We start from the raw sequence: 57,671 nt of genomic DNA, 5'->3' as shown, positions 1-57,671 counted from the left end.
TTTGATCGACTAGAACGGATGATCACCTCAGGCGAATTGCAGCCGGGTGACGAGATGCCTTCGGAACGCGTTCTGATGGAGCGGTTTGGCGTTGGACGGCCGGCCATCCGGGAGGCGATGCAGTCGTTGGCGAACAAGGGGCTCGTCAACATTTCCCACGGAGAACGCGCGAAGGTTCTGAAGCTAACGGCACGGTCGATATTTCAGCAGGTCGATCTCACCGCGAAGATCATGCTGGCACAGTCGTCCGACTCGCTGGAGCATCTGAAAACCGCGCGTATCTTCTTCGAGCGCGGCATGACGCGAGAGGCAGCGCAAAGGGCAACCAAAGCCGACATCAGCGACCTCAGGGAGATCATCGAACGTCAGCGCGACTCTCTGGGGCAGGCCGAGGAGTTCATCGCCGCGGACATGCACTTCCACACCCGCATCGCGCAGATTTCGGGCAATCCCATCTATGTCGCCGTCAGCGAAGCGATGCTTGCCTGGTTGAAGCAATATCACACGGAAATGCTGATCTGGACGGGCAAGGAAAAGTTCACGCTCGTTGAGCACGAGGAGATCGTCGATCGCCTGGAAGCAAGGGACGTCGAAGGCTCCGAATCTGCCATTCTGAAACATCTCGAACGCTCGAGAGCGCTCTACTCCAAGTGATGCAGTTGCCGGGATGAGAACGGCGGCCAGAAAATGACCGCCGTACGATGGCTTTTTACTCGACGCTGGCGAGCAGCTTTGCTCTCGCGCTGAGGATTGCCGCGCAGGCGTTCGCGGCGTCCTTGCCCTTCGCCACGAAGTGCTGCTTGAAGAAGTCGATGTGAGCCTCGGATTCCTGGAAATGGTGTGGCGTGAGAACGACCGAAAGGACAGGCGTGCCGGTGTCGAGCTGAACGCGCATCAGTCCGTCAAGAACAGTTCCCGCGACGAAGTCATGGCGATAAATGCCGCCGTCGACGACGAATGCACAGCCGATGACGGCATCGTATTTTCCGGTGTTGATCAGCGTCTGAGCGTGGAGAGGAATTTCCAAGGCGCCGGGAACGTCAATGATCTCGACATCGGAAGGAGACCGACCAAGATTGCCCCATTCGGCCACGAATGCGTTGACGGCGTTGTCGACGATGTCGGCGTGCCAGCGCGCCCGGATGACCGCGATCCGCTTTTGGGTGGTGACTGCAGTTTGAAGCATCGAAATGCCTTTCAAGGGTTTTGCCGGCGAGGCCGGCTGTGACGACAAAGCCCCGGAGGGCCTGATCCCTTGAGCGAACAGACAGGACGCGCCTCCGCTCTCAACGAAAGGTGCGCCTGCCATGTCCTCTTCCATCCGGACTATACCGTCGGCTCCGGCATCTCACCGGATCTGCTGACCTTCCGACACCGCCGGAAGCGCTCGCGGGCTCCAGGCTTTCGCCTGATACCGCCGGTGGGGAATTTCACCCCGCCCTGAGAACGTTGCCACAATAGTTCGGAGGTCGAGGGGATTGCAAGCTCCTGCACGCCGCCCGCTGTCGCAGGCTGGTCATTTCGTAGCCTCGATCCCCCGAGGGGTGGCATAGGCCACTTTCACATCCGTCAACCGTCCATGGAACGGGAAATTGCTTCGATCAAAACCACGGCCGATGCTGCTCCCGGATCCATGTGGCCGATGACGCGATCCCCAAGTCGCGACGAACGGCCTTTGGTCGCAACCATTTGCTTTGTTGCCTCGGCGCCGCTCGTTGCGGCCTCCAATGCGACCTTCAGGCAAACGCCAAGCGGTTTGCCCTCAAGCTGTGCGGATCTTGCCGCTGCCGCTGCGGGTGCCCAGGCGTCGACCATCGTCTTTTCACCCGGCTCCGCCTTGCCGCGCTCCTGAATGCCCTTCGCCATTGCCTCGAAGGCGTCGACCATGTCGTCATCGGTAAGTAAAAGATTACCCTTTACCGCAGCGCCTGCGCGCATGAACGCCGTCGCATAAAGAGGACCGGACGAGGCGCCAACGGCTGATAGAAATGACTTGGCCGCGGTGTTGAAAACTGCGGTCGGGTCACTTGAGGCAGGATCAAGTGCGGCGACAGCCTTTGACGCCGCGGAAAAACCAAGCTCCATTGCGATCCCATGGTCGGCGTCTCCGATCACGCCATCGAGCTCGCAGAGCCGTTCCTTCTCGCGCGCCATGGCTTGCGCGATCGCGCTGAACATCTCCTGCAGTCGGACGACCTCAATCTGCATCGTTTTGCCCTCTTCCTAACCGGCCCTGAACATCGCGCAGTCGCAAGGATGAGCGATCAGACGCTGCAGTTCGTCATCGAGATGCATCAAGGTGATCGAAGCGCCCGCCATCTCCAGCGACGTGCAGTAGTTGCCGACGAGAGAGGTGTGAATGACGAGACCCGCCTGATCGAGGCGCTGCTTCACGCGCCGCATCATGATGTATAGCTCCATCAGCGGCGTCGATCCCAGCGAGTTGACGAGGACGGCGACGCGATCGCCTGCCGAGGCCTTCATCTCGTCGAGGATCTTGTCGAGCAGCGTGTCGGTGACTTCGTCCGCCGTTGCCAGTTCGCCACGCGCCACGCCGGGTTCGCCATGGATGCCCATGCCGATTTCCATCTCGCTCTCGCCAATGGCAAAATTGGGCTTCAGGGTCTGCGGCAGCGAGCAGGGGGAAAGCGCAACACCCATCGTATAGGTTCGCGCGTTTGCCCGGCGGGCGACACGCTCGACCTCATCAAAGGAATACATCAGGTCGCAGGCCGCACCTGCTGCCTTGAAGATGAACACGTTGCCGGCAACGCCGCGGCGCTTCTCGCGCTTCTCGCGCTGATCGGCCGGAGCGGAGGCGACATCGTCGGTTGACAGGACCGTCCTGACTTCGAGGTCCTCCATGGCAAGCATTTCGGCTGCCATGTCGAAGTTCATCACGTCGCCGGCATAGTTGCCGTACAAGAACAGAACGCCGGCTCCGCCGTTGACCGCGGTCGCGCAGGCGATGATCGGATCAGGCGGAGGAGATGCGAAGACGTTGCCGACGGCAGCCGCGTCGGCAAGTCCCTTGCCGACGAAACCCAGAAAGCTTGGCTCGTGTCCGGAGCCGCCACCGATGACGAGCCCGACCTTACCTTGTCGCGGTCCATGACGGGCGACGATGGCCCGTGGCATGCCGTCAACGGCATAAAGATGATCCGGATGAGCGGAAAGAATGCCCTCCAGCATCTCGTCGACGGCTTTTTCGCCGGCATTGATAAGCTTCTTCGTCTTCACGCCAATCCTCCCATTGTCGTGCGATCGGAAGCGGCTTCCGATTTGCCCGGCGCCTATGGCGCCGGTTAGGCCAAATTGAAGTTCGCCTTCCGATGGCAGTCGCGCGGAGCACGACTGCTGAAATGACTACCGGCTGTGATACTTGGTATCAAGCTCGTTGATGGCGTTGACGTTGCCGGCAGAACGACCCTGCTCGTCGAACGTCTGCGTCAGATAAGCGTCAGCGATCGACTTGGCGAGTTCGCTTCCGATGACGCGAGCGCCCATGGTGATGATCTGCGCGTTGTTCGACAGGGCTGCACGTTCAGCCGAATAGGTGTCATGGGTCAGTGCGGCGCGAATGCCCGGCACCTTGTTTGCCGAAATGCAGACGCCGATTCCGGTGCCGCAGACCAGGATCGCGCGATCATAGGTACCGTCTAGGACGCCGGAGGCGACGCGGTCGGATAGGTTGGCATAGAAAGGATCCTGCCCTTCTGACGTGCGCGATACTTCGTGAACGTCAAAACGGTCCTTCAGATGATCGGCGAGAACCTTGGCGAGGCCTTCGCCTGCGCTGTCTCCTGCGATTGCTAGCTTCATGGTCTTTCTCCTCAGAGTTTGGCGGCGCATTTGGCGAGGATGTCGAGATAGCCTTCGACATTCCAGGCAGAACGGCCGATGAAAAGCCCGTCGATATGCGGGCAGGAAATGAGTTCCTCGCAGTTTTGCGGATTGACGGAACCGCCATAGAGGCACGGGATCTTGCGCCCGAGGACATCTTCGGCGACGGCGATGATCTCCGCCTGGCGGGCATCCGCATAGTCGGCGCTTGCCGGAATTCCCTTCTCACCGATTGCCCAGACTGGTTCGTAGGCAAGGAGGATTTCCGCAGACTTTTGCGACGCGGATAGCTTGCCCAACGCGCCACGAACCTGCGTCGCGAGGATTTTCGCAGCCTGGCCGCTTTCGCGGTCGGAAAGCGTCTCGCCGATGCAAATCAAGGGAGTGAGACCGTGGCGGACGGCGGCTTCGGTCTTCAGACCGACCGTTTCGTCGGTCTCGCCGAAAAACTCGCGTCGCTCGGAATGGCCGAGCTCGACGATGTCGAGATTGCAGTCCTTCAGCATCAGGGGCGAGACTTCCCCGGTCCAGGCGCCCTGATCGGCCCAATGCATGTTCTGTGCGCCCACCTTGACGGAGGTGTCGGCAAGCATTGCCTTCACTTCACGCACGGCGGTGAATGGCGGAATGACAAAGCGTTGAATGCGCGCGTCGCGGGAAGCGTCCGCCGTCTGCAGGCCACTTGCGAAGTGCCTGGCCTCCGCAAGAGTCTTGTTCATTTTCCAACTGGTTCCGATCCAGAACTTCGGCGTGTCGGTCATGTGCTATTCCTGCGTTGCTGCGATCGTCAGGCGAATGCCTTGCCGATCGAACTCCTCCTGAACGGCAGCGTCGGGGGCGCTGTCGGTGATAATGGCATCGAAATCGGCCAGTTCGGCCATGGCATGCAGCGCCGTGTGACCGAAGCGCAGGTGGTTCACGAGCAGGCATTTGCGCGTCGCCGACGACATCATCGCCCGCTTTGCCCGCACGACGTTGTCGTCCATGTGATAGGCCAGCCTGCCGCTGACAGCAGGCGTCGAAATGAAGGCGATGTCGGCTCTCAACCGAAACAGCGCTTCCTCGGTCACGACGCCCAGAAAGGCGTTGAACTTCGGCGAATAGATGCCGCCAAGCGCAATCAGCGTGATGCCTGTTTCGCCTTTCAGCCTCTCCATGATCGCCGCGTTGTTGGTAATCAGCGTCAAGGGCCGCTTCTGCAGGAGCATCTCGCCGAGGACCGCAGCCATCGAGCCATCGTTGACCATGACGGTCATGCCCGGTTCGACAAGCGAGAGTGCCGTACGTGCCATGGCGATCTTCGCCTCGTTGCCCTGGCGCTCGCGAAGGCGGAAATCGCTTTCGAACTGGGTGCCGGCATCGATCGTTGCGCCGCCGCGAACCTTGCGCAGGACGCCCGCTTGCTCAAGCTCGTCGAGGTCGCGGTGGATCGTCATTTTCGAGACAGTGAAGCGGTCGGCGAGATCATCGAGATCGACGGTCTTGCTTTCGACGAGCAGGTTGACGATCGACTGCTGCCGCTCCTCGCGCTTCATCGGATGCTCCATGATGGTGTGTGAAATATAACACGGATATCACATTATACAACATAAATCATGTTACATTGGAATGCTTTCCTGTTATTAACTGAGTAGCGCCTTGGCGGTGCGTTCATCGGTAATCAGCCCGAAAAGGCGGTGGCTGTTGAGGATGGCGCGGATCGCTTCGACCTTTGATTGTCCGCCTGCAAGTGCGACCAGCCGCTCGGTCCGCTTTTGTGGAAAAGAAGCCGAGAGGGTCCGAGCCGTGAGGGCGGTATCGAGGACCTCTCCGTTTGCATCGAAGAAGTGCCCCAAGATTTCTCCGACACCGCCCGCGGCAGCAATGTCCTGAATCTCGGCTGGCTCGACCATGCCGGAAAGCACAAGCTGAGCTTCGGCATCGACGGTTCCAAGGCCGACAAGTTTCAGATCCGCCTTGTTGGCAAGGTCGAAGACCTCTTTCACGCCGCGCTGGGCACGCAGGACTTCCCGATCCTCGCCGGTGTTGGCAAAGAAGGGGACCGGCATCACGAAGGCATGCGTGCCGGTTTTCTCGGCAATGCGGTGCATCACATCGTAGGGATTGGCGCCGTAGTTCCTCGTCAGCCCGCCAAGCAGGGATACGAAGCGCACGTCCTTGGCCGCGACACGCGGCATGTACTGTACGGCAGCCGCAAGTGTACGGCCGTGGCCGAGGCCGATGACGCTGTTATCGCCTCGCTCGATTTCCCGTTTGAGGAAGGTCGCGCCGGCGTGACCGAGAGCTCTGAGCGGAAGACCATCCTCCCCAAGATCGGGAGCCACTTCGCAATACCTCAGCCCGAACCGCTCCAAGAGCTTGTTCTCCAGCGCAACGCACTCAACGATATCGCCGTCGATCGTCACCTTGACGACGCCTTCGGCGACAGCTTTCGCGATCAGCCGGTGCGCTTTAACCGATGGAACGCCAAGCCGCTTGGCGACATCGGATTGAGTGAGTCCGCCGGCGTAATGCAGCCAGGCGGCACGCACGGCAAGCGTGTCATCAGTGTCCGCCATGAGCAGTTCCCTTCTTGTCTTGTGGCCGGATCTTCTGCCGCGCCTTAGCAGGACGACTTTGTAAATCTCCCGATCAAATGTTCAAGTCGGCAACGCCGGTGTCGATGTGAGGCGCCCAGAATGCGACGCTCTCGGCAATTTGCGGAATGACCTCGCGGTCGTTCGGCTCCCGCTCCTTGAATGAGAGTTCGAGGCAGATTTCGTTGTCGACGGCGCCGCCTTCGGCAAATGCCTGAAGCAGCGGGGCGGGCTGAATGCGGCCCTTGGCGTTGAAGGCTGCGGTAAAGGGACGGTGACCGCCCTTGTCCATGAGGCTTTGTTTGATGTGGATGATCGGCGATACTTTCGGAACGGCGCGCGCCCATGCATAGGGATCATAGTCGTCTGGGTTGTCAGACGTGACGTCGCCATGATCGATGTCGGCCATCATCCACATCGGAATTGCGAGGTTTGAAGCCGTCAGGCGCTCCTGCAGAGCCAGGCAGGCGGATATCGTCTCGCCGAACTCGCGTCCGACACTCATCGGCTCCCAGAAGACATAGGACAGGCCCGCTGCCCGGGCGTGCTCGGCGACCTCTCCCCAGCAGTCGATGGCGATGCTGATCAGCTCTTCGCGGCGCGCCGGATCATCGAAATCCTTGTAGGTGAAGATCGCGAACTGTGTCCCGACGGACTGCCCGCCGAGGTCGCCAATGATGTCGGCAAATGTCTTGAACCAGTCGATATAGTAGCGTCGGACCTCCCTGTCCGGATGGCCAAAGTGGTTGAGACGACCATAGGGACCGGTCATGCCGGAGGTCACGCGGACGCCGGTGCGCTGGAGTGCCGCATCCATGGCGCGCGTCATGCGGCGAATGATCGGCGCCTGCCAGCTCGGATTGATGAATTCGTGGGTCAGTTGCAGGTCGCGCAGCCGCAGGTCGCGGGCCACCGTCTCGATCAGGTCATCCGGATGGGCAAAGCGGTTCACCAGCGGATTGGTATTGAGCGAAAGCGTCAAAGGCATGGATGTATCCTTCAGGCGGCAACAAGACGGGCCGAGGCAAACCATTCGGTGAAAGCCGCGCGTTCGGCTTCGGTCAAATGAAGGTAGTGCTTCGTGCGCCGATAGAGGATGTCTTCGGCCGTCTCTGCCCATTCCGTTGCGACCAGATAGCGGGCCTCGGCCTCATAAAGCTGACCGCCGAAGTGTCGACCTAGGCCTTCGGCACTGTTTGCTCCGGCGATCACGTCTTTCGCGCGGGCTCCGTACAGCCGACCATAGTGGTGCACCAGCTTGCGTCCCATCCAGGGATAGGCATCGCGCAGGCTGTTGGCGAAGGTCTCATAATCCGCGTTCGGGATTTCGCCACCCGGCAGCGGAACGCCTTGCGTCCAGTCGCCACCCATGTTCGGGAAGATGTGTTTGAGGCGCTGCAATCCGCGTTCGGCAAGTTCGCGGAACGTGGTGATCTTGCCTCCGAAGACGTTGAGAAGGGGCGCTCCGCCCGTCTCATCGAGGTCGAAGACGTAGTCGCGGGTCACGGCGGAAGGGTTGCCCTTGCCATCGTCGAACAGCGGGCGCACGCCGGAGAAGCTATGCAACACATCCTGCCTGCGGAGCTTTTCCTTGAAGTAGCGATTGACCGCTTTCAGGAGATAATCGATCTCGCTCTCGTCGGCTGCGACATCCTCGGCCCGGCCCTCATAGGCGATATCGGTCGTTCCGATCAGCGCCTTGTCGCCTTCATAGGGATTGATGAAAATCACGCGCTTGTCGTGGTTCTGGACGAGATAGGCATTTGAGCCGGCCCAGAACTTGGGCACGATGATGTGACTTCCCTTGACGAGGCGAACGTTGCGGCTCGAATTCGATCCGGCAACCCGATTGATGATGTCCGACACCCAAGGACCGGCGCAGTTGACAAGGCATTTGGCCCGGAACGTCCGCGTTTCACCTGTAAGGCTGTTCTTCGTCGTGACCACCCAGCTGCCGTTTTCGCGACGTGCCGAAATCGCTGGAGAGCGGGTCAGCACAACCGCGCCTTTCTCCGCCGCGCCGACGGCGTTCAATGTCACGAGGCGTGCATCATCGACCCAACAGTCGGAATATTCGAAACCCCGGGTGTATTGGTCGAGGATCGGCGTGCCTTCCGGATCCCGCAGGAGATTGAGCGTGCGCGTGCCGGGCAGCTTCTTGCGGCCCCCGAGGTGGTCGTAGAGAAAGAGACCAAGCCTCACGAGCCAGGCGGGGCGGTCCGCGGGGCTATGCGGCAGCACGAAACGCATGGGCCAGATGATGTGCGGCGCTGCATTCAGCAGCACTTCACGTTCGATGAGCGCTTCACGCACGAGGCGGAATTCGTAATATTCAAGATAGCGCAGACCGCCATGCACCAGTTTCCCCGATCGCGAGGACGTGCCTTGTGCCAGATCGTCCTTTTCGCACAATACGACCTTCAACCCGCGCCCCGCGGCATCGCGCGCGATACCGGCGCCGTTGATGCCGCCACCGATGACGAAGAGATCCACTGCTAAATCAGTCATGCCATGCTCCTTCGATGCTCCCGCATCAAGATTTGGGTTAGTCGCTGGAAGGCGATGTCACTGTGGACGACGCGAGTCTGTCCCAAACCGGTGGCATCGCGCGGCGGATATCGGTGTAGGCGCCATAAAGCTCGTCGAAGCGAAGGGCCTCCTGGGCATCAGGAACCTCGACATCGCCGAGCAGCGGCGTAACCCAGCTTGAGATGCACTCGTCCATGCTCGAATAGGCACCGATTGCAACGGCGGCCATCATCGCGGCGCCGGCAGCTCCGGTTTCCTCACGGCGCGACAGACGGATAGGCGCATTCATAGCAGCAGAAAGAGAGCGTCGAAGAGCTACCGAGCGGGTCGCCCCGCCGGTGATACGGAGTTCGTCGGGTGTATCGCCCATCGCGGCGTAGCAATCGCGCGTCGCAAGCCCCAGGCCCTCGATCACGCTACGTATGAGGTCGGGAAAGCCGTGGCGAACCGAGAGGCCGCTGAAGCCGGCGCGCGCGTTGGCGTTGACGAACGGGCCACGTTCTCCGGCTTCCGAAATGTAAGGGTGGTAGACGACGCCTCCGGGCTGGCTCTGCGCAAACCAGCCATCGATTTTTGATACGAGGTCGGCATGAGAGACGGGCTTGCCTGCTTCCGCCATCAGCGAGCCGGCGATCTCCAGCAGCCAGTCGATGTTTATCGTCGCCCCCATATTGGTCTGCACCTGGGTAACGATTCCGGGGATCGGCAGCGCGATGACATAACCGGTACCCTCGGTATTCAGGTGCACGTCGCCGACGGCCTTGGCACGCAGATGCACGCCCGTCGATCCGATCGTCGAGCATGCAGCGTTCCGTCCGCCGTCACGCACGCCCGCACCGAGTGCCGTCATCACCATGTCGACGTAGCCGAGGCAGACCGGCGTGCCGGCGAGAAGGCCACAGGCATCCGCCGCTTCCCGCGTCAGCGCGTGGCTGACTTCCGTGCCCTCGATGATTTCGGGCAGAAGGCCGCGTCTGCGGGTGAGACCGAGCGCATCGATCACGACGGGATCATAGCTGCGTGTGCGAAAATTCCCGAAGGTGAAGCTTGCCTCGGATGGATCCGTCGCCCGTATGCCGGTGAGATTGAGGTAGAGCCAGTCCTTACAGTGGAGAGCCACTTCCGCGCGATTGACCAGTTCGGGAAAGTAACGGTCCATGTGAGCGAGCTGGGCGCCCTGCTGGCAGGTATTCAGGCCGGTCCCGGTGGCTTCGAAACGGGCACGATTTTGCGGTTGGTCGGCGAGCGCTGTAACAGTCGCGGCTGCGCGAGCGTCAAGCCATAGCCAGGCGTCGGAAATCGGCTCGTTGCCGGCGCCGACGAGCCAGGTTCCGTCACCCTGACCGGTGACGGAAATCGCGGCTGTGCGCGATGCGAGGCTGTGGACTTTTTCGCTGAGGCCGCGCAGCGCGCTCACGCAATCCCGCCACGTCTGGCTCAGCGACTGCGTTGCCGATCCGTCGTTTCCGGTTGCATAGGCGTTGCGGACCGAAGAGATGGCGATCTGCCCCCCGGACAGATCAAAGGCGACCGCCTTGATGACCGAGGTTCCGGCATCGATTCCAATGATGATCTGATCGTTTTCAGCCATTGCGTGATTATCTCACCACCATCCGAAGCGCGACAGTGCGCAAGCCGCTTGTCGTGGCCATCGAAGCCTCCCTTGCGACCGCCGCCGCATCTTCCTCTTTGGCTGAGAGCCTTTTGGCGAATGGCGCCCGGACATCCCAGTCAACTCGCCGAGAAATATAACACAAAGATACCATTTCACCAGTAAGTTTTTTCTACCAATGAAAAAATATTCAGGTAAGATTGAATGGTGGGGTTTTCAAAATCTGGGCGCTCTTCAGGTCGGCGGAGATGGCCTCGCCTATAGATGCGAGGGACGAAGAATCGAAAAATGTGTAATTTTATCATATAAATAATCGTGATATCGAGATTTGTGAAAATGCTGCACGGCGTATAAGTGAGTGCTCATTTTATTGCGTTGCAATGACTCCAAGCGTCTATCAAGTTCCGGTTATCCGCCTAATTTTGTGAAAAGCCTGCGTTGACAGCGTGTGAAAATTATAACATCGTATTTGCAGTTAATACCACAATGCTATCACGAGCCTTGAGGCTGAATGGCGTAGTGGAGCCTGGGTATCGCGACCGGAGGAGATGGTCGCCTGCCTTGCCGAGGAGAGTTTCGTGGACACATTCATACGTATGTCGAGCCTAGGCGAGCCGTCTGATCGGTCCCCGTTGCGGGGCGGTGATGTGTGCGCGCCCGGCCATAGTTGCGCGCGGCTTTCGATGAGTCTCGCGGCGACTTGCTCACACCCCTCGAAGACATCCGACAAGTAAGTTTAAAGGCGCCTGGAAATGAGCACCCAAACCGAAACTTCTGCCACTCGCTCGACGCGCAGCAATCTCAAGCCGATCCTCGGCGCCGCGCTCGCAATCATTGTCGTCGGCGCGATCGCGATTGATACCACGGTGGTTCGGATCGGCTCCGGGGACGATGTGCGGCAGCAGGCGTTTTCGCCCGAATCCTATGGAGCCGAGCAGTTTCCGAAGATACAGGCCGCCGTGCAGCAGAAGGCGGTCGCGGCGACCGAACTCGCAAACGCGATTGCTGCCGACAAGAAGGCGGCGGGTGAGAAATATGGCGTGGCGACGACTACCGGGCCCGTCCTTCCTGTCACACTCAACGGCGTGTTCGGCGAACGGAAATCCAATTACAATGAACTGAAGGTCGACGGATTGCCGGCGGATGTCACCGTCCGCGTTCAGACGGGCCCGGCCGTAAATGGTACGGACCTGCGTGATGCGACCGGGACGATCGAGTTCGGGCAATTCACCAACCAGATCCAGTTCCAGGACGCCGGCTCTGCCATCAACAACGAGATGAAGAAATCCGTTCTGGCCAATCTCGATCCGGCGACACTGACAGGCAAGACCGCCTCGGTCGTCGGCGTTTTCAAGCTCGTGAATCCCAAGAACTGGCTCGTGACGCCGGTGAAGGTTGAAGTGAAATGAGCCACCCGTCACAAATACCTCAGGCGCAGGGGGAAGTCGTCCTTGCTGCTCGCAACATTGCGAAGTCCTACGGCAGCGTCCACGCTCTGAAGGGTGTCAATTTCGACATTCACAGAGGCCAGGTGACGACCTTGTTCGGCGAAAACGGTGCCGGCAAGTCGACGCTGATGAAAATCCTCTCGGGCGTCGTTCAGCCGAGCTCGGGGGAAATCATTCTCGACGGCCAGCCGATCAGCTTTGCGTCGTCAACGCATGCCCGCGAGAATGGAATCTCGATCATTCACCAGGAGCTTAGCCTCGCGCCCAACCTGAGCGTCCGCGACAACATCTTCATGGGTCGTGAGATCATCAGCGGCGGGGTCGTCGACTTCGCGGAAGAAGAGCGCCAGACGCGCGCCTTGATGGAAGAGCTCGAAGAAGACATCGATCCGTTGACGCCGGTCGAAGATCTTCGCCTCGGTCAGCAGCAGATCGTCGAGATCGCGCGCGCGCTTTCGGTGAACTCGCGCATTCTCATCATGGACGAGCCGACGTCGGCATTGAGTGCCGCCGAAGTGGAGGTTCTCTTCAAGGTCATCCACGATCTGAAGAGCCGCGGCGTCTCGATCGTCTATATCTCGCACCACCTCGAGGAAGCCCTTCAGATCACCAATCATGCCGTCGTCCTGCGCGACGGCAACATGACCGCATATGCGGAACGCAAGGACATCGATCTGGAGTGGATCGTCCGCAACATGGTCGGCGACAATTTCGATCTCGGCAATCCGCCGCAGGGATACGAGTTGGGCAACGTCGCTCTCTCGATCGACAGTCTGACCGTCCCCGGACCGTCGGGCGCAGCCTACAACGCGGTCGACCGGCTCTCGCTGAACGTGCGGGCAGGCGAGGTGGTGTGCATCTACGGCCTCATGGGGGCCGGGCGCACCGAACTGCTCGAATGCGTTGCCGGACGGCTGCACGCCCGCGGCGGCCAAATTCTCCTCGATGGCCAGGATGTCAGGCATCTGAGCATCGCGGACCGGATCGCCAGTGGCCTCGTGCTTGTGCCCGAAGATCGTCAGCGCGACGGCTTGGTCCAGACGATGACGGTCGGCTCCAATCTGTCCCTTGCCAGCATTCGAACGTTCACCAAGGGCCTCTTCACCTCCAGCCGGCGTGAGCGGGAGCTTGTCGGAGCCTCGATCCGCAGTGTGCATGTGAAGACGGATGGCGGCGATGCCGCGATCGGTTCTCTCTCGGGCGGCAACCAACAGAAGGTCGTCATCGGCAAGATGCTTGCGACCGAGCCCAAGGTCATTCTGCTGGATGAGCCCAGCCGCGGCATCGACATCGGCGCCAAGGCTGAAGTGTTCAAGCTTTTGGCCGAGCGCGCCAAGCAGGGGCTCGCCGTCATCTACTCGACCTCTGAAGTCAACGAATGCCTGAGCATCGCGCATCGCATCATCGTCATGCGCCGCGGCAAGATCTCGGCCGAATTCGGTTCTGATGTCACCAAGGAAAAGATTATGGCCGCTTCGGGCGAAGCCGTGGTCGCGCACTAGCCGGAAACTATGGAGTACTGATTATGTCAGTCACGAACGTCACAGAGAAAAAATCAGTATCCAACGGCCAGAAGCGCAACAACAACATCGTGCGCCTGATCCTGGAAGGACGAGCCTTCTTCGCGCTGATCGTCATCATCGCGGTGTTCTCCTTCCTGTCGCCGTATTACTTCTCGCTCAGCAACTTCCTGATCATGGCGTCGCATGTCGCCATCTTCGGCATTCTCGCGATCGGCATGCTGCTGGTCATTCTCAATGGCGGCATTGACCTTTCCGTTGGATCGACGCTCGGTCTTGCCGGCTGCATCGCCGGCTTCCTGATGCAGGGCGTCACGCTTAATGCCTTCGGCGTCATCCTCTATCCGCCGGTCTGGGCCGTCGTCGTCATCACCTGTGCGCTTGGCGCGGTCGTCGGTGCCGTGAACGGTGTGCTGATTGCATATCTCAAGGTACCGGCTTTCGTCGCATCGCTCGGCGTGCTCTATGTCGCGCGCGGCATTGCCCTCCTGATGACCAACGGCCTGACCTACAACAATCTCGGTGGGCGTCCCGAGTTGGGCAACACGGGTTTCGACTGGCTCGGCTTCAATCGACTGGCGGGCGTTCCAATCGGCGTCATCGTACTTGCCGTACTTGCCATCGTCTGCGGCATCGTCCTGAGCAAGACCGCGTTCGGTCGCTGGCTCTATGCCTCGGGCGGCAATGAGCGAGCCGCTGATCTCTCCGGTGTTCCCGTCAAGCGCGTCAAGATCACTGTCTATGTCCTGTCGGGCGTCTGCGCCGCAATCGCCGGCCTGGTCCTGTCGTCGCAGCTGACCTCCGCTGGTCCGACGGCTGGTACGACCTACGAACTGACGGCCATCGCAGCCGTCGTCATCGGCGGCGCAGCGCTGACAGGCGGTCGCGGCACGGTTCGCGGGACAATGCTCGGCGCCTTCGTCATCGGCTTCCTTTCCGATGGTCTCGTGATCATCGGCGTCTCGGCCTACTGGCAGACGGTATTTACAGGCGCGGTCATCGTTCTCGCCGTCCTGATGAACAGCATTCAATACGGCCGCCGCGTCAAGACGTCCTGACGGCCCTGATCGAAACTTGTCCACGACGTCAGGCTGCACAACGCAAAGCCGGTTGGGGAAAGCATGGCCGGTTGACCGGCAATAACTGAGCTCACTAATGGGAGAGAGACTATGTTTAAGAGAGGCATGCGCATTCTTTTGGCCGCCGCTGCAGTGGCACCGATCCTCGTCAGCACCGCTTGGGCAGCGGGTCAGATGACGATCATCGTCAACGATCCGTCCAACCCCTACTGGTTGACGGAAGGCAATGTTGCCAAGGCGACCGCGGAAAAGCTGGGCTACACCGCATCGGTCAGCGCGCACAAGGGTGATACCAACACCGAAAGCAACCTGATCGACACGGCAATCACCAACAAGTCGGTTGCGATCATTCTCGATCCGGCCAACGCTGACGGTTCTGTCGGCGCGGTGAAGAAGGCAGTCGCTGCAGGCATCCCGGTCATTCTCGTCAACGCTGAAATCAACCAGGAAGGCCTGGCCAAGGCACAGCTCGTTTCCAACAATGCGCAGGGTGCCGCGATCGGCGCGCAGCAGTGGGTCGAAGCAGTCGGTGACAAGGGCAAGTATGCCGAGCTGTTCGGCGCACCGTCCGACAACAATGCCGCCACGCGCTCCAACGGCTACGAGACTGTTCTGACGCAGTATCCGGACCTGCAGAAGGCTGCAAAGGAAGTGGCCAACTGGGACCGTACCCAGGGCCACAACAAGATGCAGTCGATGCTGCAGGCAAATCCTGACATCATCGGCGTGATCTCCGGCAATGACGAAATGGCGCTCGGTGCGATCGCGGCCCTTAAGGAAGCCGGCAAGCTTGCCAACATCAAGGTCGGCGGCTTCGACGGTTCGCCGGATGCTGTTGCTGCGATCAAGGCAGGCGAACTGCAGTACACGGTCCTGCAGCCGGTCGCCATCTTCTCCGAAGAGGCGGTAAAGCAGGCCGACAACGTCATCAAGAACGGCAGCACCGGCGCCAAGAGCGAAAAGCAGCTGTTCGATTGCCTGCTGATCACTAAGGACAATGTCGACAAGTACACCGGTCCCTTTGTTCTTTCGCAGTAAGCCGTAAAGACGGTTCTCCCAAGCTGGAAGCGGGCAGGAAACTGCCCGTTTCTGATCGATTTTGCCTCGAATCCGCAATGGCTGTAGGAAGCTGACATCTAAACATTTCAGCGACAGGGGTAACCCGTGACACAGAAGACAAGCCAAGGCGAAAACCTGTTGGACGAACTGACGAGCGACAGTCGCCAGACGCGCCAGATCGCGCGCCGCCGGATGATCGCGGAAGCGGTCATGAGTGAAGGTTCCATGCGGATCGAAGATCTGACGGACCGGTTCGGCATCAGCCTGATGACGGCGCATCGCGACGTGGATGAGCTGGTCAGCCGCGGCATTTTCAGGAAAACCCGCGGCATTGTCACCGCCGCCGCAACCAATCTCATAGAATCTAGCGATGTCTATCGCGCGAACCGCCAGGCCGTGGAGAAGAAGCTGATCGCCGAGGCTGCCATGCAGTTCGTGGAGCCGGGCCAGGCGATCTTTTTCGATGACTCCACCACGGTTCTGCAGATGGTGCCGCATCTGCCGGCCAAGGTGCCGATTACCGCAATCACCAATTCCCTGACGCTGATGAACGCCTTGACCGGCATGCACGACGTGACGCTGATCGGTCTCGGAGGCCAATACTACAACTGGTGCAACGCATTCATGGGCCGCATGACGATCAACGAGATCAAGGCGCTCAGGGCCGATATCGCGTTGATCTCGATGTCGGCGATCAGCGACGGCACGGTGCTGCATCAGTCACCTGAAACCATCGACACGAAGCGAGCGATGTTCGACTGCTCGGTCAAGCGGATCCTGCTTGCCGATCACACCAAATTCGAGCGGCGAGCGCTTCACAGTTTCGCCGCGCTGGAGGACTTCGACGTCGTCATCGTCGATGACAAGACATCTCCAGTTCACATCGACCGAATGCGGTCGAGAGACATCAATGTTGTCATTGCTAGGCCGAGTGGCGCGCGTTCATGACGAGAGGCGCGCTGTCGGTTCCGGCGGAAGTGAGAATTTATGCCAAGTCTGCTTGGGATCGATAGTGGCCTGACGGTCACCAAGGCCGTCATCTTCGACATCGACGGAACGCCGATTGCAGTCGCGCGCCGCAAGGTCACGCAATTCATGCCGAAGGCGCGTCATGTCGAGCGCGACATGTTCGAACTCTGGAGCGCTACGGCCGACGCTATCAAGGAAGCGATTGCCCTTAGCGGCAGGCCGGCATCCGATATTCAGGCGGTCGGTGCAACGGCGCATGGCGACGGCATCTACCTTTTGGACAGCAAGCAGCAGCCGCTCGGACGGGGCATCCTGTCTTTGGACAGCCGCGCTGGAACGGTTGTCGAGGCATGGAACGAGAGCGACGTCTCCGAGCGGTCGATAGAGCTTACCGGCCAGGTTCCACACGTGTCGGCACCGTCGGCGCTTCTTGCATGGATCAAGAAGACAGAGCCGGAGCGGTATGGGCGCATCGGCCAACTCATGAGCTGCAAGGACTGGCTGCGTTTCTGCCTGACAGGAGCTCCGGGCACGGACCGAACCGAGGCGAGCACCTCATTCACGGATGTCCGCACGCAGGAATATACCGGGGACGCGCTGCGCTTGTTTGCGCTCTCCGATCTCGATCATGCCTTGCCGGCGGCGGCCCGCTCCGACGAAGTCATCGGCGGCGTCACGAAAGATGCGGCCGCGTTGACGGGGCTTGTCGAGGGTACGCCTGTTGTTGCCGGGCTGCATGACGTGACTGCGTCGGCACTCGGAGCAGGCGGTTATGCGGAAGGCGTCGTCGCCGTCATCGCCGGCACCTATTCGATCAACGAAACCTTGTCCTCTGAGCCGCGCGTCGATCGCCGATGGTTCTGCCGCAATGGCATCACGCCCGGCACCTGGAACAACATGTCGATCTCTCCGGCATCGAGCGCAAACTACGAGTGGTTCCTGGATCGCCTCTGCGCTGCCGAACAGGTGTCGGTTCCATCGATCCACGCGCTGCTCGGGCCGGAAATAGACGCGGCGTTGGCCCGTCCCTCGACAGCGCTTTTCCACCCCTATCTGTTCGGATCGCCTTACGGTTCGTCCGCGAGCGCCGGCTTCTTCGGGCTTGGCGGCTGGCACGATCGCGGCGATCTGCTGCGCGCCGTGCTGGAGGGTATCGCGTTCAATCATCGCATTCATGTGGACGCACTCAAGGACGGTTTCAGTTTCTCGCAGGTGCGGCTGGCTGGCGGTGTTTCGCGTAACCCGTCCGTCGTGCAAATCTTCGCGGATGTCTTGGGAATGCCGGTAACGACGTCGCAGACAGATGAGGCCGCCGCCTGGGGCGCGGCGCTTTGCGCCGGTCGAGGTGTTGGCATCTTTGCCGACCTCCAAAACGATCGGGGCGCTGCGGCGGCGACACAGGTTTACAACCCCGATCCAGCGCGCAGAGCGCAGTATGAGAAGCGCTTTGACGTTTTCCGCGAGATTGCCGAGGCGATGATGCCTTTGTGGCCGAAAATCGCCGATCTCGCATCCTCGCCCGAACATTGACTGTGAAGACCCGCACCGCATCGCGGGCATAGGAAGACATGACGATGACTGCCGACATGAAGCAACGCCTTTTGACAATCGAAGATGGTGAGACTGACGTCCTCATCATAGGAGCAGGTATCAACGGCGCCGGGCTGTTTCGGGATTTGTCGGCGCAGGGCATCAATTGCGTCATCGTCGACAAGGCCGATTTCGGCTCCGGTACCAGCGCCGCACCCTCCCGTCTTATTCATGGCGGTTTGAAATATCTGGAGACCGGAGAGTTCGGTCTTGTGTCGCAGTCGACGCTGGAGCGGAATCTCCTGCTCAAGAACGCGCCCCATTGTGTCGAAGCCTTGCCGACGTTCATTCCGGTGTTTTCGTGGACGCGTGGCATCTGGGCGGCGTTGCGCACGCTGTTCGGCTCGAAGACTGCGCCGAGAAGCCGTGGTGCCGTGCTCATCAAGATCGGGCTCGCGCTTTATGATTTCTTCGGTTCGCGCGATCGAACGATGCCGCGTCATCGGTTCATTCTGAAGGGGCGTGCCCGGCGGGAGATGCCGCACGTGACATCAGCGATCGTTGCCGGCGGGATCTACTACGACGCCAAGATCAGCCGCCCCGAGCGTCTTGTCTACGAACTCGTCAATGATGGGCTGCAAGTCAACCATGGCAGCTTCGCCGCCAATTCCTCAACTTTGATTTCCGCAGAGGGCGGGAGGGTGACGTTCCGGCAGGCGGATGGTTCCGAGTTCTCGGTGTCCCCGAAAATCGTGGTCAACGCAGCAGGGCCATGGATCGATAATGTGAACGAGGCGCTTGGCACTCCGTCTCGTTTGATCGGAGGCACCAAGGGATCGCATATCCTGCTGGATCATCCCGAGCTCGTGCGTAGCCTCAATGGCCACATGATCTATTTCGAGGCCGACGACGGGCGCATCTGCCTCGTCTACAGCTATCTCGGCCTCGCGCTGGTGGGATCGACCGACATTCCATCGAGCGATCCCGACAGCGTACGATGCGAGGAGCCCGAGCTGCAGTATTTCCTTGATAGCCTGCGCTCGCTCCTGCCGACCCTTCGCTTCGATCGCGATCAGATCGTCTATAGCTATAGCGGCATCCGGCCTCTTCCGGCCTCCGATTCAACTGCACCGGGCCTGATCAGCCGCGATCATTCTGCTCCGGCCAATGAGCCTGCTGGCGACCGGCCGTTCCCGATCATCTCGCTGGTGGGCGGCAAATGGACGACGTTCCGCGGCTTCGCCGAGGAGATTGCCGATACGGTTCTCTCGCGTCTCGGACGGTCGCGTGCGGTATCCACCCGCTATCTCGCGATCGGTGGCGGACGCGAGTTTCCGGTCGATTCCAAGCAGCGTCAGGGCTGGGTCGACAAGACAGCAGGGGCAACAGGGACCGATCCAGCGCGGGTCGACGAACTTCTAAGTCGTTACGGGACGACTGCTACAGCGATCCTGAATTTTGAATCTCGCTATAGCGACGCGGAGCGTCTGGATGGAGCGCCAGATTACAGTCGCAGAGAGATCGACTGGATTGCGAGGCAGGAGCTTGTCGTGCACCTTTCCGATATTGTCTTGCGACGTACCACGCTTGCGATCGAGGGGCGCCTTACCATGAAAGCCCTGCATGCGATCGCAGAAATTGCGCGGCAGGCGTTGGGCTGGGACGAGGCCCGGAGCTCAGCGGAGATCGCCGACGTTGTTTCGGTTTTGCGCGATTTCCATGGCCAGTCACTCACCGACGATGCCCCGGCCAAAGTGGGTTCTGCTTCTTATCCAGCGGCCGGTTAAGCGACGCTGACCCCGTCAGCGGCTGGCCGATGGAAGCGATCGGCTAGTGGAGCTAGCACCTTGCCTTCGATGTCGGCCAAACGCGCATTTGCAAGTAGCGTATCGATCATGCCTTACCACGCATTCGCTTGCGCCGTTGTGGGGATGGGACACTGCGTTGAACGTCTCCAATCGCCATACTCCAGGGGCATCGCAGCTTTTCGACACTTGTCAGGTGCCCCCGCAATCATCTGTCGACAACAGATATATTATTTGAAGTCGAAAGCCCATTCCGCTACCAATTCGGGTCACCGATAACGACAAAACGACTTGAAACGAAAGGGATCGCGGGCGTGGACGAGAGAGACAAGCAACTGACGCACAAGCGGGGGTTCGGCGTTTCGACCGTCTATGAAACGCTGCGGAACGAGATCATCGAACTCAAGCTGGCGCCAGGCAGCGCCATCGATGAACAGCAGCTGTCGGATCGTTTTGCCCTCTCTCGCACACCCATTCGCGAAGCGCTCGTTCGCCTTGCGGCCGAAGGGTTGATCATGACCCTGACCAACCGCGCGACGATCGTCTCCAATATCGATTTTCTCCGGCTGTCGGAGTTTTTCGATGCACTGACCTTGATGTACCGGGTGACCACAAGGCTGGCCGCTGCCAATCATACGCCTGATGACATCGAAAAGATCCGCTCGCTGCAGAAGGCCTTCGAAGAGGCGGTTGATCGGCGCGATGTTCTGGGGATGATCTCCACCAACCGCGACTTCCACGTTGCGATCGCCCAAGCCGGGCGGAACCGATATTACGTAGAGCTCTTCACCCGCTTGCTCGACGAAGGGCGCCGCATTCTTCGCCTCTATTACTCGTCGTTCAACGACGTGCTGCCCAGGCAGTATGTCGGTGAACACGAGGATATGATCCAGGCAATCATCAATCGCGACCTGCTGCAGGCCGATGCCCTGGCGTCCACGCACGCCGACCAGATCGTCAGTCAGATCAGATCCTATATCAGCGCGGATTCGCGTCAGAGCGGCGATCTCAGCCTGTAAAATAAGGGACCTGAAAAGCACGGCGATCGCGCTGTTCATTGCGGATTGGTGCGGCTGCGCCCAATTAACCGCTGACGCGGGGCGTCCGCCGGACGATGGAGGAGCGTTTAGGTGACGGCTTTTTGGTCGGACCGCCGCCGGTGCAGGGCTGCGAGCACGGATCGTTCGGATTGGACGAGATAGTGATCGAGCAATGATAAGGCTTCCGCGGTCCGGCCCTCCAGAAGCAATTTGTAGAGCGACGCGTTGAGCTCCACATAGGGCTCGTGCAGGTGGCCCGTATCGATTAATTGGCCGAAAACAAGCCGAAGCTCGGCCATCACAAGATCGAAACAGGCACTCAGCCGCGAGCTGTCGCAGAGCTCCACCATTGCTCGGTGAAAATCCATGTTGAGCGTACCGACGGCTTGCCAGTTGCCGCCGTCCCGCATGTTCCCGGCGTCGGCGACAAGCGCCTGCATTCGAGCAAGCGCCGGGTGGCCGAGCGCAGCGGCATGCACGGCGCCTCTCTGGATGACGCGACGGGTGCGATAGATATCGATCACCGCGGCCTCGTCGGGTGCCGCGACGAAGGCACCACGATTGGGAACGTGGATAAGCAGGCCCTGGCTGGCGAGGATTCGAAACACCTCCCGCAACGTGTTTCGCGAAATGCCAAGTTGGCTTGCGACCTGTACTTCTGAAAGCTTCTCTCCCGGTCCGAAGTGACCTTCGATCAGCATGTTGCGGATCTCAGTCGCCGCCTTTGAGGCGAGGGAGCCTTGTTCAATGTCGGCAAGCATGTATCGGGGCACTCCTCAGAGAAATATATTGTTCAACAATCTATATTGAGTTATTGAACAATTCAATGGTGATCCGGCAAGGAGACGCTGATATGCCAAGCATCGATCTCAACAGTGATCTAGGAGAAAGCTTCGGCCCGTGGCCCATGGGAAACGATGCCGCCATGCTCGAGCTTGTCACGAGCGCCAACATTGCCTGCGGTTTCCATGCCGGCGATCCGGCCGGCATCCTGAATGTGCTGAAAATCGCGGCGAGCCGGAATGTCGTGATCGGTGCCCATGTCGGCTACCGCGATCTGGTCGGTTTCGGTCGGCGCAATATGGATCCATCCAGCGCCGAGCTGGTTGCGGACACGATCTATCAGATCGGCGCCCTGCAGGCGCTTGCCACTGCCGCCGGTACCCGCGTCCGGTACGTCAAGCCGCATGGAGCACTCTACAACACGATCGCCAATGATGCCCGGCAAGCCGCCGATGTCATTGCCGCGATCAAGGCCATCGATCCTTCTCTCACGCTGATGGCGCTCGCCGGTGCGCCGATCGTGGCGCGCGCCCGGGACGCGGGGCTGACGGTGGTCTGCGAAGCATTTGCGGACCGTGCCTACAATGCCGATGGCAGCCTCGTTGATCGTCGTCTGGCCGGGGCCGTCATTCACGATCCTGAACAGATTGCCAAGCGAATGTTGCGAATGGTCCGCGAGCGGCTGATCAAGACGATCGACGGAGCCGAAATCGAGCTGGATGCACAGTCCATCTGCATTCATGGCGATACGCCGACGGCGGTTGCTATCGCACAAGGTTTGCGTCGCGCGCTCGACGCGGAAGGCGTGAAGCTGCAAGCTTTCGTCGGCGCGTTTCATGGTTGATCGTGCGAGGATTCTGCCGGCCGGTAGCGATGCTTTCCTCATCGAGCTCGAAAATCTGGACGCCACCCTTTCGCTGATGGATTCGCTGCTCGCACGTCAGTCCGCGGGCGTGGTGGAACTGGTCCCTGGCGCGCGAACGGTCATGGTGCGTTTCGATCCGCTCAGTACCTCCCGCTCGGAGCTGGTCGATGTTATCCGCGGTCTCGACCTGTCGCGGGGCAGCGCTCGCGCCGGGAAGTCCATCGACATCCCCGTCGTCTATGATGGCGAAGATCTGCAGGATGTGGCGGATCTGCTTGGCTGGTCGATCGACGAACTCATCCGTCGTCACACCGAGGCAACCTACACCGTCGCCTTTACCGGCTTCGCTCCGGGCTTTGCCTACATGACCTGCGACGATCCGGAAATCGAGGTGCCTCGCCGCAAGAGCCCGCGCGTGAAAATACCGGCGGGATCGGTCGCCGTCGCCGGAAAGTTCGGCGGGATCTATCCATCGGACAGCCCGGGCGGCTGGCAATTGCTGGGCAAAACGCCGCTCGCAATGTGGGACACGACGCGCAATCCGGCTGCGCTACTTTCGCCGGGCGACACGGTGCGATTCCGGCGCGCTGAAGCTGGCGCCCACATCACTAAGGTCGCAAAGCCAGCACCGCACGCGCCCACAATTTCTGCACCTGCCATGACCGTGCTTCGCTCAGACCGGCCAGCCTCCTATCAGGATCTCGGGCGGCCGAGCATGGCCAGCCAGGGCGTGGCACGATCAGGTGCGCTTGATCGCGACGCGCTTCTTGCGGCCAATCGCTGCGTCGGCAACGCCCGCGATGCTGCAGCAATCGAGATCGCCTTCGGCGGATTCAGTGTCCGGGCAGATGTGCCGGTCACGGTGGCGGTCACGGGTGCGCGTTGCCCGCTGAACATCCGTACACCAGACGGCCGCGAGATTCCGGCGCCGTTCGGTCTTCCGTTCGCTCTCGACGCGGGCGATGAATTGACACTCGGAATCCCGACAGATGGCATGGTGAGCTATCTGGCCTTGCGGGGCCACTATGCCGTGGCCCCTGTGCTTGGGTCGGCGTCGACGGATATTCTAGCAAAGATCGGACCAGCCCCGATCGAAGCGGGGTCCGTGCTGGGTACGGCTGGCCCGGCCTCGTCTGCGGTCGATCCGTGGGAAGGAGCGCTGCGGCGCCTGCCGACCTCGAAGGAGATCGTCACCCTGGACGTCATCCTTGGCCCTCGTTTCGATTGGTTTACGTCGAAAGGTGTCGAGGCCTTCTGCAATCAGGAATGGCGGGTTACCCCGCAATCCAGCCGGGTCGGAATAAGGCTGTCGGGGCAGGACGCGATCGAACGGTCCATCTCCGCCGAGCTGCCCTCGGAAGGGACATTGCAGGGGGCGATCCAGGTGCCGGCTGACGGGCAGCCGGTGCTCTTCCTTGCGGATCATCCTGTCACAGGCGGCTATCCGGTGATTGCGTCCGTGGCCGATCACCACCTCGATCTCGCTGGACAGATTCCGATCGGCGCACGCATCCGCTTCCGGCCGATCACGCCATTTGACGTGGAAGCAATCGAACTTAACGCACGCGGTGCGGCATTCGGAGAAGGAAGACCGGTCCGATGAAAAAACTCCTGATCGCAAACCGTGGCGAGATCGCCATACGCATCATTCGCGCTGCGCGTGACTATGGCGTGTCGACCGTTGCCATCTATGCGGATCCGGACGCATCGTCGCTTCATGTCGCAATGGCGGACGAAGCTTTTGGCCTCGGCCCTGGTCGGCCGAGCGAAACCTATCTCGACATCGAAAAGATCATCGACATCGCGCGTCGCGCGGGAGCTGACGCTGTTCATCCCGGCTATGGGTTCCTGTCCGAACGGGCGGAATTCGCGGAAGCTGTCATCAAGGCGGGATTGACGTGGGTAGGGCCACGCCCGGAGGTGATCCGGATGCTTGGCGACAAGGTCGAGGCGAGGCGGATCGCCCGGAAAGTTGGGGCGCCCTTGGTCAAGGGATCCGACGGCCCGCTCGGATCGGCGGCCGAAGCGGTTGCCTTCGCGCGTACTGCCGGCCTTCCGATCGCGATCAAGGCCGCCTTCGGTGGCGGCGGACGCGGCATGAAGGTTGCTTATCGGCTCGACGAAGTCGGCGAGCTTTTCTCTTCCGCGGTGCGAGAGGCAACCGAAGCTTTCGGGCGCGGCGAGTGTTATGCCGAGCAATTTCTGAGCAGACCGCGCCATATCGAGGCGCAGGTCATGGCTGACACCCACGGTAGCACCGTTGTGCTGGGCACGCGGGATTGCACGCTTCAGCGCAGAAACCAGAAGCTTGTGGAGGAGGCGCCGGCGCCGTTCCTCACGCAAGAACAATCCGACGCCATTCACACCGCGGCGCGAGCGATATGCCAGGAAGCCGGCTATACGGGCGCCGCCACAGTGGAATTTCTGATGGCGGACGATGGCCTCATCTCGTTCCTTGAGGTCAACACCCGCCTCCAAGTGGAACATCCGGTGACGGAAGAGACAACCGGTGTCGACATCGTCATCGAGCAGTTTCGTGTTGCCGATGGTCTTCCGCTCTCCGTCAGCGAGACGCCGGTGGCGCGAGGTCACGCGTTCGAGTTCCGCATCAACGCTGAAGATCCCGGACGTGGCTTTCTGCCGTCGCCCGGGAAGATCTCAAGCTTTCGTCCGCCTTCGGGCCCCGGTGTGCGCATCGATAGCGGTGTGGAGTCCGGATCCGTCGTGCCTGGTCTCTACGATTCCATCATGGCGAAGCTGATCGTGACGGGCGCAACCCGCCAGCAGGCCTTGGCGCGCGCGCGCCGCGCTCTTGCGGAATTCAACATCGATGGCGTCGCCTCGGTGCTGCCCTTCCACCGCGCAGTCGTCGACGAGCCGGCTTTCGCATCCGAAGATCGGCTGGGTGTCTACACCACCTGGATCGAGCAGGCGTTCGCAGGCATCCCTCCGGCTGCACGGACCGAGCCCGCCGGTGCGGAGTATGTTCGAGGCTTTATCGAGATCGACGGCAAACGGCATACGCTGGCCATTCCGGCAAGCTTTCTGCAGCTGGCGCCAGCTTCGTCTGCCAGACCGACCGGCGTTCCGGCGGTCGAAAGCAACGCGTTGAGGGCGCCGATTGCCGGCATTCTCCGTCAGTGGCTGGTGGACGATGGTGCCGAAGTCGCCAAGGGTGACTCGGTGGCTGTTATCGAAGCCATGAAAATGGAGACGCGGATCATCGCGGAGCGCTCGGGGCGGATCAGCCTGCTGGCGGAGGTCGGAGCCTTCGTCGAACCGGACGCGGATTTGGCGATGATCCAATGAGCGGTCCTCGAATCCAAATACGATTGGAGAAACAGATTTGAAGCCCCAGGCCATCACCCCGACGCCGATCGACGCGGATGCCCGCAAGTCAATCGCACCGGTTATCTGCTACCCGGTCGAGACGCTGCCGCGTCCTGACCTCTCCGCCTATCAGGCTGTTCGCGACGATCTCGAGCTTGTCGACCGAGTTACGGTTCCCGCTCGCGATGCCGCGACCTGGCTCGTTCCGGCAGGCCATTTCTGCCGGCTTCGGTGCGAGGAGGGGCCGCAGGTCGGCGATCTCAATCTGTTCAACGCGAACGACATCAACGAGCGCCTCTACACCGGCAAAACGCGCGCTTTGAACGGTACCCATGTCGGGCTAGGCGACCAGCTTTTCTCGAATTTCCCCTATCTGCGGCCGATCGCGACGATCACCCACGATACTCTGGATTGGTACGGCTTCGACGAATTCGGCGGTTCCGTCCATGACGTGATCGGTACGCGCTGCGACCCCTATACGCACAATCTGCTCAGCCATGGTGGCCAGTATCACCATTGTTGCCACTCAAATCTCACGCGTGCAGTTGCGCGGCACTTGGATATTCCGCTGACGCAGGCGGAACAGCATGTCCACGACGTCGTGAACGTGTTCATGTGCACCGGCTTCACGCGCGATACCGGGCAATATTTCATGAAGGCGAGCCCTGTTCGCTCCGGCGACTACCTGGAGTTCTTTGCCGAGATCGACCTGTTGGGTTGCATGTCCGCGTGCCCCGGCGGCGACTGCTCCGCGCAGCATTCCTCCGATGTGGCAAAATGCTACCCGCTGGAAGTCGAAGTGTTGCGGCCGCGCCGCTTGCCCGAAGGTTGGGTTCCGCGGGCGGTGAACGGCTACGACAGGACCCACGGCGTTTAACGCCGGTGATTTTCCTATGGTTCGAGGCTGGCCAGGGAAAGAGGATGAATCACACTTAGGTATAGGTGCGATTGCTCCATCGAGCGGATATGGTCTCGCCAAAATAGACTGGGGGAACAATGTCTATAACGGCAACCATATTTCGCTCACGCGATATCGACGGTGGAGCCCACCATCGCGCATTCGGCCTAGTGGCCATTGTGCTCGCGGTGGCGGTTTTCTACGTCGATACCTATACGGACATCGAAGGCGCGATTGCCGTTCTATATGTCATCACGATGCTTCTTGCCGCACAGGCCGCAACCCGCATCGGCTTGATCGGGCTCGCTTCCGTATGCGCGGCGCTGACCCTCGTCTCGTATGGTATGACGCACAGTGACGACGCGGACCTTCAGTCCACGGTTCGCCTCATCGTCGCCTTGGCGGCTCTGGGCGTCACGACCGTGCTTCTGTTGAAGACGGAGGCAGCGCGGCTGACGCTCCTGTCGGCAAACTCTGCCCTTAAGGAGAGCGAGGCGAGATATCGATCGATCTTCGACCGCACGCGCGTGGCTCTTTGGGAACGCGACTACTCGAAACTGCGAAGCTATCTCATGGATGTGCGGGCGCAGGGCGTCACAGACATCAAGGCGTACGGTCGAGCCAATCCCGCAATTGTCGATTACTGCGTAGGGCTGATACGCGTGGTCGCTGCCAACGAAGCGGCTCGCGAGATGCTGGGGCGTGGATCCGCAGGCGTCGGGGCTTTGAGCCGCTCGATCATACCCGGGCAGGAACGATTCCTGGAAGTCCTGCAGGCGATTATGGACGGAGACGGGGTTTTTGAAGACAAGGTAGAGATTCGGGCCGACAACGGTGAAGAGAAGCTCGTGCTTCTCAGCATCAGCTTTCCCGAAGATCCCGCAGCCTTCAACCGCGTCGTCGTCAGCATGGTCGATGTGACCCAACGTGAAATGGAGCTGAAGGCACTGGCCGAAGCGCAGGCGGAGTTGACCAAGGCCTCGAAGGCGGCAACCGTCGGCGCCATGTCCGCATCGCTCGCGCATGAACTCAACCAGCCGCTCGGTGCGATCGTCGTCAATTCACAAACGCTGCTGAGATGGCTCGACCGCGACCCTCCGGACCTTGCGGCCGTCCGGCGTTCGGCTGAGCGCATGATCCGCGATAGTCAGCGCGCGAGCGAGATCATCCAGAACACGCGAAACCTGCTTTCGCCTTCCAACAACAAGGTGGAGGATGTCAGTGTCGAAGGGCTCATCGATGAGACCACGGCACTGATGGAACACGAACTCCAGCGGAGCGGTACGACGCTGCTGATGGAGACGTCATCGCATTTGCCGTCAGTCTCTGCCGTGAAGATCGAGCTGCAACAGGTCCTTATCAATCTGATCACCAACGCCATTCAGGCGATGGACGAAGCGGCAAGTCCGGAGCGCACCATCACCGTCGCCGCTGAGCATTCTGATATCGAGCATGTCTGTGTGGTGGTGCGTGACACAGGCCCCGGGATCACCGATGATGCCAAGGAAAAGCTGTTCGCGCCATTCTTCACGACCAAGGAAACTGGAATGGGCATGGGTCTGTCCATTTGCCGTACGACCCTGGAAGCCCGTGGCGGAACGCTTGATGGAACCAATCATCCCGAGGGTGGTGCAGTCTTCGAAATGCGCCTGCTGATCAAGCCGGAGGTGGAATATGCCTGAAATACGCAAGCCGAGTAAGGAGCCGCCGGGACCTGTCGTCTTCATCGTCGATGACGATCTGTCCATGCGCGAGGCGCTCACGGATCTTTTCCGTTCCATGCGGTTTGACGCCGAAGCATTCGAGAGCGCGACGGCCTTCATGGAGACGGCAAACTTCAACCGTCCGGGCTGCATCCTCCTCGACGTCCGGTTGCCGGGCGTCAGCGGTCTGGATTTCCAGGTTCAACTGGAGCGGATCGGCAGCAGAATGCCGATCATCTTCATGACCGGCTTCGGCGACATCCCGATGAGTGTCCGAGCGATGAAGGCAGGCGCGGTCGATTTTCTCACCAAGCCGTTCAAGGACCAGGATATTCTCGATGCCGTGTCGACGGCAATGGAGCGCGACAGTGCGCGTCGGCAGCAGACGGCTCAAAGCGAGGCGGTCGCCTCCCTTGCCGATAGCCTCACGCCGCGCGAGCGCGAAGTGATGGGCGCCGTGGTCAGAGGGCTGATGAACAAGCAGATCGCCTTTGAACTCGGCATCAGTGAAGTTACCGTGAAGCTTCATCGCGGCAACGTCATGCGCAAGATGGAGGTCCGCTCCGTCGCGGAACTCGTCAGGAAAGCCGAGATGCTCGGCGACGGGGTGCGGCTACCTGTCTCTTAGTATGGTATCTTTGACTTGGGCACAGGCGCATAAGAACGTTATAAAACAAGCAGAAAAGGTCATCGCATTGCCCCCCGTTCCCACCATAGCCGTCGTCGACGACGACCAGGCCATCCGTGAAGCCATGGACGACCTTGTCAAATCGTGTGGCTACGAATGCCGCCTGTTTGCGTCAGCGGAAGAATTCCTGGCATTCGAGCCGCGATCGGCGATCGATTGCATGCTGGTCGATGTGAAAATGCCGGGCCTCAGCGGTATCGAGCTGCAGGCCGAACTGAACAAGCGCTCCGACCGTCCACCAATGATCTTTGTCACATCATACCGGGACGATCGCACACGCAACAACGCCATGAACGGCGGCGCCCTTGCCTTCCTGGGGAAGCCTGTTGATATCGAGAAGCTGATCGGCTGTCTGGAATCCGCACTCGATCGTTAGTGTCGCCCTGTCTCGGCGTGCGAGGCGTTTGACGGTGGCTCAGTCGCCGTTGGGCAATACGTCTGTTTCGAACCGCCGCCAGGGGAACGGCGGCCGGGCTACATAAGCTTGATCTACGCCGTCTTCTTTCGTCGCGGCTCTTCGCTGATCTCGATTTCGCCGTATGGTGCCGGGCGGCCGAGCAGGAAGCCTTGGAGTTCGTCGCAGCCCTCGGCTGTCAGTACCCGCATTTGCTCTTCCGTTTCGACGCCTTCCGCCAGAACCGATACCTCAAGGCTCTTGCCGAGGGCCACGATCGCCCGCACGAAGGCCTTCGACTGTCGGCTGTTCTCCAGATCGGTCGTAAAGCTACGGTCGAGCTTGATCTTGTCGAACGGGAAGGAGCGAAGCGTCTCGAGCGACGAATAGCCGGTTCCGAAATCATCGATCGCGACCGTGACGCCAAGTGCCTTGATCTGTCGCAGGATGTGCAGGGCGCGCGCCTTGTCGCCAATGATGGCGCTCTCCGTCACTTCCAGTTCCAGCCGTGACGCAGGCAAGCCGGTCTTGAAAAGAACCGTGCGTACCTTGTCGACCAGCGCGGTGTTGCCGAGCTGGAGCGGGGACAGGTTGACGGCGATCTTGTCCTTGCTAGGCCAGAGGGCGGCTTCCGCGCATGCCTGCTCCAATACCCAATCGCCGATCGCGGAAATCGCGCCGCATTCCTCGGCGACAGGGATGAAGGTGGCGGGGGGGACTAGCCCGCGTTCGGGATGTTGCCAACGCAGGAGAACTTCGTATCCCGTGATCGCGCCCGAGCGCGCGTCCTTCTGGACCTGATAAGCCAGGAAGAACTGTTCTTCGCTCAGTGCGGTCCAGACATCGCGCGCAAGGGATCGCCGCTCGCGAGCCGCTTCGTCCATTCCAGCCTCGTAGAAGCTGATCCTCTCGTCGGGGCTTTCCTTCGAGCGATACATTGCCATGTCGGCATTGCTGAGCAACTTTTCCCTGTCGGTCGCATCGGCCGGATAGACGGCGATGCCAAGGCTTGCACCCGGCAAGATATCGAATGAACCGATCTCTGCCTTGGTGGTAAGCGCGCCCATCAGGCGGTCGGCGAAGTCGCCAAGCTCGGCATCTTCGTTGAACGACTTGAAGCCGACAAACTCATCGCCGCCGAAACGTGCAACGAATTCACCGTCGTTGGTCGCGGCGGACATCCGAGTGGAAAGCACCTTCAGCAGTTCGTCGCCGACGGCGTGGCCAAAACTGTCGTTGACGTCCTTGAAGCGATCGAGATCGATGCAGATCGCCGCCACGCGGGTCTGTGTGGTTTCCGCGCGAGCGAGAACGGAATCCAGGCGCTCCTCGAAATGGGCCCGGTTTGGCAGGCCGGTCAGGGAATCGTGGCTCGCCAGATGGTTGATCTTCGATTCCGATTGGACCCGCTCGGTGATGTCTTCGATTGTCGAAACCCAGGATCCGTCGCCGATCGGCCGGTGGATCGTGCGAACGGTGGTGCCGTTCTTCAGTTGTCTGGTGAGTTCGCCGCCATCCCTGTTGGTAAATAGCGCGCGATTTTGCGCATAGAAGCTTTCGACTTCCGCGATGGTCTCAAGGCCATGGCGTGCGCGGTACTCGCAAAGTTCGCGAAACGACTTTCCGACCAGCGGCGTGCCTTCCGGAATGTCGAAGATCTCGAGGAGACGCTTGTTGTGGAGAACCAGCCGTTCTTCGGTGTCATAGAGGCAGATGCCATTCGCCATGTTGGCGAGCGCGAGCGCCAGGTTGTCCGATGCCGCCTTGAGACGTGCGGCCGCTTCCATCTGCTCGGTGCGGTCACGGGTTATCTTGGCAAAGCCGATATGGCCTTTCTGCTCGTCGTAGATCGCGTCGATGACGACATGCGCCCAGAAGCGGCTCCCGTCCTTTCGAAGACGCCACCCTTCCGATTCAAACTTCCCGTCCCGTAGCGCGGTTTCGAGACCGCGCTCGGGCAGACCGGCCACGCGGTCTTCATGAGGATAGAACTCGGAGACGTGCTTTCCGACGATTTCGGACGCCAAGTAGCCTTTGGCACGCTGAGCGCCGGCATTCCAGTTGGCTACCCGGCCCTCACGGTCGAGCATGTAGATCGCATAGTCGGTCACGCCCTGAACAAGCAGCCTGAAACTTTTCTCTCCGGCAGCGACAGCCCTTTCCGATCGGATTGCAAAAAGCGCTGCGGTAAGGCCGGCGGCGAGCAGCGAGAGGGAGACGGTGGCAATCGTGACGATCATGATGGTCGGCGACAGGGCGGACGCCGGGAATGCCTCCGCAGGTCCGGGCACGACGGTCACCGCGCCCATTGCCGTGAAGTGCATAAGGACGATGCCGAGTGTCAGCACGACGCTTGGGATGATGAGCCCCGTCTGTCTCCGCCCCCGCCCGCAGGCAAGATGAAAAGCCGGGATCGCAAGGGCGACGGCTATGACGATGGCGCAGATCACCAGCGTTCGGTCGAAAGCAATCTCGCCCGGAAATTCGATCGCGGCCATCCCGGTGAAGTGCATGCTCGAAATGCCGAGACCGAAAAGCAGACCTGCAGCGAGATAGGCGCGCTGACCAAGGAATGTTGCACATGCAGTCGCCGCAGTCGTAGCCGCCATGGCGAGCGCCAGCGAAGACAGTGTCCGGACCAGCTCGTATTGGAAGACCGTACCGGCATCATAGGCCAGCATCGCCACGAAATGCGTTGCCCATATGCCGAAACCTCCGGCCGCGCCACCCGTCGCCAGCCAAGTCCATTGCGCCGCGCCTGTAGACTGTAGCGCGCGCCGCAACAGCATGACGGCCACGAAGCACGACAGCATGCATAGCGTACCCGCGAGAACGACGAGGCGCAGGTCGTGGCTGAGAAACAGGCAGGAGATGACTTTGGACATGGATTTCTACTGGCTGGAGGGAGCCGCAACCTATGTCCACGACTATTGATCGTCGCTTAATGAAAAACGGCATCGTTATACGTGGTTAACGCAAGACTCCCTGGTGGCTGAACAAGGTTATCCGGCCCGAGACTCTGCAGTTCGAGCTGTGCAACTCCAGGTCTATCAAAATGGGCGGCATCGTTTTGATGGAGCGTCGAAGCCCGTCTCATTAAACGGCAGTCGAAAGATACCGAATGCCATGTCAAAAGAACCCGATCCACTCAGCGAATACATGCGCGTCGTCCGCATGCTTACGATCTGCAAATCCCGGCTGCTGTTGCTCGAGACCAAGATTGAGAGCTCCATCGGCGCCCGGCGCGCACTGGCCACCAATCGTGCCCGGGCCACCGAGGCAGAAATCGAGTTCCTGCTCGATGAGGGAGATCGGCATCTTGAAGATTTGCGCGAACGCTGGCAGAGGCTTAGAACGCTCGAGTGATCATTCCCCTTCGATCTGCAATCGAAGCGAGGCCAGCGCGCGCTGGGTCTCCTCGATCTCCTTGAGGACGACGGCTTCGTTGCGATGGTCAAACCCTCCACCCGCGATCGAGGCGTCGACGATCTCGAGTACGTCGGCAGCGCCCACGACCACCCGCGTCGCGCCTCTTTGTATAGACGTGGCCGCTTCCTGAGGTTCGGGACGCTCCGCTGCGATGAAGCGAGTGCCGTCAAGAAGATAGGAAACGAGGCGTGGATCGGGAACAGCCCTGACGAGGTCGCGAATTTCGTCGGCCGAGAAGCTTGTCCTGCCGATCAGCCGCGAATGCAGCGTAGAGTAGTTCATCCCGAGAAGTCGCGCGACTGCCTTCACGCCCGGACGCCTGTCGACGACAAGCACGGTGTAGGCGATGCTTGCGAACTCCTTGCCTCTGTCTCCCATGCATTCCTCCTAGGATAGCGGCCTTCGACGCAGTCGCGGCGCCTAATCGCAAGTCTCAGCGCATCCTGACACGGTCGGCTGCCGATCGAAACTCTTGAAGCTATCTGGCCGCAATTCTGAAGGCGTCCAATATTTCGTCCACCGCAGCGTTCAAAATCTGCAATTCATGCTCAGCGACATCATCTGTGCCAGGTCGACGTGGCCGCGGGGAACGCCAGGCATTGATTGCTGTGTTCCTGCGGCATTTGTCTCCGGAGGTCGGATCACGCCGCCGCTGACGCTGCAGTCATATGCGACATCCGCAGTCGAGATTTCACTCGATATCGGCAAGGCAACTCGAGAACTGGGCTACGCTCCGGTAATCTCAAAGGAAGAGGGACTGGGAAGAACTGCGGACGGGTCGGCGCTGGTAGCCGTCTAAAACGGCGCGCCGCGCGACTCGCTTTGATACCGCGCTCTAGGCTGTTTTCGACGGCATCATCGCTTCCGTGTTCTTGGCCGTCCTGGCAAAGCCATAGCGGCTTATTGCGAGCCCGGTGGCCTCGATCTCCGTCCGGCGGCCACTGACGAGGTCGGCGATCACGCGGGCCGACCCACTGCTCATCGTCCAACCAAGTGTGCCATGGCCAGTGTTGAGATAGAGGCCCGCGATCTTCGTCGGGCCGATCACCGGGGTGCCATCCGGAGTCATGGGCCGGAGCCCGGACCAGAAGGTCGCCTTCGAAACGTCGCCACCGGGGAAAAGGTCGGTTACGGAGTGTTCGAGCGTGCGCCTGCGAGCCTGGCCGAGGTCGTTGGTATAGCCGGAGATTTCCGCCATCCCGCCGACCCGAATACGATCGCCAAGACGGGTAATGGCGATCTTATAAGTCTCGTCCATGACTGTCGATTCCGGCGCACGAGACGCATCGGTGATCGGAATGGTCAGCGAGTACCCCTTGACCGGATAGACGGGCAGCTTGATGCCGAATGGCTTGACCAAGAGCGGCGAATAGCTGCCCATGGCGACGACCACGGCGTCGACAGCGACATTTCCGGCGTCCGTCAGAACGCCGCGAATCCGTCCAGCCTCCACGTCCAGACCGCGAATGTCAGTGCCGTAGGAAAAGCGGACGCCGAGTTCCTCGGCCTTCTTGGCAAGGGCGTTCGTGAACTTGAAGCAGTCTCCTGTTTCGTCCTTGGGCGTCAGCAAGCCGCCGACGATCTTGTCGCGAACGTGCGCCAAGGCCGGTTCGTAGCGAATGCAGCCGTCGCGATCGAGCACCTCGTGCGGAATGCCATCCGCCGCAAGCGCCTTCACATCCTTTGCCGATGCATCGAGCTGAGCCTGCGTGCGGAAGAGCTGCAGCGTGCCCTGCATGCGCTCGTCATATGCAATCCCCGTCTCGCTCCGCAGGTCTGCCAGCGCATGCCGGCTGTAGTCGGCCAGACGCAGCATCCGGCTCTTGTTGAGCGCGTAGCGTTCGGATGTGCAGTTTGCCAGCATCCGCGTCATCCATGAGAGCATGGCCGCATCGAACTTCGGGCGAAGGATCAGCGGCGCGTGCTCCATGAAGATCCACTTCAGCGCCTTCTGAGGGATGCCGGGAGCAGCCCATGGAGAGCAGTAGCCAAAGGAAACTTCGCCCGCATTGGCAAAGCTCGTTTCCAGCGCAGGGCCGGGCTGGCGATCGATGACCACAACGTCATGCCCGGCCTTCGCCAATTGGTACGCGGAGGTAACGCCGATGATGCCTGCGCCTAGAACTGCGACTTTCATGATGCCCTCATTGGACGTGGCGCTTTCGGCCACTAGCAATACTACGATATTGACGATGATAGCGATGACCGAGTGCGGTCAAGATTTCATATGAGATCGTCCCCGCTTCCCGGGCGACGTCGTCAAGCGTTCGGTTGGGACCAAGGACCTCGACGAGAGAGCCCAGGCCGATCGCGCCTTCGGGGAGCGCGCTGATGTCGATCGTGATGCTGTCCATGGAGACGCGACCGACGATCGGCAGGCGGGTGCCCTCGAAATAGACCGCGCCTCGATCGCTGAGAGACCGGGGCAGGCCATCCGCATAGCCCGCGGCAATAGTAGCGAGCCGGGTTTCCTTGGATGTGACATGGATGCCGCCGTAGCCGACCTTTGTTCCGGCCGGAACGGTTCTCGTTTGAATCACGGCTACGTCGAGGCGCACCACCGCTTCCATCGGGCTTGGCTGCCCCGACGGAGCGGCGCCGTAAAGTGCGATACCGGGGCGGGCGAGGCCCCCTTGCTGATCGCGCGGAGTTCTTCGAGTTGCTCCCAGTTCTGCGCGCTTTCCCCGTCGTCGGCGGAAGCGAGATGGCTCATCAGGAACAGGATTTCGACGTCGCGCTGCCCGGTGATCTCCTGGGAAAGCAGGGGCCGTTCCTCCGGCGAAAGTCCGAGACGCGACATTCCGGTATCGAACTGCACGACAGCCGGCAGTCGGCGTCCGAGCTTACGCGCCGTTCTTGCCCAGTTCCGCCATTGCGGAATGGAATTGATGACCGGGACGATGTTTTCGTAGGCGCAGATATCCTCGTTACCCGGCTGCAATCCGTTGAGGACGAAGATTTGCGCATCCTGGGGCAGGGTGGGGCGCAGTTTGGTCGCCTCGGCGAATTGCGCGACGAAGAAGTGTCGGCAGCCGCGCTGATAGACGGTCGTCGCTACACGTTCGGCTCCCAGGCCGTATGCGTCGGCCTTGACGACGGCTGCGGCACCTGCGGCCCCGGCCTTAGCTGCAAGAACCTCATAGTTGCGCCCGAGCGCCTCCAGATCGATGGTGAAATAGCCGGAGGCGCCCTCGACGCCCCCCACTTCGTCTACACGCAGCTCACCCAATCTCACGGTTTGCAAGTGTTGGTCCTCCACGCTCGGGAACATGGTGGAATGATATTGAAACGATCGTCGAATTTCTCATCAAAGAGTATTCGATTATTCGAAAAATATATAAGAAGAAGTGGAATCAAAGAAGTTTTAGAGGAATTAGCGATGTCGTCTTTGGATGCTATCGACCGTAATATCATCCGGCTTCTCCGCCTTAACGCTCGCACCCCGAATGCGAAGCTTGCCGACGAAGTCGGGCTGTCGGCTTCAGCTTGCATGCGCAGGATACGGATCATGGAAGAGTCTGGCGTGATCCGCGGCTACACGGCGCTGGTGGACACCTCCAACGTCGAGTCGTCGATCGCGGTTATCATCAACATCACGCTCGAACGCCAGACCGAGGAAGACTTGGATCGCTTCGAGGCCGCCGCCAAGAGATACCCCGAGATTCGCGAGTGTTTTCTGATGACGGGAGGCTACGATTACCTCCTGCGTGTCGAGGTCGCGAACGCGGGCGACTTCGAACGGATTCACAAGGAAATCCTCTCGACGCTGCCGGGCGTGCTGCGGATACACTCGAGCTTCTCGATCCGGAACGTCCTGGCGACGAAGCCAAAACGCAGCTAGCACTCCCCTACGCCGCCATTGTTGGCTGTCGTGCTCTATTGGGCGGCCTTCAGCGGCCCAAGAGCAACATCGGCCGTGTAGTTCTCTCGCATGAAACTGATGAAATTGTCCTGGAACTGGCGCGTATGCGCATGCGCCAGTTCATCGGCGAGATCGACGTTCCCTTCGCGGATCGCGTCAAGCATCTGGCTGTGCTCGTCGGTCAGCAGATAGCCTTCCCGCATAGACGATCGCCATGTGGAATTCTTTGTCGGCTTCGGACATTGCCAAATGATTGCCGGTCTTGACCGCGGCGGCGAAGGCTTTGTAACGCTTGGCGATCACCTTGAGGTCCGCATCGGTGCGCAAGGCCGCTGCCAGCCGCATGTTCATCCGCTCCATCGCTTCGCCAGGCGGCGATACACAGGAACCGTGAGAGGCTTCCATTGCCTGCGGGCATGCCTGATCAGCATTTTGCGTCGAGACCAAGGGCGTCGGAGCGCCTGGATGCGGCGCATTGACTGCCGGCGGATATCCTCAGTAGTGGCGGGGCGGCACTAAGCCGGCCCGCTACGGTTAGACCTGGGCCTGACCGCCATCCGCGAACAGTTCCGCACCATTGACGAAGCTGGAGTCGTCGGACGCGAGGAAGAGGGCGGCCTTTGCGATTTCCTCCGGCTCGCCAACGCGACCGAGCGGGATACGCGAAGCGAGGTAATCGAGGAGACCCTGCTGCTGTGCCTTGTCGTCACCGGCGAGCTCGACCAAGCCAGGCGTGCGTGTCGCGCCGGGCGAGATTACGTTGACGCGTACACCGGTGTCCTTGAGGTCAAGCGCCCATGAACGGGCAACGTTGCGAACGGCCGCCTTGGAAGCGGAGTAGACGCTGAAGGCGGCAGTGCCTTCGGTACCGGCCGTCGAACCGGTCAGTACGACCGAAGCCCCCTTGCCGAGGAGCGGCAACGCCTTTTGGACAGTGAAGATCACTGCCTTCACGTTGCGACCGAAGGTGTCGTCGACCTGCTCCTCGGTGATCTGACCGAGGGGAAGCATTGTGCCGCCGCCGGCATTGACGAAAAGCACATCCAATCGGCCTTGCTCTGCTTTGACCTGCGCGAAAAGTTTGTCGAGGTCTTGGTTGTTGCTGGAGTCTGCCTGAACGCCGATGGCGGCGTGGCCGATCTCCGCGACAGCCTTATCGAGGGCATCCTTGCGCCGACCGGTGATATAGACGCGGGCGCCTTCAGCAGCGAAAAGCTTGGCGGTTGCGAGCCCGATGCCGCTGGTTGCACCGGTGACGACGGCGATCTTGTTTTCAAGGCGGTTGGTCATGTTGGTCTCCTGTTATCGGACATGTTTAAGGGTTCGTCCGAGCACGCTCGGACGGTTGGGGTTCTCAAAGCTGTTCAGTAAGGGCGGTGGCTAAGCTCTTTGCGGTTTCGTCGCCGTCCGTTGACTAGGAAATACGCCGTCAGGGCGGGGGTGAAAAGTCGCCTGCCATGGAGAGATTATCCATGGGTATGGATGATCCTGCTAACGTCCCTCGCTAGGCGCGAGTCATAACCCTCGAAGACGCCAGCGGCCCAGTCGGAAAAGGCTCTCAGCTTCGGGTTTGGAAATCTGTCGGCGGGGTAGACAAGATGCAGCACATGGTTCGCGGGCTTCCATTCCGGCAAGAGCTCGATAAGCGTCCCGTCCTTGAAGTGCGGCCGGGCAAGAAAACCGAAGGTCTGCCCGATCCCAAGTCCTGCAAGAAGCGCGCTGAGATGCGCCGTGCTTTCGTTCACCGCAACCCACGCCGTTGCCAGCAGCTCGTTGCTCTCTTCCGAATTCTGAAAGCGAAGCGGAAAGCGTTTCCCGTTCGATGCGGAAAAATAGCTGACGACCCTGTGTTCGTCGATGTCGCGGGGGTGTGATGGCCGCCGTCTCGACTCGAGATAGGCCGGTGGGGCGCATAACACGTAGTCGAGTTCGCAAAGCCGTTTTGCCTTGAGGGACGAGTCGGCCATGTCGCCACCTCGGATAACGCAATCTATGCCTTCTCCGATCAAATCCGCGGATCGATCGCGTACCCCAAGGAAACCTTGCCTGGAACTGGTTGAGCGCCGGTATAAGGATGTGGTTTGCAAGAACCGATCCGATATCGACACGAAGACGTCCCTTTGGTGTGCTGTGCGATCCCACTGTCGCCCCGTCCATGTCGTCGAGGTCCGCCAGGAGGCGAAGTGCCCGTTCATGATAGGCGATGCCTTCCTGCGTCATCGTCACTGCGCGTGCGTGTGACGAGCTTCGTCCCGAGGTGCGCCTCCAAGTCCTGCAGCAACTTGCTTACCGAGGACCGAGGGAGGTTCATCGTGTCGGCCGCTTTCGCAAACGATCCCGCTTCGGCAATGCGAACGAACGCACGTATGGCAAGTAGCTGATCCAACTAAAAATCCTATGCGTCGGCGACCGAGGTTGAAGGAGCGGCAGCGCCAAAAATCCCAAGCTAACCTCTCTCAGACAGGCTTCCCATGCAAGTTCTTGCGCAGGATTGCACACTCTTACTGTAAACGCGTGCGAGGTGGATGCCGGAACCCGCTGCGGAGGCATTGCACAGCAAGCATCGTCGTGTCGTTTGGTATGCCTCTTCCCAAACGTCTTACGCGAGCGTCTCGCGCCCTCTCGGTCGTCGCGATCGACCGCGACCGCGTGTCAGGAGGCAGGTCGCAGCGGCCGGCCGCATCGTGAAGATCCACCGGCTCCCGGTGCGTCATGGGGTGATCTCAGGGAACTCCACCGGTCGACGTGGGACCTTCAGCCCGATAGTGCCGACGAGCTGAATATTCGTGGCGACGGATGGGCATCGAACCTAGTGAGCACCGGCTCCTCCGCCTGCCTTCGACTTCTGGGTGAAGAGCAAGGCGATGGCCGCCAAGGCAAGCACGATACCGATCACCGCGAAGGTGTCGCTGAAGGCGATGATCAGGGCCTGGCGCTTGACGATCTTGCCGAGCGCTACGGCCGCCTGGGCGGCGGCCTTGGTTTGGTCGGAAAGGCCATGCGACAGGAAGTATCCCGTGAGCTGATCGAGACGCGCCTTCACCTCTTCCCGACCGGCCGATACCGATTGGCCGATGATGTTCGAGTGAAACTGCTCGCGCTTCGTCAGGACTGTGCCGAGCGTTGCTGTGCCCACCGCGCCACCAAGGTTTCGCAGCATGTTCGTGAGACCTGAGGCGGCTGCGGCGTCGGCAGGCGCGATGCTGGCGGTGGTGATGGCAGTGATCGGCGTCAGCACAAGGGCCTGACCGATGGCGCGCACAATGTTCGGGATCCAGAACTGGTCGCCGGCGCTATCTGCGGAGAGCATCACGTTCATGAAGCAGCTGACTGCAAAGATGCTGATGCCGACGAAGCCGATATAACGGGCGTCAAACCGTTTCATCATGATCGGCACCAGCGGGATCAACAGAAGCTGCGGGAGGCCCGTCCAGGCAAGAACGTTGCCTATCTGCTCTGCATTGTAGCGTTGCACCTGGCCGAGATATTGCGGCAGGATATAGACGGTGCCAAAGAGCGCCACGCCCACCAGCACGTTGACCAGCACGCCGATGCCGAAGTTGCGCTGCTTCAGCAGTCGCAGCTTGACGAGCGGCTTCTCGACCGTCAGCTCGATCCAGATGAAAGCAGCCAGGAATACAAAGGCGATAATGCTGAGCTTGAGGATGAAGGGAGACGAGAACCAGTCGTCCTTGTTGCCCTCCTCCAGCACCGTCTGCAGCGCCGACAGGCCGATCGCCATCGTCACGATGCCCGCCCAGTCACCTTCGCGCAGCAGCTTCAGTTGCGTCGGCTGCTTCTCGAGCGTGGCAGCGAGTGCGATCGCCATGATCGCGCTCGGGATCGTGTTGATGAAGAAGATGGTTTGCCAACCGTAATTCTCGGTCAGGTAGCCACCAATCGTCGGGCCGATTGCCGGCGCGAAGGTGACGGACAGAGCAAAGATCGCAAGACCCGTCGGCTGCTGAGCCTTCGGCAGCTTGGTCAGGACCATGGTGAAGGCCATGGGGATTAGCACACCGCCGGCGAAGCCCTGCAGCCCACGCAGCACGATCATCGAGTTCAGGTCGTGTGCAAAGGCACAGGCCATCGAAAACAGCGGAAACAGGATGGTGTTCACAAGCATGTAGCGGCGGAACGAAAAGACCGCGCTGAAATAGGCCGTCAACGGAATGACGATGATTTCGCCGATCAGGTAAGAGGTCGAAATCCAAGCGCCGTTGTCGACGCCGGTGCCGATTCCGCCCTCGATATCGAGAAGCGAGGCGTTGGTGATCTGGATGTTGAGGATCGCCATGAAGGCGCCGATCATGCCGGCGAGTACGGCGATCCATTCTCTGGTCCCGGCCTTTGGCGAGACGGCGGTCGGCCTTGCGGTCGCTTGAATTGTGGCAACGGTGGACATGACACGGCCCTCCTGGCCTTTCGCGATCATCGATCGCGGTTGTCTTTTGCCTATTTTGTGTCGATGCTCGGCTGAACGGACATGCCCGGCCTCAGGTGACCGGAAGCAGTGCTGTCGGCATCGAGCACGATCCGAACTGGGATTCGCTGGACGACCTTGGTGAAGTTTCCGGTCGCGTTGTCAGGCGGCAGCAGAGCAAATTCCTGACCGCTTGCCGGAGCAATACTGTCCACGCGACCGTGATAGATGCGACCGGGGTACATATCGACGTCGATATCAACAGGCTGACCGGGGCGAACGTCCGTCAACTGGGTTTCCTTGTAGTTCGCGACGACGTAGGCCGCGCTGGTCGGGACAACCGTCATCAGTTGAGTGCCGGCCTGGACATACTGGCCCACTCGCAGAGTGCGGTTGCCGACAATACCGTCAATCGGCGCAACGATGCGCGTATAGGAAAGGTTGAGCTCAGCCTGCCGGGCGGCCGCTTCTACACGGGTGACCATGGCCTTTGCCTGCGCCAGTTCGGCGGTGAGCAGATCGATCTGCTTCGTCGCACCATCAAGGGAGGCGGTATCGCGAGCAGTGGTCGCACGGATCGCGGCGATCTGCGAAGCGGCCTGCTCGGCGGCTTGAACGGCGGCGTAGCCGTTGACCGCAAGCCGTGAATAGCGCTTGTCGTTCTGCTCTGCGAAAGCCTCGTTGGCTGCGTCGATATCGATGGAAGCCTTGGCTGCGGCAATCACCGATTTCTGCGTTTCGAGTGCAGCAGCCTTTGCCTGTACTGTAGCTTTGGCTGCATCGACGTCGGCGCGAGCCTGATCGACTGCCGCCTGATAGTCCCTGTCATCGATTGTTGCCAGAACCTGGCCGCTCTTTACCGCCTGGTTGTCGCCGATCGCGATGTTGGAGAGGTATCCGGAAACCTTGGGGGCGATCGCGCTGCTGTCGGCCTTGATGTAGGCGTCGTCGGTCGACACATGGAAACGCCCGACGGTCCAGTAATCGTGACCGTAATAGGCCCCGGCGGCGATACCACCGATGGCAACGGCGCCGAGAAGCGCCGTCTTGAAGCCAGATCGGCGTTTTTCGCCAATTGCCGGCGCAGAAAGCGCTTCGGTGGTCGCCGGCTGCCTTGCTTCGAGGCTCTCTGGCAGCTTCTCGGCGACAGGCGCCGTGCGCTCTGTCTTGGTCGTGAGGGTAACGACGTTCTCGTCCATTCTCGTGTGCTCCGGTGTCCGTGGCGATCAATCGTAACGATTAGGAAGATTGTTGTTTTCCAAAATACGCCGAGTTTTGGAGGCGTCAATACATTTTGGAAAACAATCGTCTTCCTATTTGAGCGAATCCGTGAATACAGCATTCGAAATTTTGGAAACTTGATATTTTCCGAATATGCCGTACGCTCTGCCGACCGAAAGTTTATGTGAGAAACGATGCAGGACGCAGGTGCAGAAAGACGCCCGAGAGGCAGGCCGCAGGTCAGATGCGACGACGATACCCGGCGCGTCATCATCGAGGCTGCCAATGACCAGTTCAGAAAGGCCGGCTATGCTTCGGCAAGTATCAGCGCCATCGCGCAGGTTGCCGGCGTCTCCACGAAAACGCTCTATCGCCTCTTTCCGGCAAAGGCTGATCTGTTTTCGGCGCTTATTTCAAGCCGGATCGATGGATACTTCCTGGGCCTGGATCACGACACGCTTTCCGGCCTGGGGCTTGAGGAGGGACTGGAGCGCTTGATCCTTGCCTATGGCCGCCTGACCCTCTCCGCAGACACCATCACGATAACGCGCCTGGTGCTCGGTGAATCCGACCGCTTCCCGGAACTAGCCAAGGTGTTCTACGAGAAGGCGATGATGCGCACGAGCCATGTCATGGAGGCTTGGCTTGCGCTGCAGGTCGAGCGCAATCTGATCCGCCTGGACGATCCAGCAGCAGCCACCGGCATGCTGCGCGGCATGATGACCATGGAGCCGCAGCGCGCCGCGATGATCGGCATGATCGACGTCATATCGGATGAACAGATCGTCCACAGGGCACGCGACTGTGCCACGCTTTTCCTAAAAGGGTGTGCGGTCAAGCGCCAGATGGTGAACGGGTAATGCCTTATGGGCCAAAAGAGGTCGTCGATTCGACCTTTTGAAATTTGCAAATACCTACAGAACCGCTCAAGCTGAACGGTTTCGCAGGAGCCATAACAGGTATGGCATAAAGGACGACATTTGCCCGAGATACAGGTTGTTGGGCTACGCCTTTCACATCTTTCAAACGCGTTGCGAAGTTCAAGATGCTAAGAGCGAGCAGCCGGAGCGACTTCGCCCCGGCGCTTTTATCGTCAATCTTTGTTAGGCAGGACGTACGTTCTCGGCCTTGGACTTTCCAGTCTTGCGATCCTGACCCAGGTCGTAGCTGACATTCTGGCCGTCGCGCAGCGATCCGCCTTCGACTGCCGAGATATGCACGAAGACGTCTGGACCGCCATTGTCCGGCGTAATGAAGCCGAAGCCCTTGTCCTGATTAAAAAACTTTACAGTGCCGTTCGCCAAGAACTGCTCCCATGGTTTGGTTTTTGGAGGCGCAGTCATAGACCGAAGGATGATTGGAGGCAAGCCACGCTGCCGTCTTCATCCTCGATTCCGACGATGAAGCGCGCGATATCGTACGCCCAGGTGGGCTACTACCGGGAAAAATCCCGGACACGGACAACACGCACGCCGATTCGATGCTCGCGATCTTGCGCTCGCCACGTCATTTCAGGTGGCAACGTCCTAGCTCATCCACCTGCGATGTTCCGCAAAACGATCGGCCAGCAGATCGATGAACAGACGGACCTTCGTCGGCAAATGACTTCTGTTCGGATAGACGGCGTTGATCGTGAACTCCACGCCCCGGTAATCCGGGATCAGGGGAACGAGACGGCCTTCGGCAAGATCGTCGGATACCAGGAAGCTCGGTGCGAGAGCCATGGCGCGGCCGCTGATCGCAAGGTGGCGCAGGGTTTCGGCGCTGTTGGTCACCACTGATCCGCTTACTTTCACCCGGCTTCGCTCGCCCGCCTCGTTCTCGAACGTCCAGTCGTCGCCGTACGGATAGTAGGTGTAGCGGGTGCAGTCGTGCCCGGAGAGATCGGCAAGCTCTGTGGGTGCCTTGTGCTTCTCGAGGTAGCCGGGCGAGCAGACGAGGATGTGCCGCCACGGCGTGAGCTTGCGGGCGATGAGACTGTTGTCGGCGAGTGGAACGGTCCGGATGGCAAGGTCATAGCCGTCCTCGACCATGTCGACCATCCGCTCGCTGATGCCAAGGTCCAGCGTTACAGATGGATAGAGCAGCAGGAACTCGTCCAAAACCGGAAGCAGAAATCTGACGATCGCTGCCGTCGAATTGAGCTTGAGGATACCCCGTGGCGTCGTCGTCAGCGCACCGGCCGCCCGGTCTGCTTCCTCGAGATCGGTAAGAATCTGAGCAGAGCGGTCGTAGTAGAACTTGCCCGTCTCGGTCAGGCTTACCTTGCGGGTCGTTCGGTTGAGGAGCCGAACGCCCAGGCGTTCTTCCAGCGACTGGACATGTGTGGCGACCATGGTCACCGACATGTTCAGGCGCCGGGCCGCCGCGGTGAAACCGCCGCATTCAACCACTTTGCCGAAAACCGAAAGACTTGTGAGCCGGTCCATACTCGCCCCCTGATTATCCGCTCTGAGCGTATGATGCTTACCGATATAAGTGGATTATCAATCGATGAACAGCGGGGCATCTTTACTCCATCGGAACAGACTCGCGCCCCAAGCGCAAAACCCCAGGAGAATTCGAAATGGGCGAACTGCCCCGCAAGGAAGTGTTCGAAGCGTCTGCCGAAGCAGATCGCAAGGTCAGGGACGTTCCAGCGGCTCCCGCTGAAACGCCCGCACAGGTCACTCCCGCTGCCCCCGGAAAATCCCGCAAGGCGGGCTTCAAGAAGGGCGTGCTCGCTGTTGTTCTCTTGGCGGGCGCTGCCTACGGCGTGCACTTCTGTCACGATTACTGGACAGTGGGCCGCTTCATCGAAGCCACCGACGACGCCTACGTGAAGGCCGACTACACGACTATTGCGCCGAAGGTCGGAGGCTACATCAAGCAGGTCCTCGTTAACGACAACGACGCGGTCAAAGCAGGGCAGGTTCTCGCCCGTATCGATGACCGGGACTTCCGAGCCGCCCTCGACCAGGCACGTGCCGACGTCGTGGCTGCCGAAGCTGCCATTACCAACATCGACGCCCAGATCGAGCTGCAGCAGTCCGTGATCGATCAATCAAAGGCCGCGGTAAATGCGTCGAATGCCTCGCTCGTATTCGCGAAGTCGGAAGCCGCCAGAAACGCCCGGCTGATCATCAGCGGCGCGGGGAGTCAGTCCAAGGCGGAGCAAACGCAATCCTTGATGGACCAGGCCTCCGCTGCCGTAGAACGCGACCAAGCCGCGCTCGTCACCGCAAAAAACAAGGTGCCGGTCCTCAAGACCCAGCGTGATCAGGCCGTCGCGCAACGTGACCGCGCTGCTGCGGTTGCAAGCCAGGCGGAGTTGAACCTCTCCTACACGAATATCGTCGCCGCGGTCGATGGTACGGTTGGCGCCCGCTCTATCCGTGTTGGCCAGTACGTCACTTCAGGGACGCAGTTGATGGCCGTCGTTCCCCTGCATTCCGTCTACGTAGTTGCCAACTTCAAGGAAACCCAGCTGACCTACATAAAGCCCGGCCAGTTGGTCGAGGTGAAGGTGGATAGCTTCCCTGATCTTGATGTGAAGGGGCACGTTGACAGCATCTCGCCCGCAAGCGGCCTCGAATTTTCGTTACTGCCGCCTGATAATGCGACTGGCAACTTCACCAAGATCGTCCAGCGCATCCCGGTGAAGATCGTCATCGACAACGACGAAATTGCCGGTCGCCTGCGGTCGGGCATGTCCGTCGAACCAGAGATCGACACCAAGGACGCACAGCAGCCGGCAAAGTGAAGATTATCCGCTCCTAGTGGACAGTCCTTCCTATCCTTTTCCGATTATCGGCAATGCACCGTCATGAGAGATTCCGGTCAACCCGGAAGGAGATAAGTCATGGCTACTCTTCAGCTAGCAGTGAATAACGACAAGCCTGAGCGGACGCCGGCTCCACAGGCCCCCGCGAAATCCGAGATGAGCGCGTTGCGCATGTGGTGCGCGGTTGTTGGCTCCACGCTCGGGGCCTTCATGGCCGTTCTCAACATCCAGATCGTCAATGCCTCGCTGGCCGATATCCAGGGTGCAATTGGCGCGGGAAAGGATGACGGCGGCTGGATTTCCACATCGTATCTCATAGCGGAAATCGTGGTGATCCCTCTCAGCGGCTGGCTTGCACGGGTGTTTTCGGTCCGCAGGTACCTGCTCGTCAACGCGATCATGTTCGGTTCATCCTCAATTTCTGTGATTCAGCGGCAGCATTCTCGCTCTCATTAGTTCAGGGCCGGCGCGACCGTACATTGCTCGTTTAAGCATCTTAAGACGGTTGATCTGCCCTTCGGCTTGACCGTTGCTCCAAGGGAGTTCGATTGCATTTTTTACGGCATCAATATCACGGCGCAGAACGCTGGCGAAACGCATGATTGCTGTTAACTCGGTGTCGATGGCATTGTCGATCCATTCATCCAGTGCCAGCGAGCTCGTGCTGCGCAAGATGCCGTTGAAGCGCATAGCCAAGCCACGCATAATGGCGAACGCTCGAGAGCCATCCTTTAAGGCATTGACCTTTCTGGCCTGATGATCTGTCAGCAGGCCGCGCGGTTTTACGCACAAAGCTGCAGCCACCACGGACGAGATCATATGGCCCGTATCGGGATCGCGGACGGGTTCTGAAACATCTATATTCGGAGGCGGCTCGTCAGCTTGGATGTTTTCGACTGCACGCCACACCTTCAGCAAGCGCTCCAGATTGGATCGGCTGCCCGTGTAGCCGCGGCTCTTGATATCGTAAAACAGATGACGCCCGAGCCGGTTTCCATTTTTCCAGCATTCAGCCAGGAAAGCTTCGAAATACAGTGGCGATGTCGGATTCAATGCTGCCCGGTTTCTGTCTCGAGGTGCATTGGAAGTAAGCCAATTCGCGATGCTGCGGCGCTCGTACCCGGTCCGCCTTGCAATCTCGCTGTAGGTGAGGCCCTGCTGCCGCAACGCTTGAAGCATGTCGAATATTTCCTTACGAGATTGCCTGTGGGCCAAGCGGGCACGGCGCTGTTTTGACCTGGCGCTGGCTATAGCATCTTCGGAAAGAATGGGTCTGACGTTGGCGTGACCGTAAACGCTCATCTGCTCCTTGATTGCCTCCCTCAGATTTTGAACCAGATGAAAACGGTCAGCCACCTGGCGGGCCTGAGGCGCGCCCTCTCGGACTGCCTGAGCATAAAGACCACAGCGATCTCGGCTCACGACCTCGATTGTCGGACGCTGTTGCAACCAAGATTTTGCGCTCTCGACGCTGCGGTCCTCCAGAACATCGACGACCGAATGACGCTCAAGATCGACGATGATCGTCCCGTACCGCGAGGAATGCCGCCAGCTCCAATCGTCAATGCCCACAACCCGAATAGTGTCTTGTTGTATGGACGCCGGATTACCGCGCTTCAATTGCCGCAAGATAGTATCGTCGCTGACCGGCATGCCGAGCCGATGCATCAAGTTCTCTCCCGGGCGACCGCCCATCCTGTGACCAACCAAGCCCACAATCTCAGCCATCCGGGCAGCCTGTCGGTGAAGGTTCGTCGCCCGCATTTCCGGTGTCTACACTGCCACCGGTTCAGTGCCAGTTTGATTTCCACAGCTTGACCTTGAACGGGCAAGTCCTGGAGACGGCGGTTGTGCCAGCCGTGCCGATGCTGACTCCGCGTTCCACAATCCGGGCAGATGCCGACCGGTTTCGCAGCAGCGGAAACAACCCAGTATCCTTCATTTTGAAGGGTGATACCCAGAACTTTGACCCTTGGGCCGGGTGACCATTTCAATTGCGCTCGCATCCTCGCAGATAGCAGTCGAGGCGCTAACATCCTGTTAACCACAGAAATAGAGGAAGAACCTTCAAAGCCGTCATTTCGCCTTTGCGTGATCCCTGCCACTGACTACTCGGAAGCTCTCCCGATAGCCTAACGGCGTAACTCCCAGTTTGCGCTGGAAGGCGCTTCGCATTTGGTCGGCGCTTGCGAATCCGCATGCGAACGAGACCGCCTTCTGCGCCAGGTCCGTTGCTTCTAGCAAATTGCGTGCATGGTCGATACGGATGCCTTCGACGAAGTCGTGAGGCGTTACGCTCAGTTCTCGCACGAACATTCGCGCGATGCTGCGTGAACTCACGCCGGCGATTTCAGCAAGGCGTCCGACGGGAAATGCTTCATCGATATGCTCCGTCACGTAGGCCTGGACTTTGGCGAGTGGCGTAAGCGGATCGATGTGCGGCAAGAGAAGCGGACTGAACTGCGACTGGCCACCCTGCCGTTGCGCGATCACAACGAGAGACTTGGCGCAGGCAAGCGAGATCGCGGAACCATGGTCCTCGCGGACGAGCGCGAGAGTGAGGTCGATCCCGGCCGTAACGCCCGCCGAGGTTACCAAACGGTCATCGCGCGCGTAGATGCGATCGTGCTCAACGTGGGCGGCGGGAAACCTGATGGCCAGTTCCGCAGAGCAGAGCCAGTGGGTAGTTACGGACCGCCCGTCAAGCAGTCCTGCGTGCCCGAGCGCAAACGCGCCGTTGCAGATGGAGCCGTATCGATTGGCTTCGGCGCCCCGCCGCCGAAGCCAGTCCGACATCGCATTGTCTGCGGCGCGCGAGGGAAGGTCTGGCCCACCCGCCACCAGAACGGTATCGAACGGATGGCCGGCCTCTTCAAAACTGAAGTCAGGTTTCATCCACATCCCGTTCGAACAGCGAAGCGGATCGCTTTGCCGTGCGACCAGTACGCATCGGTAGTGCTCACGATCCGGTAGGAAGCTGTTGGCTGCCGCGAACACGTCGAGGGGGCCGGCGACGTCGAGTGCTTGGACGCCGTCGTGAATGACGAGAGCAATATCCTTTTTCGCCATAGGCGCCCTATCGTCCATTGCCGCAAGAAGCAGCCAGGAAGTCACATGGCAGCTTATCACACACGGTTGGCAGATTCTCAATGTCTGTCGTCATTGCTGCCACGCGCTGTACCTGCGATTAAGAGGTGGCGGAAGCAAGTGAGCTTTAAACCTTGCCTCAGCACTCATCCAATGATCGTTCGTGAACCTCATCATCTTGATCCTGGGGCTGCGGACATGCGTCTGGCACAGGAGAAAAGAATGGCAAACGGCAAGAAATCAAAGGTCGCTGATGCAATCTTTGCAGGAGGCGGCATCGGGGGCGTTTCGATACCGGACAGTGCACTCTGCGGCGCGATTACCGAATTCGTCAGAGACACAGCGACCGAGTTGCTTTTCAATCATTCAAGCCGGGTCTACTTCTTCGGAGCCTTAGCCGGTCAAAAGCGTGGTCTCACGGTCAACCGCGAGTTACTGTACGCGGCGACTATGTTCCACGATGTCGGGCTGATGCCCTCGCACAGCAGCGCTGATCTCCGCTTCGAGGTTGACGGCGCGAACGCGGCTCGCGATTTTCTGAGGGGACACAACGTCGACCCTTCTGACATCGAGAAGGTTTGGGCAGGCATCGCACTGCACACGACGCCGGGCGTGCCTGAGTTCATGCACCCGGTGATCGCGTTGACCACGGCGGGCGTCGAGATGGATGTTCTGGGCCTGACCTACGATCAGTACGCCGACGACATCCGCGAGGCTGTGGTATCTGCGTTTCCGCGCACTACGAAGTTCAAGGAAGATATCATCCAGGCCTTCTACGAAGGGATCAAGCACAAGCCTGGCACGACTTTCGGCAACGTCAAGGCGGACGTGATCGCCGACAAGGAACCGCACTTCCACCGCGGCAATTTCTGCTCTGTCATCCGATGCTCCGGCTGGAATGGCTGACCGGATCACGGGGTCGGCCTTGGACTGTCATGCGACGGGCTCAATAGGTCGATATTTCGATCAGATTATGGTCTGGGTCACGAAGGTAGATTGACTGGATGGACCCGGTCGCGCCGGTCCGGGCGACGGGTCCTTCCACAATCTCGATATTCATCGCCAGGATCTTTTCTGCGACGTTTTCCAGTTTGTTCGACGTGATGAAGCAAAGATCGGCCGAGCCGGGCGTGGGTGCAAAAGCCTTAGGCTCGAACTTTTGGCCCTTCTGGTGAAGGTTGATCTTCTGGTTGCCGAAAATCAGGGCTTTCCTGCCGTTTCCGAATTCGATGACCTCCATTTCCAGGACTGTGGTATAGAAGTCACGGTTCTGTCGATGGACACAACTGTCAGGACAAGGTGATCAAGTCGATCGATGACCATTGCCATTCTCCTTTGTACGGTTTCGTGCACTTCCGATGTGCGATCGAGGTCGCGTGTCACATCCCTTGAGTAACGCGGCGCACTCCAAGATGCGAGCAACCCGGTTGCCAGTTTGTCGGATACCGTGTTCCAGATAACTTGAAAAGAAAGGCACATGTTAATGTCGCCTGATGCACCCTTGCCTAAGTCTTATCAACAGCACCAAATCTCGAAATCGCGACGCCACCAGTAAGGAAACGAAAATGAAGAAGATGGTGATACTGGATGACTATCAGGACGTCGCGCTGTCATTGGCGGACTGGCGGGCGCTCCATGGCCAGATCGAGGTCAGAAGTTTGAATGTTCACCTGGCCTCTGAAGATGCCCTGGTTGAGCAGATCTCCGCTGCTCATGTGCTTTTCATGATGCGGGAGAGGACGCCGTTGACGGCGAGCATCATTGACAGGCTGCCCAACCTGCAGCTCATCGTCACTTCAGGCATGCGCAATGCCTCCCTGGATTCTGCCGCAGCCAGGAGGAAGGGGATATTGATTTGTGGAACTGAAAGCATGTCCCGACCGCCGGTGGAATTGACCTGGGCGCTCTTGATGGCTTTGAGCAGGTCTATTCATCGCGAATACAAGAACCTAACGAGCAATGGTCCATGGCAGAGTACCATTGGCACGGACTTGTACGGTAAGTACCTCGGGGTCATCGGTCTTGGAAAAATCGGGAAGGAAGTGGCAAGGCTCGGTCAGGCTTTCGGGATGAAGGTGCATGCCTGGAGCCCCAATCTCACGCCGCAGCGCGCGCAGGAGTGCGGGGTCGCTTATGCCAGCAAGGAGGAACTGTTCAAGGCCAGCGATTTCCTGACCATTCACATGGTTTTGTCGCCCGATACGCGGCACGTGGTCGGAAGTGCGGAATTGGCGCTCATGAAGAAGACATCGTATCTGATCAACACTTCGCGGGCCGCACTCGTTGATGAAACGGCTTTGATTGCTACCCTTCGAGACGGCGCGATCGCAGGAGCGGCGCTTGACGTATTCGAGCAGGAGCCGTTGCCGGTCGACCATCCCTATCGCTCGTTGGCCAATGTGCTAGCGACGCCGCATCTTGGATATGTGACTCTCGACAACTACAAGACCTACTTTCGCCAGGCATTGGAGAACGTTGACGCCTGGCTGGCCGGACGGCCCATCCGTGTCCTCGAATGACGAGCCAGATCACCCGGCATTCGACTTGTAGTGTTCGATTTTTGTGTCGATGAATTTCTCGATTTTCCTCAGGTCGGATATTCTCTGTCGGATGATGCGCTTGCGGTCTTCGAGAAATGCGACCGTTTCCGCGTCGGAGAGGGCTTTGTCACCGTAAACCTTGAGCAGAGGGGCGATCTCTTTCAGGCTCATCCCGAGCTGCTGGGCCTGTCTGACCTGCTCTATCGTTTTCAGGACGGAGGTATCGTAGTCCCGGTAGATGCGGCTTCCGGCCTGAACCGGCGTCGAGGTGATCAGGCCCAATTCTTCATAGTGTCTGATGCCATCCTTCGACATCTCGGCAATGCTCGCCACTTCACTGATAAACACTGAATGTCCTCTCTTGACTGTGGGGTTTGCCCACAGATTAAGCTGGCGTCGTATTTTGTCAAACCAAGGCTTTCAGACATGAAAATCAAAGATCCGCGGCCCGTCGCGCTCGTCACCGGAGCATCATCTGGAATGGGGAGGGAGTTCGCATTGAGGCTGATTGCGGAAGGTTACATCGTCTATGGCGCCGCCCGTCGTGTGGGCCGGATGTTTGAGCTTGAGAAAGATGGGGTCCGAGTGATGGAGATGGACCTTACGGTCGACGGGTCACTGGTCTCGGCCATCCAGCGTGTGCTGAACGAAGAAGGTAGGTTGGATCTTCTCGTCAACAATGCGGGATACGGGCAGTACGGCACCCTCGAGGAGGTGCCGATGCCTGATGCCCGGCGTCAGTTCGAAACCAATCTGTTTGGATTGGCGCGTCTCGTGCAACTCGTCGTGCCCCATATGCGGGCGAGGAGGAGCGGAAAAATCGTCAACATTTCGTCAATCGGCGGGAAGCTAGCCATGCCCGTCGGCGGCTGGTATCACGCGTCAAAATTTGCGCTGGAAGGCTACTCTGATACGCTGCGCAATGAACTCGCGCCTTTCGGCATTGACGTGATTGTCATCGAACCCGGTGGCGTCGAGACCGAGTGGGGTGGCATTGCTGTTGAGGAAGCTCGCCGCCATTCGGCCTCGGGAGCCTATTCCTCGTTGATCGAACGTTTCGCAAAGTTGCAATCCGGCAATCAAAGACTTGCGCAGCCGAAGGTCATCGGCCATCTCCTCGTCAAAGCGATAAGGGCGCGCCGCCCGGCGACACGTTATCACGGCGGGACGATGGCGGGCCCCATGCTCTTTCTGAAGGAATGGCTGCCGGATCGCGTTCTCGACAGGATGATTTGCATGATCTTCGCAACCCGCCGTAAATCGCGATGAGCGGCGGCCGCCTCGAACCAAGTCGCCGCGGTGAGGGGCATACCGAGACCGTTGCCACGCTGCGTACTTCACCACTAGCATCCGAAGAGTCTTGACGGATGAAACGCCGCAGCGCTGCCCACCGAGCAAAATGATCGCTCAGCTCAGGTTAAATCCTATCAAGGCTTTGGGCTTCGAAATAACTGGGTCGTCGGTTCCGTTCCCATCAAGCGCAATGGGATTGAGTTTGGAGGCTGTACGAAGTTTGACCGTGCGATTTACCGCGCGATCGGCCTTCAACGTCAGCGCTACCTAAGCTGCTGAGAACATTTTCCCAAAACCCGACACCCGGGCTTGGTCATATCCGACCGCAGACATGGCGCCGTAGATCGCCGTCGCCACGCTGTCGTGAATCGCGATACCATAGGTCTTTTCGAGTTGATCGACGAGCGGAGCGCCGGCAAGGTTGGTACAGAACACAGCAATCGAGTCCGGCTGCGAGGGTGCAAGCTCGGCGATCATCTCTGCGATGGTCTCGGGTGAGACCTGGCTGAAGCTGAAATTATCCCTGATGCCCTGATGTCTCTCGCAGATAATCTCGATTCCCTCATTCGCGAATGATTTGATGATGGCGGCCTGCACATCGGACGTATAGGGCGAGGCGAGGCCGATCCGGCTCTCCTCCCTCAGGCGCATGACATCGAACAGGGCAAGCACCGACGTCGATGCCTTTATGCCGGTCACTTCGGTAATTCGCTCACAAAGCCGACGATCGCTGTCCAGGCCCAGCCAGCCGGCACTCGTGCCATTCCATACGATGACATCGACCTTGGCATCAGCAAGCAATTCAGCGGCGGCCAGCATCGGGCGGTCGTCGAACTGGTTCAACAGCGCGGCGTCAAGGCCGATTGCGGTCACCCGGAACCTCGAAAAATGCGCCGTTACGTCAGGCAGGTCCTTGAGCATCTGCGTGGTGACCGGTTCGAGGACCGTGTTGGATGAAGGGGTGAGCATTCCGATGCGAAGCGGGGTCACTGAAGTTTCCTGAGGGTAAGGTTGATCAAGCATGGATCGGGGGCCGGCCGAGCTTTGGAAGGGCGGCCTCGAAGGCTGCGGCTGCGGACAGCACCCTGGCGTCACCGAGATGCTGTCCGACGATCTGCAATCCGATGGGCAGGCCATCGACCAGACCACATGGCACGCTGGCCGCGGGTTGGCCCGTCAGATTGAAGGGCGAGGTGAACGGGCACCACTCATAGGGGGCAATCGGCTTGCCATCGATCGTCGGCGGGCCATCCTCATCCTTGGCGAAGGCGGTGACCGATAGTGTCGGGGTCAGGATGAAGTCATAGCCGCTCATGATCCTGGCGATCTCATCGACAAAGGCTTTCCGCGCAGTGATCGCATCGGTCGCATCTTCGAACGGGCGCGATTCCGAAAGCAGTGCCGTGACCGCCTTGGATACCGGCAGCGGCTTTTCCGCAAGCAGCTTGCGCATGCCGGTAAGATCGGTTTCCAGGGCCACCATCGCCCGGAATGTCGCATGAACATCGATTTCCGGCGGAGCGCCGACCACCAGCTCAAACCCGCAGGCTTCTGCCAAAAGAGCGACCGCCTTGTTGGTGGCATCTTTCAAGCCCTGTCCGATGGCCTGGTCATGCCATGTCGGCCAGTACAGGACCTTTGCTCTGCGCGGCAGCGGGGCAATGTCGGTCCAGGAAAGGTCGGCGCAGGGAATAGACCAGCGGTCGCGCGGATCGGGACCGGCAATGACGGAGAGCATGAGGGCGGCATCGGCGACATCGCGGGCGAGGGGACCGATATGCTCGATCGATTCCCAGCCGGAGGCGCCTGGAATCGATATGTCGCGGCAGCCGGGCCATACCGGCACGCGGCCCATCGCGGCCTTGATGCCGACCAGGCCCGAGAGGGCGGCGGGAAGACGGACGGAGCCGCCGCCGTCACTGCCGATCGCGATGGGGCAAACCCCGGCCGCGACGGCTGCGGCCGAACCGGCACTCGATCCGCCCGGCGAGCGGTCGGAATTCCACGGATTGCCGGTGGCTGGAAACAGCATGTTGTTGCCATGTGCGCCAAAGCCGAATTCGGAGACGTTGGTCTTGCCGAGGATTATGGCATCGGCAGCTTTCAACCGTTCGACCACGATATCGTCGGCATCGGGTATGTATTCGGCGTAGAGATTGGAGCCGAACGTCGTTCTCAGGCCTTTCGTCAGGACGAGATCCTTGATGGCGACGGGTACGCCGCAAAGGGGGCCGACCGGTTCGCCGCGCGCAATGCGCTGATCCAGCGCATCCGCAGTTGCAAAGGCCTCCTCGCGTGCCAGCGTCGCGAATGCGTGGATGACTGGTTCGACCTTGTCGAGCGCGCTGAAGGCAGCCTCGACGATTGCCCGCGCGGAAATCGCACCGGACGATACCTGCTGGGCGATCAAGCGCGCCGACATGGTCGGATATTCATCGATAAGCATGGAAGCCTCCTGTTATGGCAGTGTTTCTGGTCATGATCGTGCCTCGGCTGGCCTGGCCATCAGTAGCCGTTCAAGTGCCGGGGACAGGCCATGAGAGCTTTTGGGATCGGGCCGTCGAAAGGTGCCGGCAGATGCCATTTTGGGATTGAGCGCGGCAAGCAGTTCCGCCTGTTTGACCGCCGCGACGACGGACTCGACGACCGGTACCGGAATGCGCTCGCGAACGCGGGCGGCAAGGCCGGCGAGCGGGGCGCCGGCAAGAATGATGACATCGGCGCCATCTTCTTCGACGGCACTGAGCGCAAGCTGGACGAGCAGCTCTTCCTTTTCGTCCTGCACACTGGCCAGTGAAGCGAACTTCGCGTCGAGCAGCCGGATGCTTGCTAATCTATTGAGGAGGCCATGCATGACCACGCACTCGCGAAACCATGGGCCGAGAGCGCGCGCGAAGGAAACGATGGAAAAGCGTTGGCCAAGCATACAGGCGCTCAGCATCGCGGCTTCCGCCAGGCCGATCACGGGCACCGACATCAGTTCACGCGCGCCGCCAAGGCCGGGGTCGCCAAATGCAGCCACGATGGCGACATCGAAGCTGCCTTCCCTCTCCGCGAGAACGTCCAGCACGATACCGGACGCGATGGCCGCCTCTGCCCGCGTGGCGATATACGGTACGCCGCGCGGGGCGGTGACCGGTAGAAGCTCGGAGGTCGGTGAAAGTGATGGCCCTGCGACGCGAACGAGAAGGTCGGTTACGTCCGACGAGGTATTTGGATTGAACAACAGGATGCGCGTCATGGAAGGCTATGCCTCATCTCGGTAGACAGTTGATCTGCCAGCTCTCCTGCGCGATGGCAGGCGACGAGCCGGTCCTGGTCGCGAGCGAGCAGTGGTGGCATGACCTGGCTGCAAATGGGAATTTCTACCGGACAGCGTCCTGAAAAGCGGCAGGCATTCTGGTTCGGGTCGATGGGCTGGATGCAGAACCCTCGAGTTTGGTACGGACGGTGTTCTTGCGATCCGGATCGGGAATAGCGTCTATAAGCGCCCGCGTATAAGGGTGCAGCGGAGCACGGAAAACGGAATTCGAAGGTCCGAATTCAACGATGCGTCCGAGATACATCACGGCGATCTTGTCGCAGAGCAGGCGCACGACATTGAGATCGTGGGATACGAAGAGGTAGCTCATGTCGCGCTGCTTTTGCAGCTCGGCAAGCAGGTGCAGGATAAGGGACTGCACCGACACGTCGAGGGCCGAGGTTGGTTCGTCCAGGACAAGCAGCTTCGGCCGGACCGCGATAGCCCGGGCAATCCCGACGCGCGCTTTCTGTCCGCCCGATAGCTGATGGGGATAGCGGCTGCCATATTCCCGGGGAAGTCCGACATCGTCCATGGCGGCAACTACCACGTCGGTGATTTCGCGGCGTGAGCCGCCCAATAGTCTCTTCAGCGGATCGGCTATCGCCTGGAACACCGTGAAGCCGGGATTGAGGCTTTCAGTCGGATCCTGAAACACGACCTGGATATCGCGCCTGAGGGGAGATCCGCCGAATGACCTGGCTGGGATCGCGCCGATTTCAACGCCTGAAAGGGTGATCTCGCCTTCGGTTGGATCGACCAGGCGGGCCAATACGCGGGCAAGAGTCGACTTTCCGCATCCGGATTCACCGACAAGACCGATGCATTCGCCGGCGCCGATCGTCAGGTCGACCTCGTCGACGGCGTGCAACATCTTGCGCCGCAAGGTGCCGACGGGATAGCGCTTCGAAAGGCCTCGGACCTCTATCAGTGGAGTGGTGGAAACTGTCATAGCGGGTGCCTGCAGCGAACGGATTGATCATTGAATAGCCCCTAGATTTGTAGACGCCTTCTCCCCTAAACTTGAGGCAGGAGGCCTATATGGGCAAAGGCAATTTCACAGAAGAGTTCAAACGTGACG

At 59.9% G+C, this 57,671-nt stretch carries 48 protein-coding genes, 6 pseudogenes and 1 riboswitch (1 of these 55 running past the window's edge); of the genes and pseudogenes, 24 read left to right on the top strand and 30 right to left on the bottom strand.

The annotated features are described in order from the left end of the window. Positions 1 to 654, top strand: partial view of a transcriptional regulator NanR gene (locus ASE04_RS08390; protein ID WP_056814937.1) — the 3' portion only. The gene continues 51 nt to the left of window position 1, outside the view; the window shows 654 of its 705 coding nt (coding positions 52-705); its start codon lies beyond the left edge, outside the window; the stop codon is at positions 652 to 654. Between the two features lie 55 nt (positions 655 to 709). Here ASE04_RS08390 and ASE04_RS08385 read toward each other — a convergent pair whose 3' ends face one another. The 10 genes from ASE04_RS08385 to ASE04_RS08340 all read right to left on the bottom strand — a co-directional run bounded on the left by ASE04_RS08385 (position 710) and on the right by ASE04_RS08340 (position 10,539). Further along, the gene (locus tag ASE04_RS08385) at positions 710 to 1,186 is read right to left on the bottom strand and encodes a 6,7-dimethyl-8-ribityllumazine synthase (protein WP_056815139.1); all 477 of its coding nucleotides are present in this window, start codon (positions 1,184 to 1,186) and stop codon (positions 710 to 712) included. A gap of 119 nt (positions 1,187 to 1,305) precedes the next feature. Next, positions 1,306 to 1,452: riboswitch (FMN riboswitch) on the bottom strand. Positions 1,453 to 1,569: 117 nt separating this feature from the next. Then, positions 1,570 to 2,208, bottom strand: coding sequence for a dihydroxyacetone kinase subunit DhaL (gene dhaL / locus ASE04_RS08380; RefSeq protein WP_056814934.1), 639 nt, complete (start codon positions 2,206 to 2,208; stop codon positions 1,570 to 1,572). 15 nt (positions 2,209 to 2,223) lie between these two features. Next, positions 2,224 to 3,240 (bottom strand): dihydroxyacetone kinase subunit DhaK, encoded by a 1,017-nt coding sequence (locus ASE04_RS08375; RefSeq protein ID WP_056814930.1) that lies wholly within the window; start codon positions 3,238 to 3,240, stop codon positions 2,224 to 2,226. A 126-nt stretch (positions 3,241 to 3,366) separates the two neighbouring features. Then, complete coding sequence (gene derI / locus ASE04_RS08370; protein ID WP_056814927.1) at positions 3,367 to 3,822, bottom strand: D-erythrulose-4-phosphate isomerase; 456 nt, start codon at positions 3,820 to 3,822, stop codon at positions 3,367 to 3,369. A gap of 11 nt (positions 3,823 to 3,833) precedes the next feature. After that, positions 3,834 to 4,604, bottom strand: coding sequence for a triose-phosphate isomerase (locus ASE04_RS08365; protein ID WP_056814922.1), 771 nt, complete (start codon positions 4,602 to 4,604; stop codon positions 3,834 to 3,836). Positions 4,605 to 4,607: 3 nt separating this feature from the next. Then, a complete protein-coding gene (locus tag ASE04_RS08360) occupies positions 4,608 to 5,378 on the bottom strand; it encodes a DeoR/GlpR family DNA-binding transcription regulator (RefSeq protein WP_056814919.1) in 771 nt (256 codons plus the stop codon). 87 nt (positions 5,379 to 5,465) lie between these two features. Next, positions 5,466 to 6,401, bottom strand: a complete 936-nt coding sequence (locus ASE04_RS08355; RefSeq protein ID WP_056814916.1) for a sugar-binding transcriptional regulator — start codon at positions 6,399 to 6,401, stop codon at positions 5,466 to 5,468. A gap of 73 nt (positions 6,402 to 6,474) precedes the next feature. Next, a complete protein-coding gene (locus tag ASE04_RS08350) occupies positions 6,475 to 7,407 on the bottom strand; it encodes a TIM barrel protein (RefSeq protein WP_056814913.1) in 933 nt (310 codons plus the stop codon). Positions 7,408 to 7,418: 11 nt separating this feature from the next. Continuing rightward, positions 7,419 to 8,927: a glycerol-3-phosphate dehydrogenase gene (locus ASE04_RS08345; RefSeq protein WP_056814910.1), complete on the bottom strand. Its 1,509-nt coding sequence runs from the start codon at positions 8,925 to 8,927 to the stop codon at positions 7,419 to 7,421. A gap of 37 nt (positions 8,928 to 8,964) precedes the next feature. Continuing rightward, entirely contained in the window at positions 8,965 to 10,539 is a 1,575-nt protein-coding gene (locus ASE04_RS08340) for an FGGY-family carbohydrate kinase (protein ID WP_056814908.1), read from the bottom strand. Positions 10,540 to 11,312: 773 nt separating this feature from the next. Here ASE04_RS08340 and ASE04_RS08335 point away from each other — a divergent pair. The 8 genes from ASE04_RS08335 (at position 11,313) to ASE04_RS08300 (ending at position 20,989) form a co-directional block, all read left to right on the top strand. Further along, positions 11,313 to 11,969, top strand: coding sequence for a DUF2291 family protein (locus ASE04_RS08335; protein WP_056814905.1), 657 nt, complete (start codon positions 11,313 to 11,315; stop codon positions 11,967 to 11,969). Then, complete coding sequence (locus ASE04_RS08330) at positions 11,966 to 13,510, top strand: sugar ABC transporter ATP-binding protein (protein WP_056814901.1); 1,545 nt, start codon at positions 11,966 to 11,968, stop codon at positions 13,508 to 13,510. The genes ASE04_RS08335 and ASE04_RS08330 overlap by 4 nt, the downstream gene beginning before the upstream one ends. A gap of 23 nt (positions 13,511 to 13,533) precedes the next feature. Then, positions 13,534 to 14,586 (top strand): ABC transporter permease, encoded by a 1,053-nt coding sequence (locus ASE04_RS08325; RefSeq protein WP_056814898.1) that lies wholly within the window; start codon positions 13,534 to 13,536, stop codon positions 14,584 to 14,586. Positions 14,587 to 14,697: 111 nt separating this feature from the next. Next, the gene (locus ASE04_RS08320; protein ID WP_056814895.1) at positions 14,698 to 15,645 is read left to right on the top strand and encodes a D-ribose ABC transporter substrate-binding protein; all 948 of its coding nucleotides are present in this window, start codon (positions 14,698 to 14,700) and stop codon (positions 15,643 to 15,645) included. A gap of 213 nt (positions 15,646 to 15,858) precedes the next feature. After that, positions 15,859 to 16,614 carry a DeoR/GlpR family DNA-binding transcription regulator gene (locus tag ASE04_RS08315; RefSeq protein WP_443216853.1) on the top strand — a complete coding sequence of 252 codons (756 nt, stop codon included), beginning with the start codon at positions 15,859 to 15,861 and terminating at the stop codon, positions 16,612 to 16,614. Positions 16,615 to 16,653: 39 nt separating this feature from the next. Further along, complete coding sequence (locus ASE04_RS08310) at positions 16,654 to 18,165, top strand: FGGY-family carbohydrate kinase (RefSeq protein WP_056814889.1); 1,512 nt, start codon at positions 16,654 to 16,656, stop codon at positions 18,163 to 18,165. 38 nt (positions 18,166 to 18,203) lie between these two features. Beyond that, positions 18,204 to 19,952 carry a glycerol-3-phosphate dehydrogenase/oxidase gene (locus tag ASE04_RS08305; RefSeq protein WP_056814886.1) on the top strand — a complete coding sequence of 583 codons (1,749 nt, stop codon included), beginning with the start codon at positions 18,204 to 18,206 and terminating at the stop codon, positions 19,950 to 19,952. A gap of 332 nt (positions 19,953 to 20,284) precedes the next feature. Next, entirely contained in the window at positions 20,285 to 20,989 is a 705-nt protein-coding gene (locus tag ASE04_RS08300) for a GntR family transcriptional regulator (protein ID WP_056814884.1), read from the top strand. 107 nt (positions 20,990 to 21,096) lie between these two features. Here the strand turns inward: ASE04_RS08300 and ASE04_RS08295 are convergent, their stop codons facing one another. Beyond that, positions 21,097 to 21,771 (bottom strand): GntR family transcriptional regulator, encoded by a 675-nt coding sequence (locus tag ASE04_RS08295; protein ID WP_056814882.1) that lies wholly within the window; start codon positions 21,769 to 21,771, stop codon positions 21,097 to 21,099. 92 nt (positions 21,772 to 21,863) lie between these two features. Here ASE04_RS08295 and ASE04_RS08290 point away from each other — a divergent pair, with 92 nt between their 5' ends. The 7 genes from ASE04_RS08290 to ASE04_RS08260 all read left to right on the top strand — a co-directional run bounded on the left by ASE04_RS08290 (position 21,864) and on the right by ASE04_RS08260 (position 29,653). Continuing rightward, a complete protein-coding gene (locus ASE04_RS08290; RefSeq protein ID WP_056814879.1) occupies positions 21,864 to 22,637 on the top strand; it encodes a LamB/YcsF family protein in 774 nt (257 codons plus the stop codon). After that, complete coding sequence (locus ASE04_RS08285; protein ID WP_056814876.1) at positions 22,630 to 24,261, top strand: urea amidolyase family protein; 1,632 nt, start codon at positions 22,630 to 22,632, stop codon at positions 24,259 to 24,261. Before ASE04_RS08290 ends, ASE04_RS08285 begins: the two co-directional genes overlap by 8 nt. After that, the gene (locus ASE04_RS08280; RefSeq protein ID WP_056814874.1) at positions 24,258 to 25,967 is read left to right on the top strand and encodes an acetyl/propionyl/methylcrotonyl-CoA carboxylase subunit alpha; all 1,710 of its coding nucleotides are present in this window, start codon (positions 24,258 to 24,260) and stop codon (positions 25,965 to 25,967) included. Before ASE04_RS08285 ends, ASE04_RS08280 begins: the two co-directional genes overlap by 4 nt. 37 nt (positions 25,968 to 26,004) lie before the next feature. Continuing rightward, complete coding sequence (locus ASE04_RS08275; protein ID WP_056814871.1) at positions 26,005 to 26,865, top strand: urea carboxylase-associated family protein; 861 nt, start codon at positions 26,005 to 26,007, stop codon at positions 26,863 to 26,865. Between the two features lie 119 nt (positions 26,866 to 26,984). Next, positions 26,985 to 28,568 (top strand): sensor histidine kinase, encoded by a 1,584-nt coding sequence (locus tag ASE04_RS08270; protein ID WP_056814868.1) that lies wholly within the window; start codon positions 26,985 to 26,987, stop codon positions 28,566 to 28,568. Then, complete coding sequence (locus ASE04_RS08265; protein ID WP_056814865.1) at positions 28,561 to 29,217, top strand: response regulator transcription factor; 657 nt, start codon at positions 28,561 to 28,563, stop codon at positions 29,215 to 29,217. The genes ASE04_RS08270 and ASE04_RS08265 overlap by 8 nt, the downstream gene beginning before the upstream one ends. 67 nt (positions 29,218 to 29,284) lie before the next feature. Beyond that, positions 29,285 to 29,653 carry a response regulator transcription factor gene (locus tag ASE04_RS08260; protein WP_082597287.1) on the top strand — a complete coding sequence of 123 codons (369 nt, stop codon included), beginning with the start codon at positions 29,285 to 29,287 and terminating at the stop codon, positions 29,651 to 29,653. Between the two features lie 113 nt (positions 29,654 to 29,766). Here the strand turns inward: ASE04_RS08260 and ASE04_RS08255 are convergent, their stop codons facing one another. Beyond that, on the bottom strand, positions 29,767 to 32,556 hold the full coding sequence (locus tag ASE04_RS08255) for a bifunctional diguanylate cyclase/phosphodiesterase (RefSeq protein ID WP_056814862.1): 2,790 nt from the start codon (positions 32,554 to 32,556) through the stop codon (positions 29,767 to 29,769). A gap of 103 nt (positions 32,557 to 32,659) precedes the next feature. Between ASE04_RS08255 and ASE04_RS30590 the strand changes: the two genes are divergently transcribed. Continuing rightward, positions 32,660 to 33,037: a hypothetical protein gene (locus tag ASE04_RS30590; protein ID WP_156408731.1), complete on the top strand. Its 378-nt coding sequence runs from the start codon at positions 32,660 to 32,662 to the stop codon at positions 33,035 to 33,037. Here ASE04_RS30590 and ASE04_RS08245 read toward each other — a convergent pair whose 3' ends face one another. The 3 genes and pseudogenes from ASE04_RS08245 to ASE04_RS08230 all read right to left on the bottom strand — a co-directional run bounded on the left by ASE04_RS08245 (position 33,038) and on the right by ASE04_RS08230 (position 36,371). Beyond that, complete coding sequence (locus ASE04_RS08245) at positions 33,038 to 33,478, bottom strand: phage regulatory CII family protein (RefSeq protein WP_056814856.1); 441 nt, start codon at positions 33,476 to 33,478, stop codon at positions 33,038 to 33,040. Between the two features lie 457 nt (positions 33,479 to 33,935). Further along, complete coding sequence (locus ASE04_RS08235) at positions 33,936 to 35,237, bottom strand: D-amino acid dehydrogenase (RefSeq protein WP_056814850.1); 1,302 nt, start codon at positions 35,235 to 35,237, stop codon at positions 33,936 to 33,938. 7 nt (positions 35,238 to 35,244) lie between these two features. Continuing rightward, positions 35,245 to 36,371 (bottom strand): annotated as a pseudogene (locus ASE04_RS08230) (alanine racemase). Between the two features lie 108 nt (positions 36,372 to 36,479). Between ASE04_RS08230 and ASE04_RS08225 the strand changes: the two are divergent. Then, positions 36,480 to 36,941: an Lrp/AsnC family transcriptional regulator gene (locus tag ASE04_RS08225; protein ID WP_056814847.1), complete on the top strand. Its 462-nt coding sequence runs from the start codon at positions 36,480 to 36,482 to the stop codon at positions 36,939 to 36,941. A 35-nt stretch (positions 36,942 to 36,976) separates the two neighbouring features. Here ASE04_RS08225 and ASE04_RS29875 read toward each other — a convergent pair. From ASE04_RS29875 to ASE04_RS08195, 5 genes and pseudogenes are all read right to left on the bottom strand, one after another. Then, a pseudogene (locus tag ASE04_RS29875) lies at positions 36,977 to 37,319 on the bottom strand (FCD domain-containing protein); the annotation flags it as partial. Between the two features lie 177 nt (positions 37,320 to 37,496). After that, a complete protein-coding gene (locus ASE04_RS08210) occupies positions 37,497 to 38,252 on the bottom strand; it encodes an SDR family NAD(P)-dependent oxidoreductase (protein WP_056814836.1) in 756 nt (251 codons plus the stop codon). Positions 38,253 to 38,428: 176 nt separating this feature from the next. Continuing rightward, positions 38,429 to 39,348: pseudogene (locus ASE04_RS08205) on the bottom strand (LysR family transcriptional regulator). A 423-nt stretch (positions 39,349 to 39,771) separates the two neighbouring features. Continuing rightward, positions 39,772 to 41,367, bottom strand: a complete 1,596-nt coding sequence (locus ASE04_RS08200) for a DHA2 family efflux MFS transporter permease subunit (protein WP_056815133.1) — start codon at positions 41,365 to 41,367, stop codon at positions 39,772 to 39,774. Between the two features lie 50 nt (positions 41,368 to 41,417). Further along, positions 41,418 to 42,584 (bottom strand): HlyD family secretion protein, encoded by a 1,167-nt coding sequence (locus ASE04_RS08195; protein ID WP_056814833.1) that lies wholly within the window; start codon positions 42,582 to 42,584, stop codon positions 41,418 to 41,420. 216 nt (positions 42,585 to 42,800) lie between these two features. Between ASE04_RS08195 and ASE04_RS08190 the strand changes: the two genes are divergently transcribed. Continuing rightward, positions 42,801 to 43,466 (top strand): TetR/AcrR family transcriptional regulator, encoded by a 666-nt coding sequence (locus ASE04_RS08190; protein ID WP_056814832.1) that lies wholly within the window; start codon positions 42,801 to 42,803, stop codon positions 43,464 to 43,466. A gap of 243 nt (positions 43,467 to 43,709) precedes the next feature. Here the strand turns inward: ASE04_RS08190 and ASE04_RS08185 are convergent, their stop codons facing one another. Both ASE04_RS08185 and ASE04_RS08180 read right to left on the bottom strand, forming a co-directional pair. Further along, positions 43,710 to 43,910: a cold-shock protein gene (locus ASE04_RS08185; RefSeq protein WP_056814829.1), complete on the bottom strand. Its 201-nt coding sequence runs from the start codon at positions 43,908 to 43,910 to the stop codon at positions 43,710 to 43,712. 222 nt (positions 43,911 to 44,132) lie between these two features. Then, positions 44,133 to 45,035 carry a LysR family transcriptional regulator gene (locus ASE04_RS08180; protein WP_056814825.1) on the bottom strand — a complete coding sequence of 301 codons (903 nt, stop codon included), beginning with the start codon at positions 45,033 to 45,035 and terminating at the stop codon, positions 44,133 to 44,135. Positions 45,036 to 45,172: 137 nt separating this feature from the next. Here ASE04_RS08180 and ASE04_RS08175 point away from each other — a divergent pair, with 137 nt between their 5' ends. Both ASE04_RS08175 and ASE04_RS29870 read left to right on the top strand, forming a co-directional pair. After that, positions 45,173 to 46,348: an HlyD family secretion protein gene (locus tag ASE04_RS08175; protein WP_056814822.1), complete on the top strand. Its 1,176-nt coding sequence runs from the start codon at positions 45,173 to 45,175 to the stop codon at positions 46,346 to 46,348. 99 nt (positions 46,349 to 46,447) lie between these two features. After that, positions 46,448 to 46,774: pseudogene (locus ASE04_RS29870) on the top strand (EmrB/QacA family drug resistance transporter); the annotation flags it as partial. A gap of 9 nt (positions 46,775 to 46,783) precedes the next feature. Here the strand turns inward: ASE04_RS29870 and ASE04_RS08165 are convergent. Further along, positions 46,784 to 48,375, bottom strand: a pseudogene (locus ASE04_RS08165) (ISL3 family transposase). A gap of 70 nt (positions 48,376 to 48,445) precedes the next feature. Next, positions 48,446 to 49,438, bottom strand: a complete 993-nt coding sequence (locus ASE04_RS08160) for a GlxA family transcriptional regulator (RefSeq protein WP_056814816.1) — start codon at positions 49,436 to 49,438, stop codon at positions 48,446 to 48,448. A gap of 240 nt (positions 49,439 to 49,678) precedes the next feature. Between ASE04_RS08160 and ASE04_RS08155 the strand changes: the two genes are divergently transcribed. Next, positions 49,679 to 50,362: an HD domain-containing protein gene (locus ASE04_RS08155; RefSeq protein WP_056814813.1), complete on the top strand. Its 684-nt coding sequence runs from the start codon at positions 49,679 to 49,681 to the stop codon at positions 50,360 to 50,362. A 40-nt stretch (positions 50,363 to 50,402) separates the two neighbouring features. Here the strand turns inward: ASE04_RS08155 and ASE04_RS08150 are convergent. Next, positions 50,403 to 50,779 (bottom strand): annotated as a pseudogene (locus ASE04_RS08150) (VOC family protein). A gap of 242 nt (positions 50,780 to 51,021) precedes the next feature. Here ASE04_RS08150 and ASE04_RS08145 point away from each other — a divergent pair. Next, positions 51,022 to 51,975, top strand: a complete 954-nt coding sequence (locus ASE04_RS08145; RefSeq protein WP_056814810.1) for a D-2-hydroxyacid dehydrogenase family protein — start codon at positions 51,022 to 51,024, stop codon at positions 51,973 to 51,975. Between the two features lie 9 nt (positions 51,976 to 51,984). Here ASE04_RS08145 and ASE04_RS08140 read toward each other — a convergent pair whose 3' ends face one another. Further along, the gene (locus tag ASE04_RS08140) at positions 51,985 to 52,344 is read right to left on the bottom strand and encodes a MerR family transcriptional regulator (RefSeq protein ID WP_056814807.1); all 360 of its coding nucleotides are present in this window, start codon (positions 52,342 to 52,344) and stop codon (positions 51,985 to 51,987) included. Positions 52,345 to 52,347: 3 nt separating this feature from the next. Here ASE04_RS08140 and ASE04_RS08135 point away from each other — a divergent pair, with 3 nt between their 5' ends. Next, positions 52,348 to 53,265 (top strand): oxidoreductase, encoded by a 918-nt coding sequence (locus ASE04_RS08135; protein ID WP_244490362.1) that lies wholly within the window; start codon positions 52,348 to 52,350, stop codon positions 53,263 to 53,265. A gap of 291 nt (positions 53,266 to 53,556) precedes the next feature. On the opposite strand, the gene ASE04_RS08130 is transcribed toward ASE04_RS08135, so the two are convergent. The 4 genes from ASE04_RS08130 to ASE04_RS08115 form a co-directional block, all read right to left on the bottom strand. Next, the gene (locus ASE04_RS08130) at positions 53,557 to 54,258 is read right to left on the bottom strand and encodes a maleate cis-trans isomerase family protein (RefSeq protein WP_082597286.1); all 702 of its coding nucleotides are present in this window, start codon (positions 54,256 to 54,258) and stop codon (positions 53,557 to 53,559) included. 46 nt (positions 54,259 to 54,304) lie between these two features. Further along, positions 54,305 to 55,735, bottom strand: a complete 1,431-nt coding sequence (locus ASE04_RS08125) for an amidase (protein WP_056814799.1) — start codon at positions 55,733 to 55,735, stop codon at positions 54,305 to 54,307. Between the two features lie 30 nt (positions 55,736 to 55,765). Next, a complete protein-coding gene (locus tag ASE04_RS08120) occupies positions 55,766 to 56,530 on the bottom strand; it encodes an aspartate/glutamate racemase family protein (protein ID WP_056814797.1) in 765 nt (254 codons plus the stop codon). A gap of 124 nt (positions 56,531 to 56,654) precedes the next feature. Then, on the bottom strand, positions 56,655 to 57,542 hold the full coding sequence (locus ASE04_RS08115) for an oligopeptide/dipeptide ABC transporter ATP-binding protein (RefSeq protein ID WP_244490361.1): 888 nt from the start codon (positions 57,540 to 57,542) through the stop codon (positions 56,655 to 56,657). Positions 57,543 to 57,671 lie beyond the last annotated feature (129 nt).

It is taken from the genome of Rhizobium sp. Root708, from assembly GCF_001429725.1.
GTDB lineage: Bacteria > Pseudomonadota > Alphaproteobacteria > Rhizobiales > Rhizobiaceae > Rhizobium.
This window is presented reverse-complemented; position numbering and strand designations above follow the sequence as displayed.

Bases quoted from the DNA above. Each gene is read 5' to 3' on its own strand.
- ASE04_RS08385 (WP_056815139.1), bottom strand. From the start codon at position 1,186: ATGCTTCAAACTGCAGTCACCACCCAAAAGCGGATCGCGGTCATCCGG.
- dhaL (WP_056814934.1), bottom strand. From the start codon at position 2,208: ATGCAGATTGAGGTCGTCCGACTGCAGGAGATGTTCAGCGCGATCGCG.
- derI (WP_056814927.1), bottom strand. From the start codon at position 3,822: ATGAAGCTAGCAATCGCAGGAGACAGCGCAGGCGAAGGCCTCGCCAAG.
- ASE04_RS08365 (WP_056814922.1), bottom strand. From the start codon at position 4,604: ATGACCGACACGCCGAAGTTCTGGATCGGAACCAGTTGGAAAATGAAC.
- ASE04_RS08360 (WP_056814919.1), bottom strand. From the start codon at position 5,378: ATGAAGCGCGAGGAGCGGCAGCAGTCGATCGTCAACCTGCTCGTCGAA.
- ASE04_RS08355 (WP_056814916.1), bottom strand. From the start codon at position 6,401: ATGGCGGACACTGATGACACGCTTGCCGTGCGTGCCGCCTGGCTGCAT.
- ASE04_RS08350 (WP_056814913.1), bottom strand. From the start codon at position 7,407: ATGCCTTTGACGCTTTCGCTCAATACCAATCCGCTGGTGAACCGCTTT.
- ASE04_RS08345 (WP_056814910.1), bottom strand. From the start codon at position 8,927: ATGACTGATTTAGCAGTGGATCTCTTCGTCATCGGTGGCGGCATCAAC.
- ASE04_RS08340 (WP_056814908.1), bottom strand. From the start codon at position 10,539: ATGGCTGAAAACGATCAGATCATCATTGGAATCGATGCCGGAACCTCG.
- ASE04_RS08335 (WP_056814905.1), top strand. From the start codon at position 11,313: ATGAGCACCCAAACCGAAACTTCTGCCACTCGCTCGACGCGCAGCAAT.
- ASE04_RS08330 (WP_056814901.1), top strand. From the start codon at position 11,966: ATGAGCCACCCGTCACAAATACCTCAGGCGCAGGGGGAAGTCGTCCTT.
- ASE04_RS08325 (WP_056814898.1), top strand. From the start codon at position 13,534: ATGTCAGTCACGAACGTCACAGAGAAAAAATCAGTATCCAACGGCCAG.
- ASE04_RS08320 (WP_056814895.1), top strand. From the start codon at position 14,698: ATGTTTAAGAGAGGCATGCGCATTCTTTTGGCCGCCGCTGCAGTGGCA.
- ASE04_RS08315 (WP_443216853.1), top strand. From the start codon at position 15,859: ATGATCGCGGAAGCGGTCATGAGTGAAGGTTCCATGCGGATCGAAGAT.
- ASE04_RS08310 (WP_056814889.1), top strand. From the start codon at position 16,654: ATGCCAAGTCTGCTTGGGATCGATAGTGGCCTGACGGTCACCAAGGCC.
- ASE04_RS08305 (WP_056814886.1), top strand. From the start codon at position 18,204: ATGACGATGACTGCCGACATGAAGCAACGCCTTTTGACAATCGAAGAT.
- ASE04_RS08295 (WP_056814882.1), bottom strand. From the start codon at position 21,771: ATGCTTGCCGACATTGAACAAGGCTCCCTCGCCTCAAAGGCGGCGACT.
- ASE04_RS08290 (WP_056814879.1), top strand. From the start codon at position 21,864: ATGCCAAGCATCGATCTCAACAGTGATCTAGGAGAAAGCTTCGGCCCG.
- ASE04_RS08285 (WP_056814876.1), top strand. From the start codon at position 22,630: ATGGTTGATCGTGCGAGGATTCTGCCGGCCGGTAGCGATGCTTTCCTC.
- ASE04_RS08280 (WP_056814874.1), top strand. From the start codon at position 24,258: ATGAAAAAACTCCTGATCGCAAACCGTGGCGAGATCGCCATACGCATC.
- ASE04_RS08270 (WP_056814868.1), top strand. From the start codon at position 26,985: ATGTCTATAACGGCAACCATATTTCGCTCACGCGATATCGACGGTGGA.
- ASE04_RS08265 (WP_056814865.1), top strand. From the start codon at position 28,561: ATGCCTGAAATACGCAAGCCGAGTAAGGAGCCGCCGGGACCTGTCGTC.
- ASE04_RS08255 (WP_056814862.1), bottom strand. From the start codon at position 32,556: ATGTCCAAAGTCATCTCCTGCCTGTTTCTCAGCCACGACCTGCGCCTC.
- ASE04_RS08245 (WP_056814856.1), bottom strand. From the start codon at position 33,478: ATGGGAGACAGAGGCAAGGAGTTCGCAAGCATCGCCTACACCGTGCTT.
- ASE04_RS08235 (WP_056814850.1), bottom strand. From the start codon at position 35,237: ATGAAAGTCGCAGTTCTAGGCGCAGGCATCATCGGCGTTACCTCCGCG.
- ASE04_RS08225 (WP_056814847.1), top strand. From the start codon at position 36,480: ATGTCGTCTTTGGATGCTATCGACCGTAATATCATCCGGCTTCTCCGC.
- ASE04_RS08210 (WP_056814836.1), bottom strand. From the start codon at position 38,252: ATGACCAACCGCCTTGAAAACAAGATCGCCGTCGTCACCGGTGCAACC.
- ASE04_RS08200 (WP_056815133.1), bottom strand. From the start codon at position 41,367: ATGTCCACCGTTGCCACAATTCAAGCGACCGCAAGGCCGACCGCCGTC.
- ASE04_RS08195 (WP_056814833.1), bottom strand. From the start codon at position 42,584: ATGGACGAGAACGTCGTTACCCTCACGACCAAGACAGAGCGCACGGCG.
- ASE04_RS08190 (WP_056814832.1), top strand. From the start codon at position 42,801: ATGCAGGACGCAGGTGCAGAAAGACGCCCGAGAGGCAGGCCGCAGGTC.
- ASE04_RS08180 (WP_056814825.1), bottom strand. From the start codon at position 45,035: ATGGACCGGCTCACAAGTCTTTCGGTTTTCGGCAAAGTGGTTGAATGC.
- ASE04_RS08175 (WP_056814822.1), top strand. From the start codon at position 45,173: ATGGGCGAACTGCCCCGCAAGGAAGTGTTCGAAGCGTCTGCCGAAGCA.
- ASE04_RS08160 (WP_056814816.1), bottom strand. From the start codon at position 49,438: ATGGCGAAAAAGGATATTGCTCTCGTCATTCACGACGGCGTCCAAGCA.
- ASE04_RS08155 (WP_056814813.1), top strand. From the start codon at position 49,679: ATGGCAAACGGCAAGAAATCAAAGGTCGCTGATGCAATCTTTGCAGGA.
- ASE04_RS08145 (WP_056814810.1), top strand. From the start codon at position 51,022: ATGAAGAAGATGGTGATACTGGATGACTATCAGGACGTCGCGCTGTCA.
- ASE04_RS08135 (WP_244490362.1), top strand. From the start codon at position 52,348: ATGTCCTCTCTTGACTGTGGGGTTTGCCCACAGATTAAGCTGGCGTCG.
- ASE04_RS08130 (WP_082597286.1), bottom strand. From the start codon at position 54,258: ATGCTCACCCCTTCATCCAACACGGTCCTCGAACCGGTCACCACGCAG.
- ASE04_RS08125 (WP_056814799.1), bottom strand. From the start codon at position 55,735: ATGCTTATCGATGAATATCCGACCATGTCGGCGCGCTTGATCGCCCAG.
- ASE04_RS08120 (WP_056814797.1), bottom strand. From the start codon at position 56,530: ATGACGCGCATCCTGTTGTTCAATCCAAATACCTCGTCGGACGTAACC.
- ASE04_RS08115 (WP_244490361.1), bottom strand. From the start codon at position 57,542: ATGACAGTTTCCACCACTCCACTGATAGAGGTCCGAGGCCTTTCGAAG.